Source organism: Erwinia persicina NBRC 102418 (assembly GCF_001571305.1).
Classification (GTDB): Bacteria; Pseudomonadota; Gammaproteobacteria; order Enterobacterales; family Enterobacteriaceae; genus Erwinia; species Erwinia persicina.
In genome coordinates this window covers 1-57,671 of sequence record NZ_BCTN01000019.1, presented here as the reverse complement: position 1 = coordinate 57,671, position 57,671 = coordinate 1, and the positions used below count along the sequence as shown (strand labels likewise).

Below are 57,671 nucleotides of genomic sequence, written 5' to 3'. Positions count from 1 at the left end.
ACAACGCACACGTCCTGCGGGTGAACCTGACCGACGATAAAAAGCGTGCCACCGGGGTCACTTATGTCGATGCGCTGGGTCGTGAGCAGGTACAGCCCGCGGATCTGGTGATCCTGTCGGCCTTCCAGTTCCACAACGTTCACCTGATGCTGCTGTCCGGCATTGGTAAACCGTACGATCCGGTGACCAACGAAGGCACCGTCGGGCGTAACTTTGCCTACCAGAATATCTCCACCATTAAAGCCTTCTTCGGTAAGGATGTGTTCACCAATAACTTTATCGGGGCGGGGGGGGCCGGTGTGGGCGTGGACGACTTCAACGCCGACAACTTTGACCATGCGAAATACGGTTTTGTCGGCGGCTCCCCGATGTGGGTGAATCAGGCGGGTGTGAAACCAATCTCCGGGCTGCCAACGCCGCCGGGAACGCCAAACTGGGGCAGCAAATGGAAAGCGGCGGTGGCCGATCATTACACCCATCATGTGTCGATGGATGCCCACGGTGCCCACCAGTCTTACCGCAATAACTACCTCGACCTGGATCCCAACTATAAGGATGTCCACGGTCAGCCACTGCTGCGTATGACCTTCGACTGGCAGGATAACGACATTAAAATGTCGCAGTTTATGCACGGACGTATGCACAAGATTGCCGAAGCGATGAATCCAAAGCTCATCAGCGGCGCGCCAAAAATGCCGGGCACGCATTTCGATACTACCGTGTATCAGACCACGCATATGAACGGTGGGGCGATCATGGGTGAAGATCCAAAAACCAGCGCCATTAACCGTTATCTGCAGAGCTGGGATGTGCCGAACGTGTTTGTTCCCGGTGCTTCGGCGTTCCCGCAGGGGCTGGGTTACAACCCGACCGGTATGGTCGCCGCGCTCACCTACTGGTCAGCAAAAGCGATCCGCGAACAGTACCTGAAAAACCCGGGTCCACTGGTGCAGGCATAAGGATAAACAGATGAAAAAGTTACTTCTTATTGCCCTGCTGCCGGGCATGATGGCACTGAACGCCCTGGCGGCAGACGGTGCGGATGCGCAGATAGCGCGCGGCGAGTACCTGGCGCGCGCCGGGGACTGTGTGGCCTGCCATACCAAAGCCGGCGGTGAGCCGTTTGCCGGTGGTCTGCCGATGGCGACACCCATCGGCACCCTGTACTCCACCAATATCACGCCGGATAAGCAGAGCGGAATTGGCGGGTACAGTTACGACGACTTCCAGAAAGCGGTACGCCACGGCGTGGCGAAAAATGGCGATACGCTTTACCCGGCGATGCCTTACCCCTCTTACGCCGTGGTCAGCGATGAGGATATGCAGGCACTGTATGCCTACTTTATGCACGGCGTGAAGCCGGTGGCGCAGGCCAATCAGGAAAGTGATATCCCCTGGCCGCTGTCGATGCGCTGGCCGCTGGCGATCTGGCGCGGGGTGTTTGCCCCGGACGTAAAAGCCTTCCAGCCGGTGCAAGGTCAGGATCCGGTGCTGGCGCGCGGTCAGTATCTGGTGGAAGGGCTGGGGCACTGCGGGGCCTGCCATACGCCACGCAGCATCACCATGCAGGAAAAAGCGCTGAACAACGACGAGGGCAGCGACTTCCTTTCCGGCAGCAACGCGCCGATTGACGGCTGGACCGCCAGCAACCTGCGCGGCGACGGGCGTGATGGTCTGGGACGCTGGAGCGAGGACGACCTGGTACAGTTCCTGCGGATGGGGCGCAACGATCATACGGCGGTCTTCGGCGGCATGACCGACGTGGTGCAGCACAGCCTGCAGCACCTGACCGCGGAAGATGCCACGGCGATTGCCCGCTATCTGAAGTCGCTGGGGGCGAAAGATCCGAACCAGGTGGGCTTCACGCCGGACGATACGGTGGCGAAAGCGCTGTGGAAAGGTGATGACAGTAAAACCGGTGCGTCGGTCTACGTGGACAGCTGCGCCGCCTGCCATAAAACGGACGGCAGCGGCTACGCGCGCTTCTTCCCGGAACTGCGCGGGAACCCGGTAGTGCTGGCATCCGATCCCACCTCGCTGATCCATATTGTGCTTAGTGGCGCGCAGCTGCCGGGCATGAAAGGCGCACCGACCGTCATCACCATGCCGGCCTTCGGCTGGCGGCTGAACGACCAGCAGGTAGCGGACGTGGTGAACTTTATCCGCACCAGCTGGGGCAATACCGCAACGTCCACGGTGTCCGCCAGCGATGTGGCTGAGGTGCGTAAGGATGAGGCCGTGGTGCATCAGCAGGGGAATGCCGACGTGGAGAAGCTGACGCCGTAACGGGCGGATGTTCCGGCCGCCTTACAGGCGGTCTTGAAGGGGGACGGCAATCGCGCCGCCCCCTTCACCCCCTCGTGCCGACGTCCCGTCGGCTCGTCCTGGAAATCATCGCTTCTTCGGCGCAGTTTCAACGTTAAAACCCAAACCAAAAACCTGAGATATGACAAACAGAAAAAGGCCTTTGTCTTTTGTCTATTGTCTTATGATCTGGTTTTTGACCTTTAAGCGGCGTTAAGCCTCGCTGAGGAAGAGCAGTGAGCCAGGACGAACGGCCAGGAGGGCGGTGAGAGTGAGTGCAGCACAGGGATGTGCGTCACGAGCGGTCAGTACGGCGAACGAAGCTGACGAGGGCACCCGCGAAAAGCGGGCGGTGCGCCAGCCGCAAGCGCGGATGCCTAAGGCCGGGGCGACTGCCGGCCTTAGGTCGCTTCGCCTGCGCAGCAGGAAAGCGAAATGCTGTTGACCTGGGGCGTTTCGCCTGCGCAGCAGGAAAGCGAAATGCTTTTAACCGCTGTGGCTCCGGCCAAACCCCGGTTCACCGCAGCGGAAAGAAAGCCGCCAGCGGTCACTGCCCGTAATATGCCCCCGCTCCATGCTTGCGCAGATAGTGCTTATCCAGCAGCACCTGCTGCATATCCTGCATGCCTGGCGTCAGCTGGCGCGAGAAAATCCCCATGTAGGCAATCTCTTCCAGCACCACCGCATTGTGCACGGCGTTGTCGGCAGTGCTGCCCCACGCAAACGGTCCGTGGGCGTTGACCAGCACCGCCGGGATCGCCGTCGGGCTGATGCCGCGCGAACGGAAGGTGTCGATAATCACCTCGCCGGTGTTATGTTCGTAATCGTCAGCGATCTCCTGCGGCGTCATCAGGCGCGTACAGGGTATGGTGCCGTAGAAATAGTCGGCGTGTGTGGTGCCCCAGGCCGGCAGATCCAACCCGGCCTGCGCCCAGATGGTGGCGTGGCGTGAATGGGTATGGACAATGCCCCCGATATCGGCAAACGCCCGGTACAGCGCCAGATGCGTGGCGGTGTCGGACGACGGCTTTTTGCTGCCCTCAACGGTGCGGCCGGTTTCCAGCTCCACCACCACGATATCGTCCACGGTCATGCCGTCATACTCCACCCCGGACGGTTTGATCGCCACCAGCCCGCTGCTGCGGTCAATGGCACTGACGTTACCCCAGGTGAAGGTCACCAGACGGTGACGCGGCAGCGCCAGGTTAGCCTCGAACACCTGCTGTTTCAGCGTAGTTAAGCTCACTGTAAGCCTCCTTCCTGCATTTTTTGTTCAATCCAGCGCCGGGCCTGCACAATCTCGGTCACCGGCTCCTCGGCTTTCTCGGTCCACATCTCAATCAGAAACGCCCCGCGATAGTTAAGCGCTTTCAGCGTGCGGAACACGCCGACAAAGTCGACACAGCCATCGCCAAACGGCACGTCGCGGAACTGCCCCGGAGAACTGGCGGTGACGGGCTGCGTGTCTTTCAGGTGGATGGCGGCAATGCGGTCAATGCCCATCGCCAGCTCGGCGGCAACGTCGTTGCCCCAGGCGCTCAGGTTGCCGACATCGGGATAGACGGTGAACCACGGCGAGGCCTGCTGCTTATCCCAGAGCTTCCACTTGCTAATGGCATTCATAAATTCGGTGTCCATAATCTCCACCGCCAGCATTACCTGCGCGGCGGCGGCGCGGTCGACTGCCCAGGCCAGCCCTTCGGCAAAACGGGCCACCGTTCCTTCGTCGTGCGGTTCGTAGTAAACGTCGTAACCCGCCAGCTGGATGGTGCGGATGCCGACGTCTTTCGCCAACTGGATAGCCTGCTCCATCAGGCTGTACGCCTGCTGGCGTATCTCCGGATCGCGGCTGCCAAACGGAAAACGGCGGTGACCGGACAGGCACATTGACGGGATGCTGACCCCGGTTTCCATCATCGCGTTGACCAGCGACAGACGCTGCTCTTTGCTCCACTGTAAGCGCGACAGGCGCAGATCGGTTTCATCTACCGACATCTCAACGAAGTCGAAGCCGCAGGCTTTCGCCAGGGCCAGACGTTCCGGCCAGCTCAGATGAGAAGGCAGGGCTTTTTCATAAATTCCCAGCGGGTGTTGGCGCATGGTTAGTGTCCCCAGATGTTGGCAATGGCCTGATGGAAGTCGGCAGCCGTCGCCAGCCCGTCGGCACTTTCGCTGAGCGCCCGGCCAACGATAAACGCCTTCACGTCGATGTCCCTGAACTGCGGCAGTTCATCAGGTGTTATGCCGCCGGTGACCGACAGCGCAAAGCCCAAATCAGACAGCGCTTTCATCGCGTCCAGATCCTGCGGGCTCCACTGCTGGCCGCTGGCCTGCGCATCGCGGCCGCGGTGGTAGATGGCCTGTTTCAGCCCCAGTTCACGCCAGCGGCGGGCATCCTCCAGTGTCCAGTGACCGAACAGCTCAATCTGAATATCGCCCTGGTGCTGCCGGGCGACCTCCAGCGCGCTGGCAAAGGTGGCCAGCGGCGCACTGCAGATCACCGTCATCCAGTTTGCCCCGGCTTCAAAGGCCAGTTTTGCCAGCGTGGCCCCGGCGTCGGCCACTTTGAAATCGGCCACCAGCGTTTTACCCGGGAGCAGCTGGCGCAGCTGGCGCACGGCATCAATTCCGGTGCTTAAGCAGAGAAGGGTGCCCGCTTCGACAATATCGACCTGATGGTGCAGGCGCTGCGCCGTCTCCAGGGCGGCATCCAGCCGGGTGTGGTCGAGCGCCAGCTGCAACCGGGGAACAGGGGAATGACTCATGCGGTAACTCCTTGTACGGCGATCAGTGCCGTGATTAGCTGCTGATAACGCTGATATTTTTTTTGATACAGCGCGTGACGCCCGGCGTCCGGCTGATAGCTGACGATGGCCGGTTGCAGCGCCTGCTGCGCCGCTTGCAGCGAGGCACAGGCCCCGGTACCGGTCATTGCCGCCAGTGCCGCCCCCAGGCAGCCGCTCTCTTCAATCTGTGGGATCTCGACCGGCAGGCCGCTGGCATCGGCAAACATCTGCATCCACTCGGCGGAACGCGTTGGGCCGCCGCTCAGCCGCAGGGCGATGACCTGCGGGAAGCGTGTCAGAATGCGGTTCAGGTGGGTGAGGTGCGAGAACACCACGCCTTCGTAGATCGCCTGTACCAGGTGGCCGCGCTGGTGGCCTGCCTGCAGACCAAAGAAGCTGCCGTGCAGGTCGCCCCCGGCGTTACAGCCGTAGAGGAACGGCAGGAACAGCAGTGAGCTTTGCGCAGGGGGCAGGGCGGCGACCCACTGATTCAGCTGTGCATAGTCATCCATTCCCCACTGCTGGCAGAACCACTCCAGGTTGGCCGCCGAGGTCGGGCTGGCTTCGTGAATAATGTACTGACCGTCAATGGCGTAGCGGCCGTAGACAAACGGGTGGCCGGTCTCGTCGCTGATGCGGTCGGTGATGCCGCTGGTCACGGACCAGGTGCCCATCACCGCATTCAGCCGGGTGTCATCGTGCAGTCCGGCGCACAGCGCGGTAGAAACCACGTCGAACAGCCCGCCTACCACCGGTGTGCCCTCGCGCAGTCCGCACAGGGCAGCGGCCTCTGCGGTCACCTGTCCGGCGATGGCCGTTGACCCGACGATCGGCGGCAGGGCCGGAAGAATGTCACCGATACCGAGCGTGTCAGCCAGCGCGGCAGACCAGCCGCCCTGCTGCATGTCGTAGAGATTAGATTCGGAAATATTGGTTTCTTCGCAGGCCAGTTCCCCGGTCAGGCAGTAGCGCAGATAATCATGGGCCATCAGCACGCTGCCGATAGCCGCATAGCGCTGCGGCTCGTGCTCCTTCAGCCAGCGAAGCAGTGAGACCGGATGTCCGGTCCACAGCGTCTGCCGGGTGAGCGGGTAGAGCGTCTGCGGCATGCCGTCCCGCTGCCACTGCTGCACCAGCGCCAGCGCCCGGCGGTCAGAGGAGAGGATGCCGTTGCCCAGCGGCTGACGCTGTTTATCCAGCAGGAACAGACCTTTTCCCTGGGCGGATATGCCCACCCCGGCGACCTGGTTTGCCTGCAGCCCACTGCTTTTCATCACCTCCGCGATCACCCTGGCAGCCTGCTGCCAGAGCTGCGGCATATCGCGCTCGGCGCGGCCGGGTTCCGGTACCAGCACCGGCAGCGTCTGCCGGGATACCGCCCGTTCCCGGCCCTGAGCGTCATACAGACCGGCTTTAATAAAGGTGCCGCCGCAGTCCAGTCCTAACCAGTAGTGGCTCATGGTGCCTCCCTGTTCTGTGCATCACAGCGGGCGGGTAGCGTCAGCGCCAGCAGTGAGGCGATGGCCAGTGAAATCGCCAGGCTGTATACCCCGGCATCTTTGCTGTACGCGACAATCAGTACCCCGACCATATACGGCCCGCAGAAACCGCCGAGGTTGCCCAGGGCATTGATCACCCCCCGCGCGCCGCCGGCCACTTCGGCATTAAACAGGCGCGGAGGAATGCTCCAGAACACGCCAGCCGCCGACTGAATAAAGAACCCGCAGCCGACCAGCGCCGCGTAAGACCACCAGATATGCGCTTTCAGCAGTACCGACAGCGCCATGCACAGGGCGAAACCGGCCAGCGGCAGCGCGACGAACAGCTTGCGGCGGCCGGTGGCGTCTGACAGGGCAGAGAACAGGAACATGCCGACGATCGCGCAGACATAGGGCAGGATCGCCAGCAAGCCGACCTGTTCCAGATTGCCGTTGGTCAGCCCTTTCAGGATGGTGGGCAGCCACAGGGTGTAGCCGTAAATCCCGGTCTGGTAGAAAAAGTTCACCAGGATCAGCCGCCACATCACCGGCTCGCGCATCACCTGACGCAGCGAGGCTTTACGGGTGTTTTTGCCTTTGATCAGCAGCTGTTCATCGTGCAGGGTTGTGATCAGATACTGTTTTTCCGCCGGTGAGATCCACGTCGCCTCCTGCGGGCGGTTGCTGATGGTGAAGTGCCACAGCGCCATCACAAACAGCGACAGCACGCCCTCGACAAAGAACAGCATGCGCCAGTCCCAGGCGGTGATGATCCAGCCGGAGAGCGGAGCCGTCAGGATCCCGGCGATCGGCACAAACATGATCACAATGGCATTAGCGCGACCGCGTTCCGCATCCGGGAACCAGTTGCCGATCATCGTCAGCACCACCGGCAGCATCCCACCTTCGGATACCCCCAGCGCAAAGCGCAGCGCCAGCAGCTGATACTGGCTGGTGGCCAGGCCGGTCAGCAGGGAGATCACCGCCCAGGCCAGCAGCGACCAGCCGATAAACCGCTTGCCGTTGCCATACACCGCCAGCTTGCCGCCCGGCACCTGTAAGAACAGGTAGCCGATAAAGAAGATGCCGCCGGCCAGTCCGGCCATGGAGGCACTGATGCCGAGATCGGCATCCATCCCCCCCGGCATGGCAAAGGCAATGTTGACCCGATCCATGTAGGAGATAATGCAGGTGATCAGGATCGGCGGGATGATCCGCAGCCAGCGCAGGGCGGGGATCGGTTCCCGGACGATCGGGGTGGAAGTCAGGCTCATAGGGATCCTCTTTCAGTCAGCGAGATCGGCCGTGGGGATCTTCACCACCACCTTGCGAATGGCCTCGGGAGCGTCCAGCGCACAGTTCGGGCGATGGATATCCTGCGGGAAAAACACGGCAAAGTGGCCCGGCTGCATCAGAAGCAGGGTTTCATTCGGCACGTCGCGGTAAAAGATGATGTCGCGTTCGTCGTCATAAGGCAGGTGAACGGGCGGTTCGGTTTTTTCCGTGGCGACCCCCATCAGCTCGTTGCCGGACACCAGGTACTGCACATCGATAAAACGGCGGTGGGCCTCCGGGTAGTTATCACCGTGCGGGGCGGTATGCAGATCCAGCACCTGCACCTGCCAGCCGGTCTGGCTGTCCTGATAGCGACCGGCCGCCATGCCCGCCAGGTCGTGCGAGGCTAAGTACGCCAGGGCACGGGCAATCGCCGGCGGGTAGTGGCGGGCATCGGTATGGTTGATATGGCCAAAAATCATCGTCTCTGCTCCCGTTACAGCGCCTGAATACGTGCCCAGACGCGCTCATCAACCGGAATCCCCAGGCGCTGGTTCTCGGCGCGGATACCGGGGAATTTGTGGCCGGGCAGGCGGATGGCCTGCTGCTCGTCGGCGCGTTCGGCACCCGTGATCGATTCGCGGATGCGGGCCAGCTTGCTGTCGCGGGTCGCACCGTCGATCAGACGATCGACGTCGATAGCGATAAACACCTGAGAAATGCCAAATTCGTCACCGTTATCTTCGGTTACCTCTGTTACGGAAGCGCCGTTAGAGAGCAGGGTGGCGACCATATCCAGCACGATAGACAGGGCGGAGCCTTTCCAGTAACCCATGGGCAAAATGCGGCGATTGGCTTCGATTGTGGCGGGATCGCGGGTGTATTCCCCGTCATTATCAAAACCGCCGTCGACCGGCAGGGTGTTGCCCGCCAGGCGGTTCACTTCCAGCATCCCGTAGGAGAACATCGACATCGACATATCGACCATGGTGATGGGCTCACCCGGCACGGCGACGATCAGCGGGTTGGTCCCGATGGCGCAGTTTTTCGCGCCCCAAGGCGGCATCACCGCGATGGAGTTGGTCCAGCAGACGCCGATATAGCCCTTTTCTGCCGCCTGCCAGCCGTAACTGCCGCCGCGCATCCAGTGGTTGGCGTTACGTAGCGCCACCAGACCAATGCCGTGCCCGTCGGCCAGTTCAATGGCGCGATCCATCATGCTGCGGGCGGTGAGGTTACCGATGGCGCGGTGAGCGTCCCACTGTTCGATGGCCCCCAGAGAAAGGATCTTTTCCGCTTCGGCCTGAGGCACGATATGCCCCGCGTCCAGCTGCTGGATAAAGCGGGGAAAACGATTCACCCCGTGGGAGTAAACGCCGTTCTCGCTGGTGTCGGTGAACATCGTGGCGCAGCTTTCGGCTTTATCTGCCGGGACACCGCGTGCCAGTAACACCCGCAGGAACGCCTCTTTCAACTGCTGATAGCTGATTCTCATACTGCTGTTTCTCCCCGGAGGTGGCATTATTTCAATATATGGAATGTCGTTCCAAATAAATCCTATGCGCCTGGAGAGAACAAGTCAAAGAAATGAGGTGGTAATTTATCGTTATAAAACAAGTATATAAAAATAGTGTTGGGTTCTGTGATCGCTGGCACATCCACCCGATTCTGGCCGAGCGAAAGCCGGCAGCAGGAGAATCCGGCTGCCGGGAAGGCCCTGTCGCGCTAGTGCGGGAGTTGCACCCGGTAGAGCGACGTGGTGGCGGTGATATACAGCTCGTTACCGTGCGGGCCACCGAGGGTGCAGTTCGACACGCGTTCAGGCAGCGGGATCTTGCCGCACGGCATGCCTTTGCTGTCGAAAATAATCACCCCGTCGGCGCAGCTACAGTAAAGATAACCCTGCGCGTCGACGCAGAAACCGTCCGGGAAGCCGGGAGCCACTTCGGCAAACAGCCGTCCGCTGCCCAGCTCATGGCCGTCAACCGGATAGACCCGCAGCTGGCGGCGGCCCAGCGTCGGAAAGTCGACCACCGACATATCCGCCACGTACAGCAGACTTTCATCGGGCGAAAAAGCCAGCCCGTTGGGGCGCTGCAGATCGCTGGCGGCGATAGTCAGCCGCTGTGCGATCGGATCGAAACAGTAGAGATAACAGCCGATCACCTGGCTGTGCGCATGATAACCCTCATCGTCGCTGACGATCCCGTAGGGCGGATCGGTGAACCAGATCGTGCCGTCGGATCGCACCACCACGTCGTTAGGTGAATTGAAGCGCTTGCCGTCCACTTTCTCCACCAGCAGCGTGACGCTGCCGTCATGCTCCGTGCGGCTGATGGCGCGGCGGCCGTGCTCGCAGCTCACTACCCGGCCCTGCAGATCGCGGGCGTTGCCGTTAGCGTAGTGGGACGGCGAGCGCCAGAGGCTCACCTCGCCGCTGCGCTGCCAGCAGAACATGCGGTTCCCTTTCACATCGCTGAACACCACGGCATCCTGTTCCGGCAGCCATACCGGCCCTTCGGCCCAGAGTGCCGGGGAGCAGAGTTTTTCCAGCGTCAGGTTGTCAGTCCTCTGCATAGCCCCTCCGCTACTTCACGCCCCAGATGGTTTTGTAATGCCCCTGGTAGTCATTCTGCGGGTCGTAGTGGTTTTGCGGTCCGCCGTCGCTGCCGATGTTCGCTTTAGTGATCAGGTGCGCCGGCGTGACATAGCCTGACGGCGGCTGACCGGCAAAGGCGCGGTTAAACTCATCCAGCAGCTGCCAGCCGTGCAGCTTCAGCGGCTCGGCCACGGTACCGATCTGGCTGTCGCCGCTGCGGATACGCTGGAAGGCCGAAATCGAGCCGTCCCCGGCGGAGATATTAAACGGCGCGTTTTTGCCGCCTTTGCCCGCGGTCTTCAGCGCCGGGGCCATAAAGTCGAAGTAAAGGTCGTTGATCGCCAGCGCGTACTGAAACTTATCGCCATATTTTTGCAGCAGGCTGAAGGTCATTGACGGCATGCGGTTGGCGGTGTCGGCCAGCGGCGTATCGATAAACTCCACCACCTTACAGCCGCTGCACTTCTCAATTTCCTGCTTCATCGTATTGGCCTTATCCAGCGCAATCTGATAGAGCGAATCGGTGAAAATCAGCACCTGTGCCTTACCGCCGGACTGCACCACCGCATACTGCGCGGCAAGGCGGGCGACCTCGTTGGAATCAGAGGTGATGTTGGTTACCACGTTATATTTGGCAATCGGCCCCGGCTGCGGTTCGGCGTGCCAGGCCATCAGCACGATTTTTTGCTGAACGGCTTTTTTCAGCGGGATTTTAGCCACGTTCGGGTTCCAGCCGCCAATGACAATGCCGTCCGGGCGCTGGGCAATGGCCTGATTCAGCGCCGCCAGCTGGTCTTTCACCGAGCCACCGCCGTCGAGCGTTTCCAGCTTCCAGCCTGCTGCGGCAGCGGCTTCACTCAACCCCTGCTGCACGCCCTGCACGCCGCCGTTTTTCATATCCGAGGCAATAAAGATCACCTTCTTGTTCTTTTGCAGGGTCGGCCCGGTGGTAGGTCCGTCCCACTGGGTGACGCTGGCGGTGGCTTTACTGACTGCGGCGGTGGCCTGATCGAGGTAGCTGTCAGCCCAGGCTGGCAGCGAACCGGCCAGCAGCGTGCCAAGAGTCAGAGCAAGAAGATGACGTTTCATAAGGTACTCCCCGGAGTGATGGTGTTTTGATTATTGTCAGGAGTGGCAGCCGGGGTGTTTTGACTGCGCACCACGGCTTTTTGGTTCAGCATCCGGCGGCGCTGGGCGTAACCGGCAAGCGTAATGGAAAGCAGCAGCGTGGCACCGTTAAACAGCGGCTCAACCCAGAAATCGCCGCCAAACTGCTGGATACCGGCAATCCCGATGGCGAGAATAGCGATGCCCACCACGGTGCCCCAGACGTTCACGCGGCCCGGACGGATAGTGGTACTGCCGAGGAACGCCCCGACCAGTGCAGGCAGCAGGTAATCCATACCGACGCTCGCCTGGCCGACGCCCTGCTCGGCGGCGATCAGTACGCCGCTGAAACCGGTGAGCACGCTGGAGGCGATAAACGCGCCGATGGTAAATTTATTAACAGCTATGCCGTTCAGCCTTGCCGCCGCGGGGTTACCGCCCACCGCATACATGCAGCGGCCAAGCGGAGTGTGTTCGGTGATCAGCCACAGGACGATGGCCACGGCCAGTACGTAGAATGCGCCAATCGGAATGCCGAAGATTTCGGTGTGGTGCAGGGCGATAAAGGCATCGGGCAGGTCGCCGACGATCTGGCGGCCCCCGGAGTGCCACAGCGCAACGGCGTACAGCACGGTGCCGGAGCCAAGGGTGGCCACGAAGCTGTCAATATCCGCCAGTGCCACCAGAATCCCGTTGAGCAGGCCGTAAACGGCGGAGATCGCCAGCACCGTCAGCACCGCCATCTGCCAGGAGAAGCCATACTCGACCTGTAAGGTGATGGCGAGGATATGCCACAGCACGATGCCAAAGCCGACGTTCAGGTCGATTTTGCCGACGATCATGGGAATGGTGGCGGCCAGCGCCAGCAGGGCAATTTTGGCCTTACTGGCGAGGATCGCCTGTAATGTCAGCATGCTGGCGAACGAGGGCGACAACACTGAGAACAGGACGGTGAGCAGGACGCACAGCAGCAGCAGGCCGTAGCGGGTGACGATCTGCATCAGCCACGCGGCGGCACCGTGCTCGCCGAGGCTGACCCGCTGCTCCAGCGCGGTAGACTTCACGGATGTTTTGGACATAACAGCTTCTCCTGCCACCGTCAGGCGGTGGCGTTAATGATTCAGACGGTAGCGACCGGCGTTTCCTGGCTGGCCGAAGCCAGTTCGAGCAGGTTGGCGAAGGTGACGCGTTCATTTTTCAGTTCGCCCACCACCTGACCGCGGTTAAACACCAGTGCGCGGTTGCAGATATGGGCGATCTCTTCGAAATCGTTGGAGATCACCAGCACCGCGATGCCGTCGGCCAGCGCCTTGTTCAGCAGGTGATAGATCTCTTCCCGCGCGCCGACGTCGACGCCCGCCGTGGGATCTTCAAGGATCAGCAGCGGGGCGTTGAGGTGCATCCAGCGTGCCATCACCACTTTCTGCTGATTGCCGCCCGACAGCGCACTGATATCCAGATTGACGTCCTTAGGGCGAACATCGAACAGCTGTACCTTCCACCAGCTGGCCCCGATTTCGGCGCGGCGGCCGTAGCGCGACAGCAGGCGGTGGCCGCTGGCACAGGGATTGATAAACAGGTTTTCCCGCACGCTCATCGACATCACCAGGCTTTCCCCGGTGCGGTCACCCGCCACCAGTGAGACGCCTGCCGCCATCGCCTGCTGCGGCGACCCGGCGTGATAGGCGTTATCGCGGAACTGAATGTTGCCACCGCTGCGCTCACGCAGGCCAAACAGCAGGCGGCCAATTTCCTCCTGGCCTGCCCCGCGCAGCCCGGCCAGCGCCAGCATTTCGCCGGGTTGCAGGCTGAAGGAGACCGGGCCGACTTCACCGGTGCACAGCCGGTCAAGGGTCAGCACCGGGGGGCGGGCTTCCGGCAGCGGCTCGCGCCGATCGCCCTCAATGGCCTCTCCGACAATCATCTCCACCAGATCGCGCAGCTTGTACTGCGCCGTCATCCCCCCCGCCACCCGTTTACCGTCGCGCATCACGCAGACGCGGTCAGCAATCTCAATCACCTCGTCCAGGCGGTGGGTGACGTAAATCATGCCCACCTTTTTACTTTTCAGACGGTTGATCACGCTGAACAGGTGGCGCACGTCGTTGGCGGGCAGGGACGCGGTGGGTTCATCCAGCACCAGCACCTCGGCGTTTACCGCTACGGCGCGGGCAATGGCCAGCAGGGACTTTTCGGTACGTGACAGTTCAAAGACGCGGGCATCCGGATCCAGCGCGATGCCCACCTCATCCAGGGCCGCGCGGGAACGTTCGCGCACCGCCCGCCAGTCAATCAGCCCCATGCGGCGGGTAAAGCCCATCACCAGCGCCATATTTTCCGCGACGGTCATCCACTCAATCAGCCCGAGATCCTGATGAATAAAGGCGATCGGCTGTTGCCGGGCGGTTTTTAAACTGGCGGCGGAGGCGATGCTGGCCTCACGGAAACGAATATCGCCTTCGTCGCGGCTGTAAACCCCGGCGAGCACTTTGATCAGCGTGGATTTTCCGGCGCCGTTTTCCCCTAACAGGGCGACCACTTCACCGGGGAAAACGTCCAGACTGACATCGTTGACGGCGATATTGCCGCCAAAGCGTTTGGTGATGTGGTTCAGCGTAAGAATGGGTGTACCGGGTGTATGCTGCATGGCAGCCTCCTGCAACTCCTGGTGAGCATTAACAGCGGTGAAGCCAGAAAAATCACCGCAATATTTCAATATGCGAAATCGAGTTTCAAAAATACTATTCTCAGTTGGAGCGGAAAGCAAAGGAGTGAGTGTTTTATTTATCATTTAAAAACAATAAGTTATTTTTGTTGTTATGGAATTGTGATGGACAGCTCACTTCTGTCTCGTGGCGTTCCGGGCGATTTACGCCGCAGAAATCACACTGAAACATCGTTCCATATTCACAGTGCGGGAAGCATGGGGTAACATCGGGCACCGCCCCGCGAGGGGGCGAAGGAAACCAAGAGGAAGCGTGGATGAGCGTAAAAGCGGATAGCGTGAAGGACGATAAGAAAGACAAACCGCTGGGGACGCAGAGCCTGTTCCGTGGCCTTCAGTTGATTGAACTCTTAAGCAACTACCCGAACGGATGCCCGCTGGCCCATCTGTCTGAACTGTCCGGAATGAACAAAAGTACGGTGCACCGTCTGCTGCAGGGGCTGCACAGCAGCGGCTATGTCACCCAGGCGCCGTCACCGGGCAGCTATCGTCTGACCACGAAATTTATCTCCGTCGGGCAGAAGGCGCTCTCATCGCTGAACGTGATCCACGTGGCGGCACCGCATCTGGAAAAGCTGAATCTGGAGGTGGGGGAGACGGTCAACTTCTCCAGCCGGGAAGATGACCATGTGATCCTGATCTACAAGCTGGAACCGACCACCGGCATGATGCGTACCCGCGCCTACATCGGCCAGCATATGCCGCTGTACTGTTCCGCCATGGGCAAAATCTTTATGGCCTGGGGCAGCGAAGAGTATCCGGCGCAGTACTGGCAGAGCCATCAGGAAACCATCCAGCCCCTGACCAAAAATACCATCACCACGCTGCCGGAAATGCTGGAAGAGCTGAAGGGCATTCGCCAGCAGCGCACCGCTATGGATCGGGAAGAGAACGAACTGGGCGTCTCCTGCATTGCTGCCCCGGTGTTTGATATTCAGCAGCGGGTACCGTATGCGGTATCCGTGTCCCTGCCGACGGCGAAACTCCAGCAGATTGGAGTGAAAAAACTGATGGCTCCGGTGGTGGCCACGGCCAAAGCCATTTCTGCCGAGCTGGGTTTTCACGGTTAACCTGCGGGCTGACCGAACAGGAAGATCAGCCGCGACAGTATTTTAGCGGCTCCGTGGGGTGGCTTTGCAGCGGGACGATCGTCTTTTGCGATCGCCCTTACTTATCCAATCCTCAATGTCTCCAGCGCGCTTAACAGCGCATCCACTTTCGGCGTGAGCTGCTTTCTGCGCGGCCAGACCACGTACAGCGGCAGGCCCGGCACTGTCCGTTCCGGCAGGAAGGGCACCAGCTCACCGCGTGCCAGCTGCTCTTCCATCAGCCACGTCGCCATCTGCGCCACACCCAGCCCGGCCATGACCGCGGAGCGCTGCGCTTCGCCATCCCCCAGCGCCATCCGGTGCGGTACGGTACGCGTGGTGATGCGGCCATCCGGCGAGGTGACATGCCACGGGCTGGTGCTGCCGTCGATGCGGTCATAGACAATCGCCCGGTGCTGTTCCAGCTCCGCTAACGACTGCGGGGTGCCGTGCTGCGTCAGGTAGTCAGGTGAGGCGCAGAAGATCAGCTGTTCGCAGCCGAGATAGCGCACCGCCAGAGAGGGGGGATAGCGGCCTGGCCCACCGATGCGCACCGCGACGTCAATGCCCTCTTCAAACAGATCGACAAACCGGTCCGAGAACGACAGGTTCAGCTGCATATCCGGATGCTGACGGCAGAAGTGATTGAGCAGCGGCATCACATGCAGGCGACCAAAGGTATGGGGGACGGCCACGCGCAGGCGGCCGACCGGAATGGTGCGCTGGGCCGCCAGCACCGATTCGGCTTCGCTCAGCTCCCCCAGCACGCGGGTGCAGGTGTCGTAATAGGCCTGCCCGGCATCGGTCAGTGCCAGACGGCGGGTGGTGCGCTCAAACAGCCGAGATCCGAGGCGTGCTTCCAGTCTCGCCATGCTTTTACTTACGGCAGAGCTGGTCAGATGCAGCCGTTCGGCGGCGGCGGTAAAGCTGCCGCTCTCCACTGTGGCGACAAAGGCAGTGATCCCTTTCAAACGATCTTCAGAGACGGCCATTCATTCCTCCCGTTCATTAATGCTGTGAATTTATACCTGAGATGGGAATTTAATTCTCTATTAAGCTGAAGGGATTCACTGAACAGGAGAGAAATTATGCAACAACGAGCTTTGATTGTGGGCGTCAGTGGCGTCACCGGCAGTGCCCTGGCTGAACGTCTGCTGGCGGAAGGCTGGCAGGTTAATGGGCTGTCACGCGGACGTACGCCGGTGATCGGCGGAGTGACATCGCTGACTGCCGACCTGACCGATGCGGACTCTGTACAGGCTGCCCTGAAGGATGTGGTGGTGGATAAGGTGTTCTTTAGCGCCTGGGCGCGCCAGGAAAATGAGAAAGAGAACATCCGCGTCAACGGAGCGATGGTGCGTAACGTACTGGATGCGCTGGGAGACTCCCTGAAAGGGGGCCATGTGGCGCTGATCACCGGCCTGAAGCACTACCTGGGTCCCTTTGACGCCTACGGCAAGGGCGTGGTGCCGGTCACGCCGTTCCGCGAAGAGCAGGGTCGCCAGCCGGTGGAGAATTTCTACTATGCCCAGGAAGACGAAGTGTTTGCCGCCGCAGAAAAATATGGCTGCACCTGGAGCGTGCATCGCCCGCATACGGTGATTGGCTTCGCCGTCGGTAACGCCATGAATATGGGACAGACGCTGGCGGTGTACGCCACGCTGTGCAAACAGACCGGACAGCCGTTTGTTTTTCCGGGATCCAAAGCACAGTGGGAAGGGGTGACCGACATGACCGATGCCCGTCTGCTGGCCGACCAGCTGGTCTGGGCTGCCACCACGCCTTCCGCGCAAAACCAGGATTACAACGTGGTCAACGGTGACGTGTTCCGCTGGCAGTGGATGTGGGGCGAAATTGCCGCGTACTTCGGCATTGAACCGGCCCCTTTTGCCGGCGAACAGCCGCTGGAAGGGCGGATGGGCGATGCCGCACAGCAGTGGCAGAAGATCGCCGGTGAATGCGGCCTCAAAGAGCCGGATGTCAGCAAGCTGGCGTCATGGTGGCACACCGATGCCGACCTCGGTCGCCCGATGGAAGTGTTTACCGACGTCAGCAAAAGCCGGAAAGCCGGATTTACCGGCTATCAGCCGACGCGTGAGGCCTTTTTTGAGCTGTTTGACCGCTTAAAAGCAGCGCAGTTAATCCCGCGCTGACCGGCAACGGTTGTTTCCTGTGGGAAACAATCGTAGCTTTATAGCGTTTATTGTTGCGCTAAAAACTGGCTGTGGCAGGATGGTTTCAACGGGTGATGACCCACTTTACTTTGAACCGAATCCGAGCGAAAGGTACTGCTATGAACGATAAAGTTGTTAACTGGAATGGTGGCTTACAGCCAGAAGCCGTGAAGATCCTGTCTGCGGAAGGCGGCATGATCGTCTGCCCGACCAAAGTGGGCTACATCATCATGACATCTGACGCCAAAGGTCTGGAGCGCAAGTTTGACGCCAAGCAGCGTAACCGTAATAAGCCGGGCGTGGTACTGTGCGGTTCTCTGGCGCAGCTGAAAGAGCTGGCGCAGCTGAACCCGGAAATTGAAGCGCTGTATCAGCAGCACTGGGACAAAGACGTGCTGCTGGGCTGTATCCTGCCGTGGAAAGAAGAAGCGGTAGCGCGTATCCCGGATGACGGCTCTAAAGAGCTGATGATGGACCGCCGTCAGACCAGCTGTTTCGTCATCAAATTTGGGGTACCCGGCGAGAACCTGGCGAAAGAGCTGTGGGAAAACCACGGCAAGTTCTCCTTCGCCAGCTCGGCTAATCCGTCAGGCAAAGGCAACCGTGGCCTGGTCGAAGGTATCGGCGAGCGTATTGAACAGCACGCGGATCTGATTATTGCCGCCAACGACTATGTGAAGTCTATTCAGCCAAACGAGTCAGAAAAGACCCGCTACGAGCAGGGTGTGATGGTAGCGATGGTTGACGATAACGGCAAGCTGGTACCCGAGCAGAAAGGCGAGCGTAATATCACGCCGTGCCCGATGCTGATCCGTAAAGGCCTGGATGTTGATAAGATTATGTCGATGATGTCGGATATCTTTACGACCTGGGATTACCGTCACGGCAACTACTATTAATTTTACCCGTCATACTCGACGCTACAACGGCGTTGGCTGCATGTGCTCACCCCGGTCACTTACTCAGGTAAGCTCCCGGGGATTCACCCCTTTGCCGCCTTGTTGTAACGCCCATTATTTAGGGTAATTTTACCCGTCATACTCGACGCTACAACGGCGTTGGCTGCATGTGCTCACCCCGGTCACTTACTCAGGTAAGCGCCCGGGGATTCCCCCCTTTGCCGCCTTGTTGTACCAAAATCAGGCCCCATGAAGGGACGCCCATTATTTAGGATGAAATCGTTATCCGCGATAAACCGTAGTGGCCGACCTTATTTTCCCTATCGGCCAGTTCTTACCTTTTCTCCATTCCCTTTCCGGTCGTCATGGCTATTTTTTTAATACCTTCTGCAATGCTTCAATAAATAACCGAACGCGCGGTGAAATAAAGTTATCACTCTTTACCAGAACATAGGATTTATAAATATCCATTTCCCACTCAGGAAGGATCTGCACCAAATCTCCGCACGCCACCGCCTCCTGAGCAATATAATTTGGCAGATAGGCAATGCCGGTTTGGGCTACGGCGGAATTTAACAGGGCAATACTGTTATTGGCGCGAAAGCGGCTGCGGACTTCAATATCCTTTTTCTGCTTCTCTTTACGGAACGGTAATGAAATGGTGTGGGCCGGGCCGCGAAACAGAATGTAGTCCTGGCGCGGCAGGTCATCCGGGCTGGTTATCGCACCGATGTTGTGCACATACGCCGGGGCGGCATACAGCCCCCAGGCGATATCGGACAGCGGACGATAGTGGCGATGTTCCGGCAGTTCGCGGGTAATGGCGATGGCGATATCAAAGCCATCCTCTTCCAGATTGACCGCGCGATCGGTCAGATCCAGATCGACGCTGACGTGGATATTGCTGGCGACAAAGCGGTTAAGCACCGGAACAATGCACTGGCAGCCAAAGGAAACCGGTGCCACCACACGCAGACTGCCGGTAGGCTCTTCGTGAAACTGGCGGATAAACAGGTCGGCACTTTTCACCTCATGCAGAATCCGGTAACAGTAGTGGTAATAGGTCATCCCGACTTCCGTCACCTGAATGCGCCGGGTGGTGCGCTGCAGCAGTTTTGCCCCCAGGCGCACTTCCAGCGCCGTGATCTCTTTACTCACTGAGGATTTTGCCAGCCCGAGTGCCTTCGCCGCTTCGGTATAGCTCAGGGTTTCCACCACTTTGGCAAAAATAATCATCCCGTGCAGGTTTTCAAAATCGCTCATTATTATCCCGGATTGTTTTTAGAGGGAAACAATTCACGATATTAGCATATTCCACGTTTACCGGGCAGTGAAAAGCGGTAAGGTAAATAAAGTTTATTCACTTCATTGGCCGGAATAATACACAGAGATAAATAAACATGGGTCAGACAATCAGTCAGAAAATACTCGCGCGTGCCAGCGGGAGGGAGACCGTCATGCCTGGAGAAATAGTCTGGGCCAAAGTGGATATATTAATGTCGCACGACCCCTGTACACCAGGCGTCGCCAGCGTATTTAAAAAAGAGTTTGGCGCGCAGGCAAAAGTCTGGGATGCCGGGCGTTTTATTATGATCCCGGACCATTTTGTCTATTCTGCCGACCCTCAGGCTAATCAGAACATCCGTGTCATGCGGGAGTTTGCCAAAGAGCAGAATATTACCTATTTCTACGACGTGGGCACACCGCAGTACAAAGGGGTCTGCCATATCGGTCTGGCCGAAGGCGGCCATACCCGGCCCGGAGAGGTGCTGCTGGGCACTGACTCTCATACCGTTACCGCCGGCGCCTTTGGTTGTTTCGCGATTGGCTTAGGCATCACGGATGCGGCCTACGCGCTGGGTACGGGGGAAATCCCGCTGAAAGTTCCGACCACTATCCGCGTCAATTATCACGGCATTCTGCCCACTCATGTCCAGGCCAAAGATTTGATTCTGGCGCTGCTGGCGGAACTGACCGTCGAGGGCGCAACCTATGAGGCGATTGAGTTTGGTGGCAGTGTGATTGACGCCCTGTCGGTCGAAGAGCGTATGACGATATGCAATATGGTGGTGGAGTGCGGAGCGAAGAACGGCATTATGGTGCCGAACCAGGCCACGCTTGACTACCTGGCGGCACGCACCGATGTGCCGTTCAGCCTGGTGACGGCGGATGCCGATGCGGTCTATAGCCGCGTGGTCGATTTTGACGTCACGGGGATGCAGCCTCAGGTGGCAAAACCTCACTCGCCCGATAATGTGGTGGCCATTGATACCCTGAAAAACGTCGCCATTTCGCAGGCCTATATCGGTTCCTGCACCGGGGGTAAGCTGGCCGATTTCATTGCCGCAGCACAGGTGATGAAAGGGCGCAAAGTCACCATCCCCACCTTCGCCGTTCCGGCCACCAAAGAGGTGTTTCACCACCTTATCACCACACAAATCGGGGGCGTATCGGTCTATCAAATCCTGACCGATGCGGGCGTACAGCTATCGTCAGAAGCGGGCTGTGCTGCCTGCTGCGGTGGCCCGCCAGATACCTTTGGCCGTGTGCATCAGCCGATATCGGTGATCGCCACCACCAACCGCAATTTTGTTGGCCGTATGGGACATAAGCGCGCCAGCATTTATCTGGCATCACCTTACGCAGTCGCGGCTGCGGCGATCACCGGCATGATCACCAATCCTGCAGAACTTGGAGTATGAGTATGGAACCGATCATCAGCGGCGCGGTATATGTGCTGGGCGACAACATTGATACTGACCAAATCCTCACTGCAGAGTATCTCAAGGTGAATCCTTCCCTGCCGGAGGGTTACGCCCAGCTGGCTTCCCTGGCGATGTGTGGTTTGCCGGAAGGGGCACTGCCGTTTATTGATGCTGGCAGCGGACGTGCGGCTTACCCGATTATTGTGGCGGGTAAAAACTTTGGCTGCGGTTCCTCGCGGGAGCATGCTGTGATGGCGCTGGGGGCATCCGGGGTAAAAGCGGTGCTGGCCCCATCATTTGCGCGTATTTTTTTCCGCAACTGCGTGGCGACCGGGGAACTGCTGCCGGTGATCTGCTCTGGCGCACTGCATCAGCGGCTGCGTACCGGGGATTTTGTGAAGATAGATCCCCGCAGCCAGACGGTCACACTGCTGGAAACGGGGGAAATACTGAAGACCGACCCGGTGGGCGAGCTGGCGAGGATTATCGAGGCCGGAGGGCTGTTTGCTTATGCGCGCGCCAGCGGGCGCATAAGCCAGGGCGGATAACTTATTTAGCTGACACCGCCAGCGCACCGCCGGCGAAGACAAACAGGCTGCCGGTGGAGCGGTTCAGAATGCGCAGGCGGCGGGCATTAGAGAAGACGCCCGACAGGCGGCGTCCGGCACAGGCGTAGCTGAACATAATGCTGAGATCCAGGACTGCCCAGGTGATGGCCAGCGTGGCAAACTGCATGGCGTGCGGCTGGCTGGCATCGACAAAGTTCGGGAACAGCGCCGCGAAGAACAGCAGATCTTTCGGGTTGCTGATACCGACCGTAAAGCCTTTACGGAACAGGCGCCAGGCTCCGGGCGTGTCTCCGGCGTCCACGGTATTCACGGCGGTGGGTTCGCTGTTATCTCGCCAGGCGGCGATCCCCAGCCAGATCAGGTAGGCGGCACCGACCACTTTCAGGACGGTAAAGGCGGTGGTCGAGGCGGCAAGGATTGCCCCCAGGCCAAGCGCGGAGGCCGTCATCAGCATCATCGCGGCCAGTACGCCACCGGTCACCGTTGCCAGGGCCTGTTTGCGACCGTAGCGCAGGCCGTGGGTCATACTGATCAGGGCCGACGGGCCGGGTATGGCAATCAGAGCGGCAATCACGCCGGTATAAGCCAGCCAGAGTTGAAGCGTCATACATCATCCTTTCTGCTTCCCCTCAGCCTGAGGGGAATCTGTTTGATTCGGTTCGTTGAGTCACGAACGCGACGTAGTTTATTTTCCCGACAGTGAGAAGTAAATCACAGTGGGTAAATATTCCTGCGGATCCTGGCATCGTCCCCCGCGTTCTCAACCGGACGGTTTTATTGGCGATCCCCGGCGGTAAAAATGCCTGATGCGGTCTCAGTATTGTCTGAATCAGGGCGCAGCGGCCTCTTTCTTCCCCTTTTCTGGTTCTGCAGCAGCAGGGCTTTTTCCCTGCCATTCCCTCTGACAGCCGTCCGTCACCCCCTGAAGCTGGCTAACAGATTGATAGCCCTGAAGAATGCCGAATAAAAATGACAATAACGCGGCGGTGAGCTTTTTTCTTAGCATTCAGTCTAAGATGCTGTAATGCATTAATAAAATAATCGTTTTATTTATACAGAGTCGCGGTTTATTCTGTCGGCATCACTTCCTGTATTTTTATTTATGTCAGTAAATTGGGCTTATATTTCGGGTTGTTTATTTTTTGAAATATTCAGTCATTAAGCGTAATAGAAACATCGGGTTGCACGTTGAGACTGGGGTACTATAATAAGCCCCTTATTCTCAAAAAATATTTTTTCCACCAGACGACTTTGCCCATGTATTTTCGGCATCAGGAGGTTCTTATCACTTTTAACCAAAACGAAGCGATGATTGACATTAACCTTGCTGAGAATGAAGCCTGGTATCTCGATTATGAGGCTGGCCCGGAATCGGCGGTTGAGCCACAGCCGGAGCCTATCCGCGGCCTGCCTGCGCCGGACATTCTCACGCCATCAGACCGTTATCAGGAACTGTTTGAGGCCGTGCAGATGTCGCGTATTTTTTCCGACAGTAAAATCTTTGCCGACTGCGCGCCCAGATTCGAGCCGGAGCGCATTCTGTTTCGTTATTACCTGGCCCGCGAGCGGGACGATTTTAACCTGCTGGAATTTGTGCTGGAAAACTTCGAGCTGCCGCACATTCACGACAGCCGCTATGTCGCCGATCCAAATAACAGCATTGAGCAGCATATTGATGCGCTGTGGCCGGTATTAACCCGTCAGCCGGAAAAGCACTGCGAGTTTTCATCGCTGCTGCCGCTGCCCAAACCCTATGTGGTGCCGGGGGGCCGGTTTGGTGAAACTTATTACTGGGACTCCTACTTCAGCATGCTGGGCTTTGCCTCCGCAGGCCGCTGTGATCTGATGCGAAATATGGCCGACAACTTTGCCTGGATGATCGATAAGTACGGGCATATCCCCAACGGTAACCGGACGTATTACCTCAGCCGCTCACAGCCGCCCGTGTTTGCGATGATGGTCGAGCTGTTTGAGAAGAATGATATTCATGAAGCGCAGCACTACCTGCCGCAGCTGAAAAGTGAATATGCATTCTGGATGGACGGGCAGGAAGAACTCTCCCCCAACCAGGCGTACCGACACGTGGTGATGCTGCCCGACGGATCGGTGCTTAACCGCTACTGGGATGACCGCGACACGCCGCGTGACGAGTCGTACCTGGAAGACGTGGAAACCGCGCGCCGCTCAGCGCGCCCGTCGAGCGAAGTGTATCGCGACCTGCGTGCCGGGGCCGCCTCCGGCTGGGACTTCACTTCCCGCTGGCTGGCCGAGCCTGGCCGTCTGGAGAGTATCCAGACCACCAGCATCGTGCCGATCGACCTGAATGCGTTCCTCTACAAGCTGGAAACCACCATTGCCCGTCTGTCGGCGAGCAAAGGGGAGCAGGAGGTTGCTGACCGCTTCCAGCAGCTGGCGCTGCGCCGCCGTGAGGTGGTCGATAAGTATCTGTGGGAAGAGGAAACTGGCCTGTACCGCGATTACAACTGGCGGGAAGGGGAGAAAGCCCTGTTCAGCGCCGCCGCGGTCACTCCGGTGTATGTCGGTATGGCTAGTCTGGATCAGGCCACGCGGACGGCAAAAGCCGTGCGTGACTACCTTCTTGCGCCGGGCGGCATGCTCTGCACGATGGAAGTGACCGGTGAGCAGTGGGACAGCCCGAACGGCTGGGCACCGATGCAGTGGCTGGCGGTCAAAGGCTTTAACAGTTACGGCGATGAACGGCTGGCGCAGGAGATCGCCCGGCGCTGGCTGAATACGGTCGACAGCACCTGGCAGCAGCACCATAAGCTGGTGGAAAAATATAACATCAGCGGTGATGCCGCTCTGCTTGGCGGTGGGGGTGAGTACCCGCTGCAGGATGGCTTCGGCTGGACTAACGGTGTGACGCGCCGCCTGCTGGAAATGTACCCGCCGCGTTAATCCCCCTGGAGGTGGCCGCCCGGCCACCTCTGAGATCAGACTCTGCATTATCAACGGGGCTTATCTGCGCCCGCCAGCCATAAGACAAAAGCTTTATTTCTCCATGAAAAATCATGCTATTACTGGACGTTAACCCGCATGATGATTCGGAGAACCTGAGATGAAAAAATTGTCCCTGACCGCGCTGGCATTACTGGCGGGGTTTAGCGTCTCCGCCCTGGCGGCAGACGAGCTGCGTTTTGGCGTTGACCCGACGTTTCCCCCGTTTGAATCCAAAGCCGCCGACGGCTCACTTCAGGGATTTGATATTGATATGGGCAACGCCATCTGCCAGCAGATGCAGGTGAAATGCGTCTGGGTGCAAACCGGCTATGACGGTATCATCCCGGCGTTACACGCCCGCAAGTTTGATGCCATCCTCTCCGCGATGGCCATGACCGATAAGCGCCGCCAGCAGGTCGCCTTCACCGATATGCTTTACAACACGCCCAGCGCCCTGCTGACGCGTAAAGACAGCAAGCTGCTGCCGGAACTGGCCTCACTGAAGGGCAAAACCATCGGCGTGGCGCAGGGGACAACCCAGGAAGGCTTCGCCCAGACCATGTGGGGCAGTCAGGGCGTTCAGGTCGTGAGTTATCCCAACCAGTCAGAAATTTACCCGGATCTGGCCTCAGGCCGTCTGGATGCCACCTTTACCAATGCGGCCGCCGCAGAATCCGGTTTCCTGAAAACGCCTCAGGGGGCGGAGTATCACATTGCCGGAAAACCGCTGTATGACCCGAAATACTTCGGCGAAGGCGTGGGAATTGGCCTGCGTAAAGACGACGGTGCCCGCATCGCCAGAATTAACGAGGCGATGGCAGAACTGCATAAAAACGGCACCTACGACAGGCTGGCGAAACAATACTTCAGCTTTGATGTTTATCACCGCCCGGAGTAGGCCATGATGGAAAAGACGACGTTGCCGGATTTTCGCCACCAGCGCGACCGCTTTCTCAGGGCGGCCGCAAAGCGGGGGGGCACGATCACCTCTTATCCGCACCCGCTGCGCGGGCCGCAGGACGAGGCGCTCTTTACCGATGTGGCGGTGATCGGCCGAGCCGATGCGTCGCAGGTCATGCTGATCGTCTCCGGCACGCACGGCGTGGAGGGCTACTACGGTTCCGACAGCCAGATTGCCTGGCTGGAGGGGATGGCCGACGATCCCCTGCCCCCGGCAGTGGCGCTGGTGCTGGTTCATCTGATTAACCCGTGGGGGACGGCGCACCTGCGTCGCGTCAATGAAGACAACATCGACCTTAATCGTAACTTCCTTGATTTCCGTAGCCGGGTGCCGGAGAACGTGGCTTATCCGGCGCTGCACGGCATCTATACCTGCCGCGACCTTGACGGGCCGGAGCGCGCAGCCGCCGACGCACAGATGGCCCTGGCGTGTGCCGGGGTGGGCTGGAGTGGCGTAAAAAGGATCGTCGAGGCCGGACAGTATCAGTTTCCAGACGGGATTTTCTTCGGCGGCAGCGAGGCCAGCTGGTCACAGCAGATCCTGCAACAGATTATCGCCCGTCATCTGCACAGGGCGCAGCGGATCATCAGCTTCGACCTGCATACCGGCGCCGGCGCCTGGGGCCATGCGATGCTGCTGGCAATAGCCGGCCACCCCTACCCGGCGCACGATGAGGCGAAACGTCTGTTTGGCGAGTGGCTGACGGTGATCGTAACCGGTGAAGACGGTGAGAGCGATACCGGCGTGACCGCAACGGCCACGGGCTACCTGTCGCAGTTTATGCTGGACCAGCTGCCTGAAACCGACCTGATCCAGCTGGTGGTCGAGTGCGGGACGTATGACGGCCGCGAAATGCACCGCCGCGTGCGTGACGACCACTGGCTGCATCTGTACGGAGACCTGCACAGTGAGCAGGCCAGCGCGGTGAAACAGCAGCTGTTTGAGGGGTTCTACCCGGCTGATCCTGACTGGCGGGCGCTGACGGCACTGCGCACGCAACAGATTTTCCAGCGCGGCTGGCAGGCACTCCAGCAGTCAGTTCACAGTCGCCCGTAGAAGGTCATGCGGGCGCTTTCTGACAGCGCAATGTCCGGGCGGGCGTTGTAGGCCAGCACCACCAGCATGCGGGTGATATCCCCTTCCGTTGGCGTTACCCGGTGCAGGGCGTTTCGTCCGCGGAACAGCACCAGGTCCCCCGGCTCAATCGCCAGTTTTTCCACCGGATGCTGGCCGTCCAGCACCGCCCCGACGCCGCTGTAGTTCATCTCACCCGCTTCGGCGTTACGCAGATGGCTGACGTATTCAAAAACCCCGCCCGCCTGCGGCTTCTGGATCAGCAGCGTGATGGCGAACGACGAGTTATCAAAATGCCAGCCCAGCTCCTGGCCGGTGTGCGCGTAGTGCAGATTGATCGACGACAGGCGGTCGGCATAGGGGAACAGCTGCTGCTCATCCAGTACACCGCAGAGAAACGCTTTAAAGGCGGCCGAATCGTACAGGGTGCGCAGGGCAGAGTCGGCGGGGATCTCTTCATCGGTAATACAGCCTTTCGATGAGATCACCTGACGGTTACGCGGATGGTCGGCGGCAAAAGCCGCGTCGGTTTTTTGCAGATAGACGTTGTGCCGGCTGCTGGCATAAAAGGCCAGATGCTGGTTGTCCTCGCCTTCCTGCTTAATGGCGGCCAGGGCGGCAGCGGTTAAAAAACCGCGCAGCACCAGGGCACCCTGTGCGGCAAGCGCCTGCTGACAGCGTGCAGTGTAAGCGGCATCGGTAATCGGGTGAGCACTCAGGTTCAGCAGCGAGGCAAGCGGGTTCATTCGGTTCTCACGGGCAGAAGGGCAGGTGATCCACTGTACGACGGCGTCCCGCGGTGCGCTACTGATTTTGCACGCTTTTTAACCGCTGCACAGACTAAAAAGCACCGGGCGCTGCCGCCGGGTGCTTTTTTGATGTTCCGACCCTCGCGGGAACGACGGGGAAGGTTTACCGGGGGAAACGGCTGTTAAGGCGGTGTACTCAGGGCCACCAGATCGACCTGTTTCAGCAGCGATTTCAGCGGAGCGAACAGCGGCTGCGGCAGCGCAGCCGGATCGCACCAGTGCCAGCCCTCACACTTTTCCGGCTCACAGCGCTGCGGCGTGCCGCTGGCGTGATACGCCAGCATAAACAGCGTGACGTAATGCTGCTGTTCGGCCTGGAAAATATCGTTGGTAAATGGCCCGGCGATGCAGTCGCCGGTCACCATGCCGCACTCTTCCAGCGCTTCACGTGCTGCACACTGCTGTGGGGTTTCCCCGAACTCCAGATGCCCGCCGGGGGCCGACCAGTCGCCGGCACCGTGGCTGCCCCGGCGTTTCCCCAGTAACAGCTTACCGTCACGGAAAATAAGTACGCCGACCCCAATACGTGGTGATGACATCGATCTCTCCCATATGACCGGATTAGCGGAACAGTTTCTGCACGAACTCAGCATAGGCGGGCCGCCAGACATCCATCTCGTGACCCAGCTTCGGCCAGGCGTGATAATCAAACTTCACGCCTTTTTCCTCCAGGGTCTGCTTCAGCCCGGCGATATCTTTTCCGGTCACGATGTCATTTTCGCCCACCACCACAGTAAAATTTTTCAGCTGACGGTTAATCTGCTGCGGTTTTTCCAGCTGCGCCGCCACCCGTGCGTCAGGGACGGTCGTGGTGCTGACGCCGCTCAGGGTCGCCAGCGCGCTGAAATAATCCAGGTGGCTGAGGCCGGACACCAGGGCCTGGTAACCCCCCTGTGACAGGCCCGCCAGAGCACGGCCCTCTGCATCATGACGCACGTTAAAGCGCTGGTTGATCAGCGGAATAATATCGTGGATCAGTTCGCGGTCGGCCGCCTGCGCATTGCGTGGATAGAACAGTTTGCGGCGTTCCTGCGGCACATAGTCTTCCGGCGTGGTGGTGGCGGTATCGGTTTCCGTATCCGGGATCACCACCAGCATCGGCTTGATTTTGCCTTCCGCCAGCAGGTTATCCATCATTTCCGGCACCCGCCCCTGGTCGATGGCCGAACGCAGGCTGTCGCCGAAGCCATGATAGAAGTAGAGCACTGGCAGCGGCGCGCCTTTACCGTCATAGCCCGGCGGCGTCCATACCGCCACCTGACGCTCCCGCTTCAGCTGAGGCGAGTGATAGGTCAGCGTGCGCACATCACCGTGCGGCACGTTGCGCACATCGAGAATACTGCCCGGTACCAGGATCAGGCTGGTGTTCACCTGACGCTGCGGCTTGGCATACGCTGTTCCGGTATCAATACTGCGGAAGCCATCGACGCTGAAGAAATATTCATACAGATTAGGGGCCTGTACCGCTGAGCGGAAGCTCCAGATGCCGCTGGCATCTTTCACCATCGGGTGTGACACGTAGCTTTCCGGCGTGGCCCCGGTAAACACCGAGACCTTTTTCGCCTGTGGTGCATACAGCCGGAAGGTAATGCTGCGGTCAGCGTTCACCTGGGTCACGTACTGGTTTACCGGCCGGTCCTGGGGAGGAAAAGGCGGAAAATCAGCAGGCAGCGTGGCGGAAAAGGCCGGGAGCGTAGCACCCAGCAACAGGCCGGACAGCAGCAGTGCAACAGCAGACTTCTTCATCGGTTACGTCCTTATCGGTTAAGCACATCAGGGGCAGATTACCACCAGACTTCGGCCTGCACGCCCAGCGAAAGCTGATCGTTTTTACTGTCCTGGAAGCGGTAATCTGACAGTCCGTTGTCCAGCACGTGCAGGTACGTGCCGTAGAAACGGATCTCCGGGCGCGAGTTAAGAATGCTGGTATCCACTTTCAGCGCGTGATACAGCGTGGTTTTATAGCCGGACTCTTTCAGCGTGTCGCCTGACTGGGTTTTATTGCTCTGGGTGAACCAGCCCAGCTCCACGCCGGTCTGATTATAGCTGTCCCAGATCCAGGCCGGACGTACCACGGTACGCAGGCTCTCAAAATCACTGTGTGAACCACTCTCGTAGCTGTAAACATCGTTACCGCGCGAGTAGACCAGCGCATTGGCCATGATGATTTTATCGCTCAGGTACATTTCACCCTGTGAGATGGCGCGGAATGCCGTGCCGTTGGTATGGTCGCCATAATAGTACCCGTTGTAGCTGACATTGGAACTGGCCCCGTTGTAATTGGCAAAACTGCTGGCGAAAGAGTTGTTCCCGGCCTGCAGGCTGAAGTCGTTGAAACCCTTGTTGCTCAGCTGTTGCCGCACAATGGCCGTGGCCAGCCAGGCATCTTTCAGCGTGTAGAAGCGATCACTGCCTTCATTACTTTTCTGCTCATCCGTTTTATTGGCCATGGAATATTTACCCATCACCGTCAGGGTGGCGCTGTCCCACAGCGGCAGGTCTTTATAGCGTGCCTCGACGGAGTTGGTGTTCATCTGGGTCTTATTGTTGAGATCGCGCGAGTAAACGTCGATATCTTCACGCGTCAGGGACAAATCTACCTTACCCGGCCCGGCCGCCAGATTTTCGATGCCAATACCGCCGCCGACGTCCGTACGTACGCTTTTCCAGTCCAGCATCTGGATCTCATAGACCGGCAGGGTGTGTTTACCGACCCAGAAGTCCGCCTCAGGCGCGAAGGGCAGGAAGCCTTTGGTGGTCAGATAGATATCGGAAAATTGCAGCAGGTTTTCATTGCCGTTGTTATCACCAAACCAGCCGGAACCGTACTGCTGACTGACGTTACCATCCAGTTTGACGATGGCTTCGGCGCTTTTACCGTTCTGCTGATAGACCCGCTGCTTCAGCAGTAAGTCGAACCAGCCGCTGTGCTCGTTACCAAAGCGCCCGACGGAGCCGATCGCATAAGACTGCGGGGAGCCATTGTTGCCGGTTGCCCAGCCGCTGCGCAGGTAGCCGGAATAAGTGAAGCCGATCTCGTCTTTGACATACTGGCTGATCTCTTTCAGGCTGACCGGCTGGCTGCTTTCGCCAGCGGCTGAGGTGCTGGCCACCTCCACCGTTGAGCGGGCACTGACCGGGGCAGGCGTCGTGCTGGCCTCTGGCGGGCTGACCGCTGTCGCACGTTTTGCTATAGCCGGCTGTTCGTGCCGGGCTTTATATTCCTGAAATTCTGTTTGCGTGCGCTGCAACTCTTTTTCCAGCAATTCCAGCCGCTGCTCCAGCGTTAATTTAGCGGCAAGAAGAGAGGATGGAAACAGAGCAGAAGTAATAAGAACGGCTATTATTGTTAATGACGATTTTTTCACTTTTTAGCTTCCCAGGTGTGGCATGATAAATAAAAGACATGCGGTTTCCCTGCCAGTCTTACCGCTAACGGGCATAAAATGTAGAGCGGGTGCGAATGCAGACGACGCTCTTTTAAATCAGAGGGTTATTTTTATCGTTTTATTTCTTTTCTCTTCATTCTCCTTATTCATTTCTGCGAAACACTTTTCTCAAAGCAAAAAAAAACCTGAATAGCTTTTCTTACCGCTTAATCAGGGTAAGAAAAACGCTTCAGGTTTTGCCTGTCACCAGTCGGCTGGTAAACAGTAACAATCCAGAGTGTCGGTTAACGAAAATTCACTTTGAAATATTTCGTAATAGAATGATTTTGTCTCAGTTGCCGACGCGGCTGCAATGATATTTTCATTCTCAGTTTACAATCTGTGATGAAACTAACACTTAGCCTTCACCGGCATGGCTATCCTCCCTGTGGGAACATCAACAGCACCTTTCAGGAGATCTGCAATGAGTCACCGTTTTATCAGCGAAGACCAGATCCGCGACCGTTTCTCTAAAGCGATGTCAGCGATGTATCAGAAGGAAGTTCCGCAATATGGCACGTTGCTGCAACTGGTGCGCGAGGTAAATCAGCAGGTACTGGCAGAAAGCCCGGATGCGCTGGATGCCGCTCAGTGGCCGCAGGAGGTCAACCGCCTGAGCGTGGAGCGCCACGGCGCTATCCGCGTGGGGACGGCGCAGGAGCTGTCGACCCTGCGCGAGCTGTTTGCGGTGATGGGGATGTCCGCCGTGGGTTATTACGATCTTTCCACCGCCGGGGTACCGGTACACTCCACCGCGTTCCGTCCGGTATCGGAGGCTTCATTACAGGTTAACCCGTTCCGGGTCTTTACCTCACTGCTGCGGCTGGAGCTGATTGAGGACCCGGCGCTGCGCGACAGGGTGAGTGAGTTGCTGGCCCGGCGCGATATTTTTACTCCTCGCCTGCGCGAACTGCTGGCAATACATCAGCAGCAGGGGGGGCTGACGGATGAACAGGCGGATGAGTTTGTGCGGGAGGCGCTGGACACCTTCCGCTGGCATCATCAGGCTTCGGTCGATCTCAGCACCTATCATGCCCTGCTGGCCCAGCATCGCCTGATTGCCGATGTGGCGTGCTTCCGCGGGCCGCATATCAACCATCTGACGCCGCGCACGCTGGATATCGATCGCATACAGCAGCTGATGCCGGAGTATGGCATTACGCCGAAAGAAACCATTGAAGGGCCACCGGCCAGGCGCTGCCCGATCCTGCTGCGTCAGACAAGCTTCAAGGCGCTGAATGAGGCGATCGATTTTACCGACCAGACGGCCGGCACACATACCGCGCGCTTTGGCGAAATTGAGCAGCGCGGCGTGGCGCTGACGCGCAAAGGGCGGGAGCTGTACGACCGGCTGCTGCGTGAGGCCTCGGCCGAAAAACACGACGACAACGCCAGCCACCAGCGCCACCTGAGCGCAGTGTTTGCCGCGTTCCCTGATGACGCTGACCAGCTGCGTCAGCAGCAGCTGGCGTTTTATCGTTACCGCCGCGATCCGCAGCACGGCGTCTCACCGGGCGAGGATCTGGAGAGCCAGATCGCCCGGGGCGCGGTGATTGCCGAACCGATTATCTACGAAGATTTCCTGCCGGTCAGTGCGGCCGGTATTTTCCAGTCTAATCTGGGCGGCGACACGCAGCGAGTGAGCAGTGGAAACCCCAGCCAGGCAGCGTTTGAGCAGGCGCTGGGCTGCCCGGTTATTGATGAGTTTGCGCTGTATCAGCAGCGACAGCAGGACTCCCTCGATCGTCTGTTTCTGTAGACGCTGACCTTCTGGTTCCGCAGGGGCTGACCTTTTGTTCCGGTCAGCCCGCCCGCGGTAGAATTCCCCGGCACGGGGTGGCCTTAACCGTCAAACGGCGCGCGACCGGTCAGCACGCGCTCGATCACGTTCAGTGCTCCTTCCTGGTTATTGCTCTCGGTATGATAACGTGCAACGTGTTTCACGGCAGGCTGCGCGTTGGCCATGGCAAAGCCAAATCCGGCCTGGGCAACCATCTCAATATCGTTGCCGCTGTCGCCGATGGCGACCACTTCATGGTCGGCAATCTGCCACTGACGCTGGAGCAGGGACAGCCCGTGGGCTTTATGCACGCCGGGGATGATCAGGTCAACAAAGCCAAAGCCGCTGGATACCGGGGCGACGATGCCATCCAGAGCATGGCCAATGTGTGCCATCAGCTCCGGGATCTTTTCATCGGCCAGGTTCAGCGAGAATTTGAAGATGGTGTCATCCAGCGCGGTGAAGTCGTCGCGCAGTTCCAGGCGGTGATAGTGCTTCGCCATCAGCGCCCGCAGCGAGTCGGGGGCACTCTTGAGCATATAGGCGCTGCGCGGCCCGCAGACCACGGTGTGGGCATAGGGTAGTGTGCCCAGCACCGCCAGCACTTTTTTCAGATGGTCATCGCTTAACGCACCGCAGAACAGTGTCCTGCCTGCGTCAACGATGTTCGCGCCGTTTTCAGAGACAAAAGCAATCTCATCGCGGATGTCCGGAAAAAAGCTGATCAGCTGGTAATACTGATTGCCGCTGGCCACGACAAACTTAATATTTTTCTCTTTAAGCTGCTGATACTGCGCTAAAAAGCGCGCTTTATTATAGGTTTTATGGTCATCGAGGAAGGTGCCGTCCATATCGACAGCAATCATTTTAATCATCAGGTCCCCTGAGTAAAAAGTAAGAACAGTGTCCATCATCGTTGCAAACGGTGAAGGAAAAAAGAGGCAGTTTTTGCACAAGGTTTCCTCTTTTAACGGCGTTACGCCAGTGCTACGACCGGGCAGGCGGGGCGGACTGCGCCCGAAGCCCGGTTACTGGCGTGCAGTATGGCGAAAAATACCCGTATGCGGAAAAACCGACCTGAAAAAGAGGCAGTGATTTCCTGGGATGGGCGATTGTTATCTGTCGGTGGCTTCCTTAATATGAAAACGAAACGTTACGAATGAAAGCCCCTGTGGCGACAGAAGGTCATGATGAAACAGCGACACCGGCGAATTCTCGATCGGGTAGAAGAGAAAGGGAAGGTCAGTATTAACGAGCTGGCGCAGATCGCCGGTGTGTCTGGCGTCACGATCCGTAAGGATCTGAATGTGCTGGAAAGCCTGCACTATCTCACCCGGGCGCATGGCTATGCGGTATCGCTTAACGATCTCTCCGAGCGCGTCAGCAGTAACTTCTCCACCAAAGAGGCGATGGCAAAACGGGCACTGTCGCTGCTGTCAGAAGGCGATACGCTGTTTATCGAAGCCGGCAGCAGCAATGCGCACTTTGCCCGGGAGATCGGCCGATCCGGCCTGGATGTGACCGTGGTGACCCCCTGTGTATACGTGGCCAACGAACTGAAAAACTGCTATCAGGACGTGGTGCTTATCGGCGGCGTGCTGCAAAAACGCAGCGAGTGCCTGGTGGGGCCGCTGACGCATCTGTGCATTAACAATATTAACTTTAACAAAGTCTTTATCGGCATTGACGGTTACAGCCCGGAGCAGGGATTTACCGGACGGGACATTATGCGGGCGGAGAATATCCGGCTGGCCATTGAGAAGCGCGTACAGAACTTTGTGATCGCCGAGTCGGGTAAGTTTGGCAAGCTGTTCCCTTACAACGTGGCGAAACACAGCGATATCGGGACTGTCATTACGGATGCCGGTCTGTTACTGACGATGGAAGATGCACTCCAGCAACAGGGAGTTACGGTACTGAAAGTCTGATCCCCGGCCTGGCTTCTTTCATCTGCCCGTCGTTTTGCTTCATAATCCTCTTTCGGGTGAAAGGCCACTTTCACTCTTTATAACCCTGCCGACAAAATATTAATTATCTTTCTGTTTTTTAATGTTTTTATTTATGGTGTTGGCTTATTTTCCTTGAGTGATTAAGCGTGACGGCGATCAACTTTCGGAAGGGAAATGTTCATTATCGTTATGCGAAAGCAAATGATGTTTCATATGAAACAAAGATAAACCCGTTCCCGGAGAAAATGATGGAATTTTATTTAGACACGGCGGATGTCGCAGTAGTAAAACGCCTGGCCGCGGTACTGCCGGTGAAAGGGGTGACCACCAACCCGAGTATTGTTGCGCGCAGCCAGCGGCCCCTCAGTAGCGTATTACAGGAAATGGTGTCGATTCTTCCTGCTGACGCGACCCTGTTTGCCCAGGTTCTGGCACATGAGGCGGCGGCGATGGTGGATGAAGCCTTACAGCTGCGTGAAATCGTGCCTTCGCTGGTGGTGAAGGTGCCGGTGACCCATCAGGGCCTGACGGCGATAAAGGCGCTGACTCAACAGAATATCCCCACGCTGGGGACGGCAGTGTACGGTGCCGGACAGGGGTTTTATGCCGCGCTGGCCGGTGCCGGCTATATTGCGCCTTACGTTAACCGGGTCGATGCCCAGGGCGGTGACGGCATTGCCCTGGTGCGTGAGCTGCAAACCCTGCTGGATCTGCACTGTCCCCAGAGCAAAGTGCTGGCCGCCAGCTTCCGTACGCCACGCCAGGTGCTGGACTGTATGCTCGCTGGTTGCCGGGCGATCACCGTCGATCCTGATGTGGCGGAGCTGTTTCTGCTCGACCCGGCGGTAGAGAGCGCCCTGCAGCGCTTTGACCAGGACTGGTCACAGGCCTATGGCAATCTGACGCTGTCTTAACGCTGGCGCTGACCGGCCTGCGCGTATTTTACGTAAAGGATTTTAATCTTTTGCCGATAATTTGCTCTACTAACGCAATAACCGTAGAGGGCTTTATGGGTGTGATCAGTGGAGTAACCGACAGCGTGGCAGGAAGATATGTTGCCACCACCGCAGGCGCCGCCAATGCTGCGCCGGCGACAGAAAGCATTACCGGGAAAACCTTACCCGCCAGCGTCGTGGCGATCTCCCCGGAGGGCCGCGCGCGGCTGGCGCAGGCGACGGCCGAACCGCTGACGGCGGAACAGCAGGAAAACAATCTGAAGGATCTGCATGCCGGTAAATCCGCCAGCCAGACGGCGGTGATTAACCTTGGCTATGACCTGTTTAATGACCCGCAAACCAACTGGGATGCCCGCACCTTCCCCCCCCCTGCTCGGCATGACCCGCGATAATACTCAGGCCAGCATGGATAAGTTTGCTGCTGACCTGCATGAAGTCTTAGCGCAGGGCCAGATGGGTCGTAATCAGTACGACAATTCCGATACCTCTGAAGCGATGGCGCTGTCGTTAACCCAGGCCAAACTGCAAAAGCTGGTGGAAAAATATGTCGCGCCGGATCAACAGCAGCAGGCCACCAAGATTGTCGACGGAATGATTGACGACAAAATAGCCGAACGTGAAGAACGCACCCTGCTGTCAGCCCAGGGGATGCTGGATATTGCCAGGCAGTACGGCACCGGCACCATGCAGTCTGAAGCACGCCAATACCTTGAACAGGTGAAAAGCGGGACCGCCCGGCCACAGGTTGAACTGACCACGATGCTGGCGGCAACGAAACTGAGTAGCAATATGGCCGAAACCTTCAGTGCGTTTGCCCGGGTGATTAACGCCACGCCGAATCCTGATAACAAGGCACAGCCCTCCATCGACGGGGCCCTGAAGCAGCTGGAGGTCTATCGCCAGCAGTGGGATGACTTTATGAAAAAGCTGGCGGAATAACCCCCCTGCCCGCAGGGGCGACCTGTTTCGGGCCGCCCCGTGCCAATGCCGGCAGATCCAGACTCAGGCCTGTGCCAGCCGGATGCGGCGGGCATGCATTCTCACTACAAAGCTCAGGGCACCGGCCAGCGTCAGCAGGGCGACCACCCCCGGCCAGCCCGCTTTCTCCAGGATCAGACTGCCCAGCGCGGAACCGATCGCCATGCCGATAAATACGCCGGTAAACATTAGCGCATTCAGGCGGCTGCGGGCGGCAGGCTCGAGGCCGAAGATCAGCGTCTGATGGGACACCAGCGTGGCCTGCACACCAAAATCAAAACCAACCGCCGAAACCACAATCAGTGCCAGCTGAGCGGGCACCGGCAGCAGCGGCAGGAAAAACAGCGCGGCGAACGACAGCGTGGCCAGCGCTGTGCTGAACTGCGTCACCAGCGCCGGGCCGCGACGGTCGGCCATCATTCCCGCCAGCGGGGCGGCCATGGCACCTGCTGCGCCGGCCAGACCAAAGGCACCCGCCGTGGCGCTGCCGAGACCATAACGGGTATGTAGCATGACCGCCAGGGTTGACCAGAAAGCACTGAATCCGACGGAAAGCAGCCCCTGTGCCAGCGTGGCGCGGCGCAGCTCGCCGTGGTGCAGCCACAGGTGACGCATTGATGCCAGCAGCGCCGGGTAGGCCAGTGTGGTGCTGGGGGCGATATGTGGCAGGCGACGCCACAGAACCAGCGTAATCATCAGTACCATTACGGCGGCGAGTACAAACATCACCCGCCAGCCAAAATACTGCGCCACCAGCCCGCTGACCACCCTCGAGAGCAAAATACCCAGTAGCAGACCGGTCATCACCGTGCCCACGGTTTTACCCCGCTGAGCCTCCGGCGACAGGCTGGCAGAGGCCGGAACAATGTCCTGCGCCATTGTCGCCGTGATGCCAATCGCCAGGCTGGCGGCCAGCAGCACCATCATGTTGCCCGCGGCTGCACTGAGTAGCAGCGCCAGCGTCAGCAGCACGCCTTTAATCGTAATAATGGTGCGCCGGTCGTGGCGATCCCCCAGCGGGGCGAGCAGTAAAATGCCGAGCGCGTAACCCATCTGGGTCAGCGTGGGCACCAGACCGCTGGTTGTCACGCTGGCATGAAGCTCGCTGGATAAAATTTCCAGCATCGGCTGGCTGTAGTAGATCGACGCCACGCTGAAGCCAGCGCCGCTGGCCAGCATCAATACGGTGGGGCCGGACAGCGGCTGGGGTGAAGAAGAAGATTGGGTCGACATGGTCAGCACCTGTGTGTCTGTGAAGTTGACGCTATTATTATGCGTTGGCAGGCGCAGCGGTAGTCGCCTGCCTGGTAGAACTGTTATACGATAGACGTATGAACACCTCACAATTTCCCGGCGTTGACCGTATAGAACTGATGCAGACCTTTGTGCGCATCGTGGAAGCTGGCAATCTGTCGGCCGCCGCCGCACGGCTGGGCACCAGTCAGCCCACCGTCAGCCGCCGCCTGCAAACCCTGGAGAAGCTGCTGGGCCTGAAGCTGGTACAGCGAACCACTCATGTGATGAAGCTGACAGAAGACGGCCAGCGCTGCTATGCCCACGCCAGGACACTGCTGGAAAGCTGGCAGGGCATTGAGGACGACCTGCGCGGCGTCACCGAGGAGCCGCAGGGGGTGCTGAGGGTGCTGGCTCCGCACGCCTTCGGGCAGGATCAGATGATTGTGCCGTTGCAGCACTATCTGCAGCGCTACCCCCGGATGACCGTGGAGTGGATGCTGAGTGACCGCCACCCGGACTTTATTGCCGAGGGCATCGACTGCGCGGTGCACGTCGGCCCGGTCACCGAACCGTCGGTGGTGGCCCAGTTGGTGGCTGAAGTGCCGCGCATTGTCATTGGTTCCCCCGCGCTCCTGGCGACGGATGCGGTACCGCAGCACCCGCAACAGCTCCAGAGCCTGCCATGGCTGGCCCTCAGCACCTTCTATCGTCACAGCGTCTCGCTGACGCACCTTCCTGGCGGAGAAAACCAGCGCTTTGATATCCAGCCACGGCTGCTGACCGACAGCCTTTACGCCCTGCGCAATGCGGTGCTGGCAGGGATGGGTGTAGGGATTGCGTCATCATGGGTGGTGCAGGAGGATATTGCGCGCGGAACGTTACTGCACCTCGCGCCGCAGTGGCAGGCCGCCGCACTGCCGGTGTATCTGGTCTATCCCCACGCCCGCTACTATCCTGCGCGCCTGCGGATGTTTCTGACCATGATGCGTGAGGCGATGCCGGTACTGACGGGGACGCAGCACCCGCTGCGTTGAATAAAAAAGGCACTCCCGGAGAGAGAGTGCCTGCAGTGAGCGGGGCTCAGAAGCTGTAGCTGATGCCCGCCTGCCAGGTGCGGTCACGGCCGATCCAGCAGTTCGTGGTGTCGTAGCAGGTGAAGGTTTCTTTATTGGTCAGGTTCTGCGCGCTGGCTTTCAGCGTCACCCCGGCCAGTTGTGGCGAGACCGCTGCCATATTGTAAGACACCGCCATATCCCACAGCGTGGTGCCGCCCAGCTTGCCCTGATCGTTGGCCAGGGCAATCTCCATCGGGCCGACGTAGCGCGCACCGGCACCGACAGTCAGGCCGCGCACTGCGCCGTTGTCGAAGGTGTAGTCACCCCAAAGATTAAAACTGTTTTCCGCCACCTGGGTCGGGCGTTTCCCCTGGTACTTATCATCTTCGGTATTCAGCGCGTGCGTATAGGCATAGTTGGCGATCAGGCTGATATTGTCGGTCGGACGGCTGATCACCGACAGCTCTGCCCCTTTCGATTCCACTTCCCCGGTCTGGCGATAATTGAGGAAGCTGAGATCGGAGGTGAGCACGTTTTTCTGCCGGATATTAAACACCGAGGCGGTCACCGTGGTGGCGTAATCGGCCAGCAGGTATTTCACCCCGCCTTCCAGCTGACGGCTGGTGGTCGGTTTAGCGGAGGTCAGGTTGCCCGTCGGAGAAACCGGTTTGAAGCCTTCGGAGTAGCTGATAAACGGTGCGATACCGTTATCAAAGGTGTAGAGCGCCCCGAGGCGTTTGGTCAGGCGGTGCTGCGCCACCCACTCTTTTTGATTATTACCGAGGTAGTCGGTGTTGGTGGATCGGTAGTCATCGTAGCGTAACCCGGCGATCAGGCTGAGGTTGCCGTACTCCACCTGGTCCTGGAAGTAGTAGCCGGTCTGGTTGAAGCTCAGACGGTTAAGCTGGGCGGTATACAGGCCCAGTGCCGATTCGTTGACCTGGTTGTAGTCCGGATTGCTGAGATCAAAGCCCGGTGTGCGGGTGGCGTACTGATAGTTGAAGTGAGAATCCATCCGCTGATAGTCCACGCCCGCCAGCAGGTGATGCTGCCAGTCGCCCAGATCCCACTGCTTCGTCACCTGGTTATCGATATTGAAGCTTTTCAGGTCTTCATCGGTGGTGTAGGCAAACCGATCCAGCTGGCTGTTACTGACGGCCGGATTGGTCAGACCCGAGGCATAAATACTGCGCTGGTGGGTATCAACGTCAAAATAGCGCGCCTTCTGCGCCACACCCCAGCCGTTATCGAACTGATGCTCAAAGCTGTAACCCAGCATCCACTGGCGCTGTTTAAAGCCGCTCCAGCGGTCGCCTGCATAAGTGCGGCGCGAAGCATCTGACGACGTCAGCGCGGCCAGTGGCAGAGGGTCAGACGGCGTCAGGCTGGGGATGTCCTGATACTGCGCGTCGATCGTCAGGCGGGTTTTATCCGACGGCTGCCAGGTGAGTGATGGAGCGACCAGGTAGTTTTCACTGTGAGTGGTGCGTGGCTGATCGTCCCCGGCGCTGGCTTTACCAATAAAGCGATAGCTCCAGTCGCTGTCGGCAATCGCTCCGGTGCTGTCGATATAGCCTTCGCGCAGCTTGCGGTTGCCGCTGTTAAACCCGACTTCGGTTTTCTGCTCTTTCTCCGGTTTTTTACTTTGAATATTCACCAGGCCACCCGGCGAACCGTTACCGTACAGCACCGACGCCGGGCCCTTCAGGATATCCACATGGTCGATCAGAATCGGATCGATACTGGCCTTGGTGTTACCCGTGACGTTATACGGCAGCTGTAAGCCGTCATAGAAGGTGTTATCCACCGTGAAACCGCGAATTTTATATTCGCTCATGTAGGAGGTGGCGCCGCGGGTTTCGGTGGACACGCCGGGGGCATAGCGCAGAATTTCATTCAGCGAGCTGGCGTGACGCGCGACAATCTCTTTGCTGCCGACGGTGTTGATCACCTGAGGCGTTTTGCTTTCCGGTACCGCCGACTTGGTGGCGCTGTTGGTATAGGCGGGCAGGGCGGCGGCGCCGGAATCTGAGGCGCTGACCACCAGCGTTTTTTCATCGCTGGCTGCCGCATGGGCAAAAGAGGCACAAGTGCTGGCAATCAGCACGGCGAGCAGACAGGGCTTAGTGGTGAACATGGGTTTAGATGCCAATGAGAATGTGAAAGATAACGACAATTATTATCATTGGTTGTCACTATGCAATAACTTCCGACAAAAATTTTCCAATAATAAAAAACGCGCTGACCGTGAGGCCAGCGCGTTAAGGGCAAAGAGCGTGCCGGGCAGAGCGTTTACTGCAGATCGACCGTCAGTTCCGGCGCACCAAAGCCGATCACCGTGGCGTGGGACGCCGCAAAATAGTCGCGCCAGAACGCTTCCAGCTGCTGCATGATTTTTCCGGAACGGTAGTTATTTTTCGCCTCGCTGTCGATCAGCCCGGCCCCCGCAATGTAGATCCTGCTGTCGGCAAAATCGGCCAGCAGATGCTGTTTGCTGACGCGCTGCATCTCTTTTTCCGGTGCCAGCAGGCGGATCTGATTATTGCTGTAGAAGCTGCCGAAATCGCTGTTTTCCAGCATATCCGACACCAGCAGAATGGTTTTTGCCTGCGCCGGCTCTGCCTTCAGATCGTCACTGATTCGCTTCAGGCTGTCCATGATCTCGCTTTTAGCAATATTGTCGCCCTGCTCCGCAAAGGCAGCAGCCAGCTTTTTGCCAATCGTCTGCTCAAAAAACTGTTTCTGCTGCGACAGGCAGCCATCCAGAGATTTCAGGCTGTCCATGCCGAGGCTGTTGCGCGCTTTCTGATCGGTGAACGGGCCTTCCAGCTTGCCGTCAAAGGTGCGCTTCATGTAGTTGTCCTGCAGCAGAGCAGAGAACTGATACAGGATGATGTGGTCGCCAGGCTGGGCGAAGCGCAGCACCTGCTGCCAGATCGACTTTTTCAGTTCGGTCGGCACTTTCACTGTCTGGTCGACAATAATCACCAGCTCGCGCCCGCTGGCGGGCGGGCGTTCGGCGTCGAGCCTGGCGTAGCTGTAGCAGCTGGGAATATCGTTACGTTCGGCAGCGTACAGCGTCGTGCTCATGCCCAGCAGGATCAGCGCGATAAGAGCTTTCATGCCGTTCCTCCCTGACGTGCCTTATTCAGCAGGGCCTGCACCTGCTGGCGCTTTTGCAGCGCGGGCAGGGCTAATCCCTGATCGTCGGCAATCAGCTGCAGTTCATCGGCGCTGAACGAGGTGAGATCGCCCAGAGCATGAATGCGCTGCTTCTCCTCCGCGTCATCTGCCACGGAGGCCGTCGGAGCCGGAGCCGTCACCGGCGCGGCAGCCGGTGCGATGGCGGCGGCTGCGACAGGCTCCGGGATGACCGCCGGGGCGGCTGCGGGCGGCTGCGGCGCAGGCACGGCCTGAGTCACGGCCACTGGCGGGGCTGCGGGGGTGGGTTGAGGCGCGGCATACTCCTGCATCTGGATCTGCTGTTCGGCATCCAGCCGCGCTTTGTCACGCACTTTGCCGCTGGCATAGTCCTGGAAGGTGGGCAGGGTATTCAGGGCTTCGCTCTGGCTGTTGGTGCGCTTCATCATCAGGCGATTTTGCAGCGAGGTCAGTTTCTCCTGGGCGTCGCGCTCTACGCGTTCGCGGCGCATCGCATGCCAGGTGGCAAACTCTTCTGAGCCGCTGAAGTTACCGATATATTTTGAGGCCGCTTTAGACTCAATGCCGGCAAAGGAGCGGAACAGGCCCACCAGAATACCGATGAGCTGAACGCCAACGAAAATCACCGACAGAATAATAAAGGTCAGCTTGGAGGCAAACACGCGGTTATCGCTGATCTCATGCGCAGCCTGACGGTCGGCACGGGCATTGTCTTCTACGGCCGCAGCAGGCAGGTCAAATGGCGACCCGGAGGCCGCTGCCGTCTGCTGGCTGAAAGGTGAGCCGTTCACGGCCTGCGTATCGATAGAGTCAATGGTGGCGGCACGAACAAAGTAAGCACCGACCGCAAAGAACAGGATCAGCGCCAGTGCAATGCCGGTAGCCCAGTACTGCGGCTTCACCTGGGCGTTGTGGGTCACGCGGTTCAGCATCTGGAGATAGTTCGGGTCGTTATCGTCCAGCCGCGTGGTTTCCAGCGAGATCTGCGTGTTTTTGCTCAGGCCTTTGGCCGTCCCGCCATGGCGCGCTTCGGCATACCAGTAGCGGATCTTTTTCAGCAGAGTGTTTTTATGCAGTTCTGATCCCATCAGGTGGGTTGCCGGCACCAGCACCACGCCGATCAGTACCGAAATCACGATGGCAGAAAACTCCGCCTGGTTGGCAGAAATATTGTTCGCGATAAACGGTGACAGTACTAAGGCAAAAATAAAGGCTTCCAGCAGGACGAGGGCCACGCTGACGCACCACAGAATAATGCCGGTCGGGTTACGACCGCGCTCGTCGACTTTATTCAGGTAGTTGACGCAGCGCAGATAGAAGTCAGCATCCAGATTGGAGGTTTTGTAATACTGCCAGTACTTGGCGCAGATCGCCTCTTCTGCCGGATACCAGGCCAGGCCCCCCGTGCCACGGCGACGCGGCTCATGGCTGCGCGACAGGCGGGTAATATAACCAAACAGCGGCAGGCTGCTCATCAGGTTCAGGAAGAAATAGCTCACCTGATCCCACCAGCGGATGAAAATGATGATCAGTACCATCAGCCCCACCAGCGGCCAAAAAATATAACGATATAAAGAGATCGCTTCGGCAATACTTTGCAGAAATTCCATTAACTGTTCCTGAATTTAAAGGCCAACGGGGGCGTAAGACGCCTGGTATGGGCTGTGGTGATTGCTGTAAAAGAGTTGTCCCTGCTGCGCTTTCTTCGTCTCTTTCGGTATCAGAAGATCGATACAGGAGAGCGCTTGCTGTTGCTCATTTTGCAGATAAACGCGATACAGGATGCTGTCTTCCCCTTCCCACGCGTTGGCGACGGCGGCAAGCGGGGCATCGGCTTTGCGGTTATGCCGGGTCTGATAATCGCGGGTGATATACACCTTCGGATTTTCCGTGACCGTGGCGTTATCACTCAGCACCCGTACCGGAGAGAGGGTCACCAGGTGGCCGTTAACCAGCCCGGCCCATGCGCGGCCATTCATGCCCGGCAGGTATTTTTTCGTTTCGCTGGTTTCGACTGTGCGACCGCTGGCCAGGTTTTTCGCCTGACCACCGACACGGGCGTTATCGCTGTAACAGCTTTTCATCACGCCGCCCGCATGGGCTTCGGAAATCAGGCTAAAGCCACTGCTGCGGGGTTTCAGGCTGGCGGCCAGTGAGGCGGTGCTGCTGCTGACCGGCTGGCCGCCAAAGTCCACGATCGCCGCCGGGCCGGAGGTGCCGGGCCGTGAGGCGGTGGTCGCAGGTGCTGTCGCTTTGACACTCCCGGTGTCGGGGGCCGCCGGTGGCGTGCGGGGGGCGCTGCTGACGGCGGGGGTGGTTTTCGCCGGTCTGCTGCGGGCAGGTGCGCGCGTACTGGCCGGTTTGGCGCTTTCGCTGGTGGTGCCGTAGCGCAGATAGGCGAGGTTGCTGCCTTCCTGCTCCAGACGCTGTTTTAACAGGGCTTCACTGGCCAGGGCGGCAATCTCTACGCGTCGGTTGGCAGCGCGACCCTCGCTGGTATCATTGTCTGCGACCGGACGTGAAGAGCCTGCGCCCTGGAAATAGAGATTTTTACCGCTCAGGCCTGCCTGTTCCAGCACCCGGCCGACGTTCTGCGCCCGCTGTTCAGACAGGCGCTGGTTAAGCTGCGGATTACCGGTAGCATCGGTATGGCCTACCACCAGGATCACCCCTCCCTGATCGCCCTCTTTCATTGCGGCCGCCAGTTTTTTGACCTGACGCAGACCATCAGAGGAGAGCTGTGCGCTGTTGGTATCGAACATGCCTTTGTCCTGCACCTGTGCCACCAGGCCGACGGCCTGTTTGCTGCTTTTCGCCTGCGCTTCCAGCGTACGGGTCTGGATAGCGATATGCTCTTCCGCAGCAATTTTGGCCAGTGCTTTTTCACGGTTCTGCCAGATATTCCCGGCTGCACAGCCTGCCACTCCGCCAATTAATCCACCCGCGAGGGCTTTTTTGGCATCGCCGGTGAGCAGATAGGTTAACCCGCTCCCCAGCGCCGCGCCGCCAACGCAGCCAATCGCGGTACCGTAGTCCTGACCGGCCTGATGCATCGTGGCACAGCTGGAGGTCAGCGTTACCACGGCCGCCACCAGGCTGATTTTCCTTAATGGATACTGTCTCATTTCACCCCGTTCTCCTGCCTGAGAATAAAAACTGTCCGCTTTTTCATTATGAAAGAACGTCTTTAATAAAAAGTGGATCTGATTTTCTTGGTGTCAGTGCTGATAATTCAGAAATTTGTCTTAAGTTAGCCTGTTATCCGACCTGTGCCTTTATGCAAACGAACAGCTGCCCGGATAAACGGAATTATCAGGAGAATGGCATAGGTATCGGGTAGTTAACGAAAACAGTAAAAATCCTTCATGCCCGGACGATATTATTGTAAGAGGGTGATGAAGGCGGCAAATAGTAGAACATTTAAACTCAGGCGGTCAATAAGTCGGGCGGGTAAACCGGTGATCGTCGTTATTAACGCCGGCCTGACTTCGGGTGTTATATTTCGCCTCTCTTTTTCATTTATTCAGGTTCAGGGAACGATGACCCCTTGTTACGCACGTCTTATTGTCTGTTCACTGCTCTTCGCTGGCACAAGCTACGCGGATGTTTCAGTTCACTCGCCGATGGGGGGAACCGTGACATTTTCTCAGAAAACAGCGGGGGAACATTACGCCACCGCGATGTGGGGTAAAATGGTGTTCTCGAACCGTCACGGTCAGGCTGACCTTACGCAGCCTGACCGTGTCTATGAGAGCACGTCGCCGGTGTCTCCCTCCGGGCGCTATCTGGTGGTCAACAGCCTTTCTGGCGGTGAACTGGTGCAGGAAGATGGCTCGGTAACTTATACCGACCGGGCCTATTGCAGCGTGGTGGATATGCGCAACGGCTGTATCACCAGTGACTGGTCGGGTGAAGCCTGCGGTTACACATGGACCGGGAAGAACGATATTCTGGCCGGCTCCGCCAGGCCTGATGCCGAAACCTTCGACTTCCTGTCCCAGCGGCCTACACTGAAAGCGGCAGCATCGGATTTCGCCCTGCTGGAAGCCAGTCGCGTCAGTAACCTTCTGCGCTGTGATGCCCCGGCGAAAGAGAATATCAATGACTATCAGCGGCTGGCTGACACGAATCACGCAGCGGCAGGGATCATTAACCGTTATTTGCTGTGGTATGTAACCCGTACTGAGACTACTGCAACGGTGAAATCGCGATCGGTTCTGTTCACGGAGGCTAAGGAGAACAGTAAGACCCGAGGCTATCTGGTGAAAGGCGACCGCATCAGGATCATCCAGCGTTCATCCCAAGGCCAATGGGTGAATATTGGCTATGTGAATGCCAAAGGCTCACCGCTGATTGCCTGGGTAAAAGCAGAAACGCTCGATATTTAACGCGCCGTTCTGCTGAATATTACCTGTTATTTCCAGTTATTCCTGCCGTCCACTTTTGTCGCGTATACGCACTCTTTTTCCCTGTTTTTCTCAGTCACAGTCAGCACTGCAGGGGATGAGAGGCGTCTTTTTCACTGTTTTATCCCCTCCTTCACATCTGCGTGGCTGCCCAGACTCATTTAATGAGTGATTCCCATAATTATTTTTCATTACCGCTTATTGTTAGACGTTACTTTAACGACATTGTACTGACCTTCTGCCCTCCTTATCGCCTGAAAACCGCTTCTGTTTATCAAAATGCCTCCCTGAGGTTAAACCATTTCATTCATAGACTTAACTCAAATTTCAAGAAAATTCCTATATAAATCATGGTCGAGCATATGATCTAAACGCTTGCTCCCTGTAAAAAGATTACTTTATAGTCATCTCTACCCACACAAGGAAGGTGTGTTTATGTCGCTTTCCTTGCCCATTTTTTACAGGAGTAAATATGAGCAACTCTTATCAGAATGAGATTCCAAAAGCGCGTGTCAATATCCGGCTGGATCTGCATACCGGCGGCGCGCAGAAAAAAATGGAACTGCCGCTAAAGCTGCTGGTCACCGGTGATTTCAGTAACGGTCAGGAGCAGCGTGCGCTGTCCGAGCGTGAGAAAGTCAACGTCAATAAAAACAACTTCGACAGCGTGCTGGCGGAGTTCTCTCCGGCACTCAATATCTCCGTTGAAAACACGCTGGCCGGCGACGGCAGCGAAGAGAACGTCAGGCTGACCTTCCGCGACATGAAAGACTTCACTCCGGAGCAGGTCGCCCGCCAGATCCCCCAGCTCAAAGCCATGCTGGCAATGCGCAACCTGCTGCGCGACCTCAAGGCCAACCTGCTGGATAACGTCACCTTCCGCAAGGAACTGGAAACCATACTGAAAAACCCGGCACTGAGTGACGAACTGCGTAGCGAATTATCTGCCCTCGCGCCTCAAAAGGCGTAACCCCCGGCGATGACCCGATTAATGGATTAATACGAGAGAATGCTGATGTCTGTGCAAAATGAAACCTCCTCCACCGGTGGTCACACCGTCCTGGATCGCCCTGCTGTGGGCGGCGTTTACGCCTCCCTGTTTGAAAAAATCAACCTCAGCCCGGTCACGCACCTCAGCGACCTGGATATCTGGCAGGACAGCCAGGCGATGTCCGATGCCAGCGTCGACGAGCGTGTCACTGCCGCAATGAAAGTGCTGGTTGAGTGCCTGAACCAGTCAGGCTCCGGCATCGACAGGCTGGACAAAACCCTGCTGGACCACCATATCGCGCTACTGGACGGGCAGATCAGCCGCCAGCTCGACGCCGTGATGCACCATGACGCGTTTCAGCAGGTGGAATCCCTGTGGCGCGGCCTGAAGTCGCTGGTGGACAAAACTGACTTCCGGCAGAACGTGAAAATCGAAGTGCTGGACCTGTCCAAGGACGATCTGCGCCAGGACTTTGAAGACTCGCCGGAAATCATTCAGAGCGGCCTGTATGCACACACCTACATCGCTGAGTACGATACCCCGGGCGGCGAGCCGATTGGCGCACTGATCTCCTCTTACGAGTTCGACGCCTCGGCGCAGGACGTGGCGCTGCTGCGCAACATCTCCAAAGTCGCTGCTTCCGCGCATATGCCGTTTATCGGCTCCGCCGGCCCGCAGTTCTTCCTGAAAGACAACATGGAAGACGTGGCGGCGATTAAAGATATCGGCAACTACTTTGACCGCGCCGAATACATCAAATGGAAGTCATTCCGTGACACCGACGACTCGCGCTATATCGGGCTGGTGATGCCGCGCGTGCTCGGCCGCCTGCCGTACGGCCCGGATACCGTGCCGGTGCGCAGCTTCAACTACGTGGAAGAAGTGAAAGGCCCGGAGCACGATAAGTACCTGTGGACCAATGCCTCGTTTGCCTTCGCCGCTAATATGGTGAAAAGCTTTATCAACAACGGCTGGTGCGTGCAGATCCGTGGCCCGCAGGCCGGGGGAGCGGTAACCGATCTGCCGATCCACCTTTATGACCTTGGCACCGGCAATCAGGTGAAGATCCCAAGTGAAGTGATGATCCCGGAAACCCGCGAGTTTGAGTTCGCCAACCTCGGCTTTATCCCGCTGTCGTACTACAAAAACCGCGACTACTCGTGCTTCTTCTCCGCCAACTCAACGCAGAAACCGGCGCTGTACGACACCGCAGACGCGACCGCCAACAGCCGCATCAACTCACGCCTGCCGTACATCTTCCTGCTGTCGCGCATTGCGCACTACCTGAAGCTGATCCAGCGCGAAAACATCGGCACCACCAAGGATCGCCGCCTGCTGGAGCTGGAGCTGAATACCTGGGTGCGCGGCCTGGTCACGGAAATGACCGATCCGGGTGACGAGCTGCAGGCTTCCCATCCGCTGCGCGATGCCAGAGTAATTGTCGAAGATATCGAAGATAACCCGGGCTTCTTCCGCGTCAGGCTGTTCGCTATCCCACACTTCCAGGTGGAAGGCATGGACGTCAATCTGTCTCTGGTTTCCCAGATGCCGAAAGCGAAAGCGTAAGGCAGGTTAACAGGGATGAAAATCTATCGTCCGTTATGGACTGACGGGGCCATGCTGGCCCCACAACAGTTCCAGCAGCAGGCCCGCTGGGAGGCGCACGTCGCCGACATGGTCGCCCGGATGGGTATTTCTCATCCCTGGGGCGTGGTTGCGGCAGAATTTGACGATGCCGCACTGGCGCTCTCGCGTCTGAACGCCACCCGTCTGGTGGTGCGCTTTCAGGACGGGACCCTTGTTGATACCGACCTGGCGGACAGGCTCCCTCCGGTCTGTGATTTATCTGTTGCAGCGGGCAGTGAGCCTGTTGACGTGGTTGTCGCACTGCCGCTGCTGAGCGCCAGTGGTGGCAACCTCGATAACGGGCAGGACAGTGAGCGCCCGCGTCGCTGGAAAGCGGAGCGTGTGGTGGTGCAGGAACTGGCCGGGCATGAACGCGGGGAACTCGCGATTCTGCGTCATGCGCTGACCCTGCGTCTGTCCAGCCAGGAAAACACAGCATACCTGACCTGTCCGGTGGCCCGTCTGGTACGTAATGCCCAGGGGCAGTGGAGCCGGGACCCGGCTTTCATCCCGCCGATGCTTTCTGTTGCTGCCAGCCCGTGGCTTGCCACCGAACTGGGTGACCTGCTGGTTCGTCTGCAGGCCCGCCGCCGTCGCCTGATGGCCATGCGTCGTGAGAGCAATGAGCGGATGGCAGATTTTGCAGTCGCGGATGTCTCCCTGTTCTGGCTGCTCAATGCCCTGAACAGCGCCGGGCCGGTGCTGACGGAGCTGCTGCAGACACCGGAGCGTCACCCGGAACTGCTGTATCGCGAACTGACCCGTCTGGCCGGCAGCCTGCTGACTTTCTCTCTGGAACACGACGCCGGGGATATTCCTGCTTATCAGCATGATGCACCGGAGCGGGTATTTCCGCCGTTGCTGGCACTGCTCGATAAGCTGCTGGAAGCGAGCCTGCCGTCACGGGTGGTGAGTATTCACCTGGAGCATCAGGATCAGATCTGGAAAGGTGCCCTGCACGATGCGCGCCTGCGCGAAGGGGCGGATTTCTACCTTTCCGTACGCTCCTCCATGTCGAACCATGAACTTCAGACAAAATTCCCGCAGCTGTGTAAAGCGGGCAGCTTTGATGATGTTTCGGATGTGGTGAATGTGGCCCTGAGCGGGATAGTTATCAAGCCGCTGACCCATGTGCCGGCCGCTATCCCGTTACGCCTTGAGAACCAGTATTTCTCGCTGGATCTGAGTAGTGAGGCGGCGCGGGCGATGCTGGAAGCGGGAAGCTGCACCTTCTATACCCCGCGATCACTGGGGGATGTGGATCTTGAACTCTTTGCGGTGCTGCGCACATGAATACATCAGAAATGAGTCAAATTGAGCGTATTTTCTACCCCGGCTGGCTGATGGTCAGCCAGCTGCGGGGCGGACAGGAGGTCCGTGACGGGGAGGGGCTCTACCGTCGGGCCTGTCGTCTGGTGCTGGAGGCGAAAGCCGCGCTGAAGGAGGCCGGCTACAGCGATATCAGCCGTGATCACATGGTCTATGCGCTGTGTGCCCTGCTTGATGAGAGCGTGCTGAACCGCGGATCCAGCGATGACGGTTACCTGACCTGGCGGCGTGACCCGCTTCAGGCGCACTTTTTTGGCACTCTGAATGCAGGCGAAGAGGTGTGGGAACGTATTCGCAACCTGCTGAAAGAAACGGCACCAGACATCGCGGTACTGACCTGCATGTACCGCACTTTGCAACTGGGCTTTGTTGGCCAATACCGGGCTGAAGACGATGAACGACGTGAAGATGTGGTGCGGGCGTTGGGTGAGCGGGTGCCGGCCTTTACGCTGGCGCAGGATGCCCCCATTGTTGCCCGGGCATCACGCCTGCGCAGCGGCCGTCGCGGGTACTGGCTGAGCTGGGTTGTGGCCGCTGTCGCCCTTGTCGCACTCTGGTTCTTCCTTTCGTCTTCGCTTACCGAACGGGTAAGCCAGATCGTCAGGCCGGGGTAAGCGATGCAGGTTGCGTACCGAAGTCTGTTAACTGCTCTGGGTGGCCTGCTGGCGCTGTGGCTCGTTCTGGAATTCTGGCCACTGTCCACGGGTAGCCGCGTGGCACTCAGCCTGCTGGTTTTTCTGGTGTCCGGGGTGATGATCTGGCGTCAGCTTCGGGCTTCTCAGGCGCGGGCCACCGCTGTCCGTGAGATTGCGGATGAAAACCTGCCGCCGGAAGATTTTCAGGGGGCGGTTATCCTCGTCTGTGGCGACAACACCCCGCTGTTTGTGTCCGGTTCCCGTCACCGGGAAACCCGGCAGGGCTGGTATCTGTGTGTGAAGGATGCGGAACAGCTGCCTCTCTTTGCACAGCACCTGAGCCTGGTGCGCCCAGCCCTGGTGTCGCAAATCTCCGTCATGCTGGCGGTGGTACCTGAACAGCACACCTCCATTGATGATTTTACCCAGTCCCTGCGGGGCTGGCAGCGGGCTGTCGTCCAGTGCCGTGCGGCATTGGGCACTCTCCCCCCGCTGTGGACCGTGACCTGGGTATCGCCCCCTGTGGCCTGCGCGGAGGCAGAGCCCGTCTGGTTTACCACGGTAAGCCAGCGAAGCGGTATTCAGGTGTATCAGCCCGGTCAGGGCAATGTGTCACTGACGGAATGGACCCGGGAGACCGGCTCAGACGGGCGTCTTTCGCGTCTGAGCCAGGGCCTGTGGCTGGACAGTCTGCTTGCCTGGCAGAGCAGCGCGGTGAATGACCTGCTGTCGCTACGGCAGGGCGAGCTACCGGTGATGAAGCCCTGTGTGCAGGGTATGTGCATGGTGCCGGTGAGCGGCATCGCGGGCAATCTCTGGCAACAGCACATCACTTCCGTGACGGCGCTGCCACCGGATGTCGTTGTCACCACAGAACCACTGCCGCTGCCTGAACTGCTGCTGCCAGCATTACCGCGGCGGCGAGGCGTGAGCCGCAGAATGGTGTTCTGGCGTTACGCCGCATTTCTGGGCGGGATTTTCCTGGCACTCGCCATGCTGGCGTCCTGGATGAACAACCAGCGCCTCATCCGTAATGTTGGCGATCACCTTGCACTGTATCACCAGATGACCGGTAAGCCTGTGGCACCGAAACTGCGTGCGCAGCAGCGCCTCAGGGCCGATGGCGCTTTGCTGGACGACTGGCAGCGTCGCGGGGAGCCACTGCGTTATCGCCTGGGTCTGTATCAGGGGCTGCGCCTGGTGCCGTCCGTTGAGGCTGCCGTCAGTGACTGGGCACCGCCGCCACCACCGCCACCACCGGTCATTAAGAAAATCATTCAGGATGCGAAAATCCTTCGTCTCGACAGCATGTCGCTGTTTGACTCGGGCAGGTTCGACCTCAAGCCCGGTTCCACCAAACTACTGGTGAACTCGCTGGCAGGCATCAAAGCCAAACCGGGCTGGCTGATTGTCGTGTCCGGCCATACCGATAACACCGGCAGTGCATTGCTAAACCAGACGCTGTCCCAGAGACGTGCGGAAGCCGTGCGTGACTGGATGCGCGACACCGGCGATATCGCGGAAAGCTGCTTTGCGGTTCAGGGGTACGGCGCCACGCGCCCGATCGCAACTAATGATACCCCGGAAGGTCGTGCGTTGAACCGCCGGGTCGAAATCAGTCTGGTGCCGCAGGCAGACGCCTGCCTGGCATCAGTATCCCAGACGTCATCACAGGATGATGACACAACAGTAAGTTCTGATAAGGAGTAACACATGGCAATTCCAGTCTATCTGTGGCTGAAAGACGACGGCGGTGCGGACATCAAAGGTTCCGTGGACGTGAAAGACCGTGAAGGCAGCATCGAAGTGGTGGCACAGGAACATAACCTGTACATCCCGACCGATAACAACACCGGCAAGCTGACCGGTACCCGTATCCACACCCCGTTCCTGTTCACCAAGGAAATCGACTCCTCCAGCCCGTACCTGTACAAGGCGGTGACCACCGGTCAGACCCTTAAGTCTGCCGAATTCAGGTGGTACAAAATCAACGATGCGGGCCAGGAAGTGGAGTACTTCAACACCAAACTGGAGAACGTCAAGCTGGTGAAAGTCGCGCCGAAAATGCACGACATCAAAGACCCGGGCTATGAGAAGCATAACCACCTCGAAACCATCGAGCTGCGTTACGAAAAAATCACCTGGACCTACAAAGACGGCAACATCATTCATTCCGATAGCTGGAACGAACGCGCCACCGCGTGATTACGCGTCATATTTCGCGCCACAGGTGCGTTGGCTGCGTTCGCTCGCTCCGGTCACATAGTTATCTCTGTTCCCGGAGACTTACGAACTTGCCGCCTTCCTGCGACACGAACTCTTTAGCGTAATCCTCGTTTTTAAGCGGAGGGGGATGACCTTTCCGCTGTTTTGCTGAACGTCTGCAGCTCGCGGGCGTTCAGCAAAGAAACCCACAAACTGCCAGCCCGACCGTATGCGCTCTGGTCCCCTTCACGGGAAACAGCGATGGGCGGTAGCGTGTCCAGGAACCGACAAAGAGAGAAATTCATGGAAAATCCAGCCATCCTGCTGCGACGTCTGAACCCTTACTGTGCCCGTGCGATGGAAGGCGCGGCTTCGCTCTGCCAGACCCGTGCCCACGCGGAAATTTTGCCGGAGCACTGGCTGCTGAAGCTGCTTGAACAGGGGGAAGGTGACCTGACGGTGCTTGCGCGCCGCTACGAGTGGGATATGGATGCCATCTGGCAGGATTTACTGGGCTGGCTGGATAATCAGCCGCGCTCAGTACGCAATCGCCCGCAGCTATCTGCTGATACCCAGAAACTGCTGCAGGAAGCCTGGATGCTGGCCTCGCTTGCCGGAGAGCCGAGTATCCGCAGCGTTCATCTGCTGATGGCACTGACGGAAAATCAGCGACTTGCTCACTGTGACGGACTGTGGCCGTTGCTGACGCTCGGGATGAGTCAGCTTTCCCGCCTGCGCCCCCTGCTGGATGCACAGTCTGATGAACGCCCGGAGCTGCAGTTTGAGGCCGAACTGGCCCAGGAGCATGGCGGTGAGGTGGAGTTTGTGGGGCGTCCTGTGGGTGCAGAGCTGAAAGAGGGCGAACTGAACCCGGCGCTGCAGAACGCGCTGGATAAATTCACCCTCGATGTCACTGCTAAAGCGAAAGAGGGCAAGATTGACCCGGTGTTTGGCCGTGACACGGAAATCCGCCAGATGGTGGATATCCTCTCAAGACGCCGCAAGAACAACCCGATCCTGGTCGGTGAACCGGGCGTCGGCAAAACCGCACTGGTGGAAGGCCTGGCATTGCGGATTGCTGAAGGCAACGTGCCTGAATCGCTGAAAACCGTCATCCTGCGCACCCTTGACCTCGGCCTGTTGCAGGCAGGGGCAGGCGTGAAAGGTGAATTTGAACAGCGTCTGAAAAACGTCATCGATGCGGTGCAGCAGTCGCCTGTGCCGGTTCTGCTGTTTATCGACGAAGCCCACACCATTATCGGTGCGGGCAATCAGGCGGGAGGGGCGGATGCCGCAAACCTGCTGAAACCGGCCCTGGCACGCGGCGAGCTGCGCACCATCGCCGCCACCACCTGGAGCGAGTACAAGCAGTACTTCGAGAAGGATGCCGCGCTGGAGCGCCGCTTCCAGATGGTGAAAGTGGACGAACCGGACGACGAAACCGCCTGCCTGATGCTCAGAGGCCTGAAATCCCGTTATGCCGAACACCATAACGTGCACATCACCGATGACGCAGTGCATGCGGCCGTTACGCTTTCCCGCCGCTACCTGACCGGTCGCCAGCTGCCGGATAAGGCCGTTGACCTGCTGGACACCGCCGCCGCGCGCGTACGTATGAGCCTCGACACGGTGCCTGAACAAATTGTGCGCCTGAAAGCACAGCTGACCGCGCTGGAACTGGAAGAGCAGGCGCTGCTGGAAGATATCGCCGCCGGCAGCAACCGTCATGGTGACCGCCTGGGGGTGATTGAGCAGCAGCGGGCTGATCTGGACGCGCGTATCGGGGAGCAGGAAGCACGTTTCAGCACTGAAAAGGCGCTGGCGCAGCAGCTGATGGCCAGCCGGCAGGACATCAGCCTGCAGGCAGACATTTCCGTCCTGCAGCAGCAGCTCGAACAGGCACAGCAGGGCGACGTGCTGGTTCAGGTGGACGTGGGCACCCGCACGGTTGCCAACGTGATTGCCGACTGGACCGGGGTGCCACTTTCCTCATTAATGAAGGACGAGCAGACCGAACTGCTGACACTGGAAGCGGAAATCGGCCAGCGCGTAGTGGGCCAGCAGGCGTCGCTTAACGCCATCGCGCAGCGGCTGCGCGCCGCTAAAACCGGGCTGACCAGCGAGAACGGGCCGCAGGGCGTGTTCCTGCTGGTCGGTCCGAGTGGCGTCGGTAAAACGGAAACCGCGCTGGCGCTGGCAGACGTGCTGTACGGCGGCGAAAAATCGCTGATTACCATTAACCTGTCCGAGTATCAGGAGCCGCACACTGTGTCCCAGTTGAAAGGCTCACCGCCGGGTTACGTGGGTTACGGCCAGGGCGGTATCCTCACTGAAGCGGTGCGCAAGCGCCCGTACAGCGTGGTGCTGCTGGATGAAGTGGAAAAAGCACACCGCGATGTGATGAACCTGTTCTATCAGGTGTTTGACCGCGGCGTTATGCGCGACGGCGAAGGGCGTGAAATCGACTTTCGCAACACCGTGATTTTAATGACCGCCAATCTCGGCAGTGACCACATTATGCAACTGCTGGATGAACAGCCGGAGGCCACCGAAGGCGAGCTGCACGAACTGCTGCGCCCCATCCTGCGCGACCACTTCCAGCCCGCGCTGCTGGCCCGCTTCCAGACGGTGATTTATCGCCCACTGAATGAGCCCGCGATGCGCACTATCGTGCAGATGAAGCTCGCACAGGTCAGCAAGCGCCTCAACCGTCACTACGGTCTGACTACGCAGATCGGGGAGAGCCTGTATGACGCGCTGACCGCCGCCTGCCTGCTGCCGGATACCGGCGCGCGCAACGTCGACAGCCTGCTCAACCAGCAAATCCTGCCGGTGCTGAGTCAGCAGCTGCTGACCCATATGGCCGCCAGACAGAAACCACAGTCGCTACGCCTTAGCTGGAGTGAGGAAGAGGGGATTGGGCTGGAGTTTAAACATGACTGAAGAAACTCAGGATCAGTTCAGAATTAAAGAAGGTGGTGCCAGGCTACTTACGACGGGTGAGATACAGCTGGCACAATCTGTTTTTTTATCCACTATTGATTATTCGAAAGTATGGATCCACAGAGAGAGTTATCTTCCTTTCAATTTACAGGATAAGAATACGGCGATGACGCCGAACGGGGAGATCTATTTTCGTGATCTATATTTCGATGATTTCTCACAGACAACCGACAGTTTTCAGCATCTGTTCATCCATGAAATGAGTCATGTCTGGCAGCGTGAAAAAGGAATGAATGTGATCGTCAGAGGGCTGGTGAGCTGGATGGTGAGTTACCGTTATACCCTTGATGGTCGTCTCTTAAGCGAATATCCGATGGAGCAGCAGGCGCAGATTATTGCAGATAATTTTGTTTTACAGACATTTGGGTATGAAATCTGGAGTCACCTTGAAAATAAAAGATATCCCGCTATTACGCTCGATGGGGATACTTCTGAGTCGGTGATACGTGAGGGATATAAAAATGCTTTGAGGGGTTTTCCATGGTGAGAAGTAACTATTTTATTAAGCTTAACTCTTTGTTGTTAGCGTTTTTTTGTCTTCCAATCCTGACGGGATGCCCTGGACCAGGTGACAGATTTCGTTTTGATGAAACTGCACAGGTGAGTAAAAAGGGTGATAATGTTTGCGTGAATATTGATAATGCACAAGATTATCAGCCAGTAGATATGGGTATCAATCTGCGAGGGACGCCTTCAAAGGAGAAAGATTTTAATTTTTCTCCCGGCCTTAAGGTTATTGAAGGTGAATTATGTATTCCTCCATCTTATTTTCATTTTGAAAATGGTAGCAAGTATATTGTTGAGTTTGTACTTCATCCAACCCTTGATAATAAAGAAGCGAGAAGCTTTGTCGTTGGTGTCGGTATTAATAATAATCAAGTCTATAATTTCCCTTTGACAGATCGCGAATTCGCAAGGCCTTATGGCTCAATTCAGGTGTCAGAATAGCAAGTGTAATAAGTGTCCGTGTTTAGAGCTTTTCTTGTAAATATATGATTTATTCTTCTATTCCTGCGTCGGGGTGGTTAGCCGAGTGAGAGTTTTTACCTTCTTTCTATTCATTGTCGTTGGGGGCCTATCTCTTCCTGATGCTGTTATTTATACGTTTGTTAAGCATTTTATTCCCGTCAGAGGTGATGGGGAATACGGTATGAATAATTTTGACATGACCGTATAACTGATTAAAGCCCTCATGTGCGCTGTCGGGGTTGGAGCCGTAATCACTCTTTTTCGCACTCGCTGAGTACTTAAACCTGTTACTTGCCCTTCGGCAAGAGAGTCATGGACAGCAGGTTATCCCATGGAGTCAATATCATGAGTCTGACAGATACGCTTAATAACACCCTGTCTGCGCTAACGGAAGGCGGACTGAACCGCTATCGCCTGGATATTCCGTCCTGCACAGCTTCACTGGATGT

At 58.2% G+C, this 57,671-nt stretch carries 50 protein-coding genes (1 of these 50 running past the window's edge); 26 read left to right on the top strand and 24 right to left on the bottom strand.

What is annotated here, in order from left to right:
- Positions 1–959 carry the 3' portion of a GMC family oxidoreductase gene (locus tag EPE01S_RS18440; RefSeq protein WP_062748062.1) on the top strand. 826 nt of this gene lie to the left of the window's left edge, so 959 of the gene's 1,785 nt are visible here — the last part of the coding sequence; the start codon falls outside the window, past its left edge; its stop codon occupies positions 957–959.
- 10 nt (positions 960–969) lie between these two features.
- Positions 970–2,286 (top strand): cytochrome c, encoded by a 1,317-nt coding sequence (locus EPE01S_RS18435; protein ID WP_062748060.1) that lies wholly within the window; start codon positions 970–972, stop codon positions 2,284–2,286.
- 565 nt (positions 2,287–2,851) lie between these two features.
- On the opposite strand, the gene araD is transcribed toward EPE01S_RS18435, so the two are convergent.
- From araD to EPE01S_RS18380, 11 genes are all read right to left on the bottom strand, one after another.
- Positions 2,852–3,550, bottom strand: a complete 699-nt coding sequence (araD, locus tag EPE01S_RS18430; protein ID WP_062748058.1) for an L-ribulose-5-phosphate 4-epimerase — start codon at positions 3,548–3,550, stop codon at positions 2,852–2,854.
- Positions 3,547–4,404, bottom strand: a complete 858-nt coding sequence (locus EPE01S_RS18425) for an L-ribulose-5-phosphate 3-epimerase (RefSeq protein ID WP_062748056.1) — start codon at positions 4,402–4,404, stop codon at positions 3,547–3,549. The genes araD and EPE01S_RS18425 overlap by 4 nt, the downstream gene beginning before the upstream one ends.
- Before the next feature lie 2 nt (positions 4,405–4,406).
- Entirely contained in the window at positions 4,407–5,069 is a 663-nt protein-coding gene (gene ulaD, locus EPE01S_RS18420) for a 3-keto-L-gulonate-6-phosphate decarboxylase UlaD (protein WP_062748054.1), read from the bottom strand.
- Positions 5,066–6,550: an FGGY-family carbohydrate kinase gene (locus EPE01S_RS18415; protein ID WP_062748052.1), complete on the bottom strand. Its 1,485-nt coding sequence runs from the start codon at positions 6,548–6,550 to the stop codon at positions 5,066–5,068. Before EPE01S_RS18415 ends, ulaD begins: the two co-directional genes overlap by 4 nt.
- Positions 6,547–7,842, bottom strand: coding sequence for an MFS transporter (locus tag EPE01S_RS18410; protein WP_062748050.1), 1,296 nt, complete (start codon positions 7,840–7,842; stop codon positions 6,547–6,549). Before EPE01S_RS18410 ends, EPE01S_RS18415 begins: the two co-directional genes overlap by 4 nt.
- Positions 7,843–7,854: 12 nt before the next feature.
- On the bottom strand, positions 7,855–8,325 hold the full coding sequence (locus tag EPE01S_RS18405; protein ID WP_062748048.1) for a NanQ anomerase/TabA/YiaL family protein: 471 nt from the start codon (positions 8,323–8,325) through the stop codon (positions 7,855–7,857).
- Between the two features lie 14 nt (positions 8,326–8,339).
- Positions 8,340–9,338 carry a 3-dehydro-L-gulonate 2-dehydrogenase gene (gene yiaK / locus EPE01S_RS18400; RefSeq protein ID WP_062748046.1) on the bottom strand — a complete coding sequence of 333 codons (999 nt, stop codon included), beginning with the start codon at positions 9,336–9,338 and terminating at the stop codon, positions 8,340–8,342.
- A 230-nt stretch (positions 9,339–9,568) separates the two neighbouring features.
- Entirely contained in the window at positions 9,569–10,420 is an 852-nt protein-coding gene (locus tag EPE01S_RS18395; RefSeq protein ID WP_174522434.1) for an SMP-30/gluconolactonase/LRE family protein, read from the bottom strand.
- Positions 10,421–10,430: 10 nt separating this feature from the next.
- Entirely contained in the window at positions 10,431–11,531 is a 1,101-nt protein-coding gene (locus tag EPE01S_RS18390; protein ID WP_062748044.1) for an ABC transporter substrate-binding protein, read from the bottom strand.
- Positions 11,528–12,628, bottom strand: coding sequence for an ABC transporter permease (locus tag EPE01S_RS18385; protein WP_062748042.1), 1,101 nt, complete (start codon positions 12,626–12,628; stop codon positions 11,528–11,530). Before EPE01S_RS18385 ends, EPE01S_RS18390 begins: the two co-directional genes overlap by 4 nt.
- Before the next feature lie 41 nt (positions 12,629–12,669).
- Positions 12,670–14,196 carry a sugar ABC transporter ATP-binding protein gene (locus EPE01S_RS18380; RefSeq protein ID WP_062748040.1) on the bottom strand — a complete coding sequence of 509 codons (1,527 nt, stop codon included), beginning with the start codon at positions 14,194–14,196 and terminating at the stop codon, positions 12,670–12,672.
- Between the two features lie 335 nt (positions 14,197–14,531).
- Here EPE01S_RS18380 and EPE01S_RS18375 point away from each other — a divergent pair, with 335 nt between their 5' ends.
- Entirely contained in the window at positions 14,532–15,344 is an 813-nt protein-coding gene (locus tag EPE01S_RS18375) for an IclR family transcriptional regulator (RefSeq protein WP_062748038.1), read from the top strand.
- Between the two features lie 101 nt (positions 15,345–15,445).
- Here the strand turns inward: EPE01S_RS18375 and EPE01S_RS18370 are convergent, their stop codons facing one another.
- Positions 15,446–16,354, bottom strand: a complete 909-nt coding sequence (locus EPE01S_RS18370) for a LysR family transcriptional regulator (RefSeq protein ID WP_062748036.1) — start codon at positions 16,352–16,354, stop codon at positions 15,446–15,448.
- 96 nt (positions 16,355–16,450) lie between these two features.
- On the opposite strand from EPE01S_RS18370, the gene EPE01S_RS18365 reads away from it, so the two are divergent.
- A complete protein-coding gene (locus EPE01S_RS18365) occupies positions 16,451–17,515 on the top strand; it encodes an SDR family oxidoreductase (protein ID WP_062748034.1) in 1,065 nt (354 codons plus the stop codon).
- A 140-nt stretch (positions 17,516–17,655) separates the two neighbouring features.
- A complete protein-coding gene (locus EPE01S_RS18360) occupies positions 17,656–18,435 on the top strand; it encodes an L-threonylcarbamoyladenylate synthase (RefSeq protein ID WP_062748032.1) in 780 nt (259 codons plus the stop codon).
- A gap of 369 nt (positions 18,436–18,804) precedes the next feature.
- Here EPE01S_RS18360 and EPE01S_RS18355 read toward each other — a convergent pair whose 3' ends face one another.
- On the bottom strand, positions 18,805–19,698 hold the full coding sequence (locus EPE01S_RS18355) for a LysR family transcriptional regulator (protein ID WP_062748030.1): 894 nt from the start codon (positions 19,696–19,698) through the stop codon (positions 18,805–18,807).
- 137 nt (positions 19,699–19,835) lie between these two features.
- Here EPE01S_RS18355 and EPE01S_RS18350 point away from each other — a divergent pair, with 137 nt between their 5' ends.
- On the top strand, positions 19,836–21,137 hold the full coding sequence (locus tag EPE01S_RS18350) for a 3-isopropylmalate dehydratase large subunit (protein ID WP_062748028.1): 1,302 nt from the start codon (positions 19,836–19,838) through the stop codon (positions 21,135–21,137).
- On the top strand, positions 21,134–21,688 hold the full coding sequence (locus tag EPE01S_RS18345) for a LeuD/DmdB family oxidoreductase small subunit (RefSeq protein WP_062748026.1): 555 nt from the start codon (positions 21,134–21,136) through the stop codon (positions 21,686–21,688). Before EPE01S_RS18350 ends, EPE01S_RS18345 begins: the two co-directional genes overlap by 4 nt.
- A 1-nt stretch (position 21,689) precedes the next feature.
- Here the strand turns inward: EPE01S_RS18345 and EPE01S_RS18340 are convergent, their stop codons facing one another.
- Positions 21,690–22,316, bottom strand: a complete 627-nt coding sequence (locus tag EPE01S_RS18340) for a LysE family translocator (RefSeq protein ID WP_062748024.1) — start codon at positions 22,314–22,316, stop codon at positions 21,690–21,692.
- 650 nt (positions 22,317–22,966) lie between these two features.
- Here EPE01S_RS18340 and treF point away from each other — a divergent pair.
- From treF to EPE01S_RS18325, 3 genes are all read left to right on the top strand, one after another.
- Complete coding sequence (gene treF / locus EPE01S_RS18335; protein WP_062748022.1) at positions 22,967–24,628, top strand: alpha,alpha-trehalase TreF; 1,662 nt, start codon at positions 22,967–22,969, stop codon at positions 24,626–24,628.
- Between the two features lie 160 nt (positions 24,629–24,788).
- On the top strand, positions 24,789–25,568 hold the full coding sequence (locus EPE01S_RS18330) for an ABC transporter substrate-binding protein (protein WP_062748020.1): 780 nt from the start codon (positions 24,789–24,791) through the stop codon (positions 25,566–25,568).
- Positions 25,569–25,571: 3 nt separating this feature from the next.
- Positions 25,572–26,687 (top strand): DUF2817 domain-containing protein, encoded by a 1,116-nt coding sequence (locus tag EPE01S_RS18325; protein ID WP_137269805.1) that lies wholly within the window; start codon positions 25,572–25,574, stop codon positions 26,685–26,687.
- Here the strand turns inward: EPE01S_RS18325 and EPE01S_RS18320 are convergent.
- From EPE01S_RS18320 to EPE01S_RS18305, 4 genes are all read right to left on the bottom strand, one after another.
- Positions 26,672–27,451: a HalD/BesD family halogenase gene (locus EPE01S_RS18320; RefSeq protein ID WP_062748018.1), complete on the bottom strand. Its 780-nt coding sequence runs from the start codon at positions 27,449–27,451 to the stop codon at positions 26,672–26,674. The genes EPE01S_RS18325 and EPE01S_RS18320 overlap by 16 nt on opposite strands.
- 185 nt (positions 27,452–27,636) lie before the next feature.
- On the bottom strand, positions 27,637–28,053 hold the full coding sequence (locus EPE01S_RS18315) for a nucleotide triphosphate diphosphatase NUDT15 (RefSeq protein WP_062748016.1): 417 nt from the start codon (positions 28,051–28,053) through the stop codon (positions 27,637–27,639).
- Between the two features lie 22 nt (positions 28,054–28,075).
- Positions 28,076–29,260, bottom strand: a complete 1,185-nt coding sequence (locus EPE01S_RS18310; RefSeq protein ID WP_062748014.1) for an alpha/beta hydrolase-fold protein — start codon at positions 29,258–29,260, stop codon at positions 28,076–28,078.
- Between the two features lie 38 nt (positions 29,261–29,298).
- Positions 29,299–30,882, bottom strand: coding sequence for a carbohydrate porin (locus tag EPE01S_RS18305; RefSeq protein WP_062748012.1), 1,584 nt, complete (start codon positions 30,880–30,882; stop codon positions 29,299–29,301).
- 484 nt (positions 30,883–31,366) lie between these two features.
- On the opposite strand from EPE01S_RS18305, the gene hglS reads away from it, so the two are divergent.
- Entirely contained in the window at positions 31,367–32,701 is a 1,335-nt protein-coding gene (gene hglS / locus EPE01S_RS18300) for a 2-oxoadipate dioxygenase/decarboxylase HglS (protein WP_062748010.1), read from the top strand.
- An 83-nt stretch (positions 32,702–32,784) separates the two neighbouring features.
- Here the strand turns inward: hglS and EPE01S_RS18295 are convergent, their stop codons facing one another.
- Positions 32,785–33,600, bottom strand: coding sequence for a Cof-type HAD-IIB family hydrolase (locus EPE01S_RS18295; RefSeq protein WP_174522435.1), 816 nt, complete (start codon positions 33,598–33,600; stop codon positions 32,785–32,787).
- A 309-nt stretch (positions 33,601–33,909) separates the two neighbouring features.
- Here EPE01S_RS18295 and EPE01S_RS18290 point away from each other — a divergent pair, with 309 nt between their 5' ends.
- From EPE01S_RS18290 to EPE01S_RS23000, 4 genes are all read left to right on the top strand, one after another.
- The gene (locus EPE01S_RS18290; RefSeq protein WP_084344219.1) at positions 33,910–34,650 is read left to right on the top strand and encodes a DeoR/GlpR family DNA-binding transcription regulator; all 741 of its coding nucleotides are present in this window, start codon (positions 33,910–33,912) and stop codon (positions 34,648–34,650) included.
- A 269-nt stretch (positions 34,651–34,919) separates the two neighbouring features.
- A complete protein-coding gene (fsa, locus tag EPE01S_RS18285) occupies positions 34,920–35,585 on the top strand; it encodes a fructose-6-phosphate aldolase (protein ID WP_062748004.1) in 666 nt (221 codons plus the stop codon).
- 95 nt (positions 35,586–35,680) lie between these two features.
- Positions 35,681–36,019, top strand: a complete 339-nt coding sequence (locus tag EPE01S_RS23960) for a hypothetical protein (protein ID WP_062748002.1) — start codon at positions 35,681–35,683, stop codon at positions 36,017–36,019.
- Positions 35,955–36,566, top strand: coding sequence for a hypothetical protein (locus tag EPE01S_RS23000; RefSeq protein ID WP_255210157.1), 612 nt, complete (start codon positions 35,955–35,957; stop codon positions 36,564–36,566). Before EPE01S_RS23960 ends, EPE01S_RS23000 begins: the two co-directional genes overlap by 65 nt.
- Positions 36,567–36,629: 63 nt before the next feature.
- On the opposite strand, the gene EPE01S_RS18270 is transcribed toward EPE01S_RS23000, so the two are convergent.
- Positions 36,630–37,838: an MFS transporter gene (locus EPE01S_RS18270; protein WP_255210156.1), complete on the bottom strand. Its 1,209-nt coding sequence runs from the start codon at positions 37,836–37,838 to the stop codon at positions 36,630–36,632.
- Positions 37,839–37,936: 98 nt separating this feature from the next.
- On the opposite strand from EPE01S_RS18270, the gene EPE01S_RS18265 reads away from it, so the two are divergent.
- Positions 37,937–38,875, top strand: coding sequence for a LysR family transcriptional regulator (locus tag EPE01S_RS18265; RefSeq protein WP_062747998.1), 939 nt, complete (start codon positions 37,937–37,939; stop codon positions 38,873–38,875).
- A gap of 46 nt (positions 38,876–38,921) precedes the next feature.
- On the opposite strand, the gene EPE01S_RS18260 is transcribed toward EPE01S_RS18265, so the two are convergent.
- From EPE01S_RS18260 to EPE01S_RS18245, 4 genes are all read right to left on the bottom strand, one after another.
- Positions 38,922–41,033 (bottom strand): TonB-dependent siderophore receptor, encoded by a 2,112-nt coding sequence (locus EPE01S_RS18260; RefSeq protein ID WP_062747996.1) that lies wholly within the window; start codon positions 41,031–41,033, stop codon positions 38,922–38,924.
- Between the two features lie 155 nt (positions 41,034–41,188).
- On the bottom strand, positions 41,189–42,019 hold the full coding sequence (locus EPE01S_RS18255) for a hypothetical protein (protein ID WP_062747994.1): 831 nt from the start codon (positions 42,017–42,019) through the stop codon (positions 41,189–41,191).
- Complete coding sequence (locus EPE01S_RS18250) at positions 42,016–43,668, bottom strand: hypothetical protein (protein ID WP_062747992.1); 1,653 nt, start codon at positions 43,666–43,668, stop codon at positions 42,016–42,018. The genes EPE01S_RS18255 and EPE01S_RS18250 overlap by 4 nt, the downstream gene beginning before the upstream one ends.
- A 15-nt stretch (positions 43,669–43,683) precedes the next feature.
- Complete coding sequence (locus EPE01S_RS18245; protein WP_062747990.1) at positions 43,684–45,183, bottom strand: OmpA family protein; 1,500 nt, start codon at positions 45,181–45,183, stop codon at positions 43,684–43,686.
- Between the two features lie 510 nt (positions 45,184–45,693).
- Between EPE01S_RS18245 and EPE01S_RS18240 the strand changes: the two genes are divergently transcribed.
- From EPE01S_RS18240 to EPE01S_RS23270, 10 genes are all read left to right on the top strand, one after another.
- Entirely contained in the window at positions 45,694–46,446 is a 753-nt protein-coding gene (locus tag EPE01S_RS18240) for a hypothetical protein (RefSeq protein ID WP_157076030.1), read from the top strand.
- A gap of 490 nt (positions 46,447–46,936) precedes the next feature.
- Positions 46,937–47,434, top strand: a complete 498-nt coding sequence (gene tssB, locus EPE01S_RS18235) for a type VI secretion system contractile sheath small subunit (RefSeq protein ID WP_062747987.1) — start codon at positions 46,937–46,939, stop codon at positions 47,432–47,434.
- Between the two features lie 39 nt (positions 47,435–47,473).
- Positions 47,474–49,021 (top strand): type VI secretion system contractile sheath large subunit, encoded by a 1,548-nt coding sequence (tssC, locus tag EPE01S_RS18230; protein ID WP_062747985.1) that lies wholly within the window; start codon positions 47,474–47,476, stop codon positions 49,019–49,021.
- Between the two features lie 15 nt (positions 49,022–49,036).
- Positions 49,037–50,374, top strand: coding sequence for a type VI secretion system baseplate subunit TssK (gene tssK, locus EPE01S_RS18225; protein WP_062747983.1), 1,338 nt, complete (start codon positions 49,037–49,039; stop codon positions 50,372–50,374).
- On the top strand, positions 50,371–51,024 hold the full coding sequence (gene tssL / locus EPE01S_RS18220) for a type VI secretion system protein TssL, short form (RefSeq protein ID WP_062747981.1): 654 nt from the start codon (positions 50,371–50,373) through the stop codon (positions 51,022–51,024). The genes tssK and tssL overlap by 4 nt, the downstream gene beginning before the upstream one ends.
- A gap of 3 nt (positions 51,025–51,027) precedes the next feature.
- Positions 51,028–52,755 (top strand): OmpA family protein, encoded by a 1,728-nt coding sequence (locus EPE01S_RS18215; protein WP_174522433.1) that lies wholly within the window; start codon positions 51,028–51,030, stop codon positions 52,753–52,755.
- Positions 52,756–52,758: 3 nt separating this feature from the next.
- Positions 52,759–53,250: a type VI secretion system effector Hcp gene (hcp, locus tag EPE01S_RS18210; protein ID WP_062747979.1), complete on the top strand. Its 492-nt coding sequence runs from the start codon at positions 52,759–52,761 to the stop codon at positions 53,248–53,250.
- 303 nt (positions 53,251–53,553) lie between these two features.
- The gene (tssH, locus tag EPE01S_RS18205) at positions 53,554–56,193 is read left to right on the top strand and encodes a type VI secretion system ATPase TssH (protein ID WP_062747977.1); all 2,640 of its coding nucleotides are present in this window, start codon (positions 53,554–53,556) and stop codon (positions 56,191–56,193) included.
- Positions 56,186–56,740 (top strand): hypothetical protein, encoded by a 555-nt coding sequence (locus EPE01S_RS18200; RefSeq protein WP_062747975.1) that lies wholly within the window; start codon positions 56,186–56,188, stop codon positions 56,738–56,740. Before tssH ends, EPE01S_RS18200 begins: the two co-directional genes overlap by 8 nt.
- A complete protein-coding gene (locus EPE01S_RS23270; protein ID WP_062747973.1) occupies positions 56,734–57,201 on the top strand; it encodes a putative T6SS immunity periplasmic lipoprotein in 468 nt (155 codons plus the stop codon). Before EPE01S_RS18200 ends, EPE01S_RS23270 begins: the two co-directional genes overlap by 7 nt.
- Positions 57,202–57,671 lie beyond the last annotated feature (470 nt).

Excerpts from the sequence above, each read along its gene's own strand:
- tssH (WP_062747977.1), top strand. The coding sequence starts at position 53,554 with ATGGAAAATCCAGCCATCCTGCTGCGACGTCTGAACCCTTACTGTGCC.
- EPE01S_RS18385 (WP_062748042.1), bottom strand. The coding sequence starts at position 12,628 with ATGTCCAAAACATCCGTGAAGTCTACCGCGCTGGAGCAGCGGGTCAGC.
- EPE01S_RS18260 (WP_062747996.1), bottom strand. The coding sequence starts at position 41,033 with ATGTTCACCACTAAGCCCTGTCTGCTCGCCGTGCTGATTGCCAGCACT.
- EPE01S_RS18425 (WP_062748056.1), bottom strand. The coding sequence starts at position 4,404 with ATGCGCCAACACCCGCTGGGAATTTATGAAAAAGCCCTGCCTTCTCAT.
- tssK (WP_062747983.1), top strand. The coding sequence starts at position 49,037 with ATGAAAATCTATCGTCCGTTATGGACTGACGGGGCCATGCTGGCCCCA.
- EPE01S_RS18410 (WP_062748050.1), bottom strand. The coding sequence starts at position 7,842 with ATGAGCCTGACTTCCACCCCGATCGTCCGGGAACCGATCCCCGCCCTG.
- EPE01S_RS18250 (WP_062747992.1), bottom strand. The coding sequence starts at position 43,668 with ATGGAATTTCTGCAAAGTATTGCCGAAGCGATCTCTTTATATCGTTAT.
- yiaK (WP_062748046.1), bottom strand. The coding sequence starts at position 9,338 with ATGAGAATCAGCTATCAGCAGTTGAAAGAGGCGTTCCTGCGGGTGTTA.
- EPE01S_RS18345 (WP_062748026.1), top strand. The coding sequence starts at position 21,134 with ATGAGTATGGAACCGATCATCAGCGGCGCGGTATATGTGCTGGGCGAC.
- EPE01S_RS18395 (WP_174522434.1), bottom strand. The coding sequence starts at position 10,420 with ATGCAGAGGACTGACAACCTGACGCTGGAAAAACTCTGCTCCCCGGCA.
- EPE01S_RS18375 (WP_062748038.1), top strand. The coding sequence starts at position 14,532 with ATGAGCGTAAAAGCGGATAGCGTGAAGGACGATAAGAAAGACAAACCG.
- hglS (WP_062748010.1), top strand. The coding sequence starts at position 31,367 with ATGAGTCACCGTTTTATCAGCGAAGACCAGATCCGCGACCGTTTCTCT.
- EPE01S_RS18340 (WP_062748024.1), bottom strand. The coding sequence starts at position 22,316 with ATGACGCTTCAACTCTGGCTGGCTTATACCGGCGTGATTGCCGCTCTG.
- EPE01S_RS18290 (WP_084344219.1), top strand. The coding sequence starts at position 33,910 with ATGATGAAACAGCGACACCGGCGAATTCTCGATCGGGTAGAAGAGAAA.
- EPE01S_RS23270 (WP_062747973.1), top strand. The coding sequence starts at position 56,734 with ATGGTGAGAAGTAACTATTTTATTAAGCTTAACTCTTTGTTGTTAGCG.
- EPE01S_RS18310 (WP_062748014.1), bottom strand. The coding sequence starts at position 29,260 with ATGAAGAAGTCTGCTGTTGCACTGCTGCTGTCCGGCCTGTTGCTGGGT.
- EPE01S_RS23000 (WP_255210157.1), top strand. The coding sequence starts at position 35,955 with ATGACCCGCAAACCAACTGGGATGCCCGCACCTTCCCCCCCCCTGCTC.
- EPE01S_RS18390 (WP_062748044.1), bottom strand. The coding sequence starts at position 11,531 with ATGAAACGTCATCTTCTTGCTCTGACTCTTGGCACGCTGCTGGCCGGT.
- EPE01S_RS18330 (WP_062748020.1), top strand. The coding sequence starts at position 24,789 with ATGAAAAAATTGTCCCTGACCGCGCTGGCATTACTGGCGGGGTTTAGC.
- fsa (WP_062748004.1), top strand. The coding sequence starts at position 34,920 with ATGGAATTTTATTTAGACACGGCGGATGTCGCAGTAGTAAAACGCCTG.
- EPE01S_RS23960 (WP_062748002.1), top strand. The coding sequence starts at position 35,681 with ATGGGTGTGATCAGTGGAGTAACCGACAGCGTGGCAGGAAGATATGTT.
- EPE01S_RS18245 (WP_062747990.1), bottom strand. The coding sequence starts at position 45,183 with ATGAGACAGTATCCATTAAGGAAAATCAGCCTGGTGGCGGCCGTGGTA.
- EPE01S_RS18405 (WP_062748048.1), bottom strand. The coding sequence starts at position 8,325 with ATGATTTTTGGCCATATCAACCATACCGATGCCCGCCACTACCCGCCG.
- ulaD (WP_062748054.1), bottom strand. The coding sequence starts at position 5,069 with ATGAGTCATTCCCCTGTTCCCCGGTTGCAGCTGGCGCTCGACCACACC.
- EPE01S_RS18435 (WP_062748060.1), top strand. The coding sequence starts at position 970 with ATGAAAAAGTTACTTCTTATTGCCCTGCTGCCGGGCATGATGGCACTG.
- EPE01S_RS18350 (WP_062748028.1), top strand. The coding sequence starts at position 19,836 with ATGGGTCAGACAATCAGTCAGAAAATACTCGCGCGTGCCAGCGGGAGG.
- EPE01S_RS18355 (WP_062748030.1), bottom strand. The coding sequence starts at position 19,698 with ATGAGCGATTTTGAAAACCTGCACGGGATGATTATTTTTGCCAAAGTG.
- EPE01S_RS18380 (WP_062748040.1), bottom strand. The coding sequence starts at position 14,196 with ATGCAGCATACACCCGGTACACCCATTCTTACGCTGAACCACATCACC.
- EPE01S_RS18270 (WP_255210156.1), bottom strand. The coding sequence starts at position 37,838 with ATGTCGACCCAATCTTCTTCTTCACCCCAGCCGCTGTCCGGCCCCACC.
- EPE01S_RS18320 (WP_062748018.1), bottom strand. The coding sequence starts at position 27,451 with ATGAACCCGCTTGCCTCGCTGCTGAACCTGAGTGCTCACCCGATTACC.
- EPE01S_RS18370 (WP_062748036.1), bottom strand. The coding sequence starts at position 16,354 with ATGGCCGTCTCTGAAGATCGTTTGAAAGGGATCACTGCCTTTGTCGCC.
- EPE01S_RS18265 (WP_062747998.1), top strand. The coding sequence starts at position 37,937 with ATGAACACCTCACAATTTCCCGGCGTTGACCGTATAGAACTGATGCAG.
- tssB (WP_062747987.1), top strand. The coding sequence starts at position 46,937 with ATGAGCAACTCTTATCAGAATGAGATTCCAAAAGCGCGTGTCAATATC.
- EPE01S_RS18325 (WP_137269805.1), top strand. The coding sequence starts at position 25,572 with ATGATGGAAAAGACGACGTTGCCGGATTTTCGCCACCAGCGCGACCGC.
- tssC (WP_062747985.1), top strand. The coding sequence starts at position 47,474 with ATGCTGATGTCTGTGCAAAATGAAACCTCCTCCACCGGTGGTCACACC.
- EPE01S_RS18215 (WP_174522433.1), top strand. The coding sequence starts at position 51,028 with ATGCAGGTTGCGTACCGAAGTCTGTTAACTGCTCTGGGTGGCCTGCTG.
- EPE01S_RS18255 (WP_062747994.1), bottom strand. The coding sequence starts at position 42,019 with ATGAAAGCTCTTATCGCGCTGATCCTGCTGGGCATGAGCACGACGCTG.
- EPE01S_RS18315 (WP_062748016.1), bottom strand. The coding sequence starts at position 28,053 with ATGTCATCACCACGTATTGGGGTCGGCGTACTTATTTTCCGTGACGGT.
- hcp (WP_062747979.1), top strand. The coding sequence starts at position 52,759 with ATGGCAATTCCAGTCTATCTGTGGCTGAAAGACGACGGCGGTGCGGAC.
- EPE01S_RS18360 (WP_062748032.1), top strand. The coding sequence starts at position 17,656 with ATGAACGATAAAGTTGTTAACTGGAATGGTGGCTTACAGCCAGAAGCC.
- treF (WP_062748022.1), top strand. The coding sequence starts at position 22,967 with ATGTATTTTCGGCATCAGGAGGTTCTTATCACTTTTAACCAAAACGAA.
- EPE01S_RS18365 (WP_062748034.1), top strand. The coding sequence starts at position 16,451 with ATGCAACAACGAGCTTTGATTGTGGGCGTCAGTGGCGTCACCGGCAGT.
- tssL (WP_062747981.1), top strand. The coding sequence starts at position 50,371 with ATGAATACATCAGAAATGAGTCAAATTGAGCGTATTTTCTACCCCGGC.
- EPE01S_RS18415 (WP_062748052.1), bottom strand. The coding sequence starts at position 6,550 with ATGAGCCACTACTGGTTAGGACTGGACTGCGGCGGCACCTTTATTAAA.
- EPE01S_RS18200 (WP_062747975.1), top strand. The coding sequence starts at position 56,186 with ATGACTGAAGAAACTCAGGATCAGTTCAGAATTAAAGAAGGTGGTGCC.